This is a genomic window from uncultured Ruegeria sp. (assembly GCF_947489545.1).
GTDB lineage: Bacteria > Pseudomonadota > Alphaproteobacteria > Rhodobacterales > Rhodobacteraceae > Ruegeria.
The window spans coordinates 1-57,671 of the sequence record NZ_CANLDZ010000013.1; the positions used below are offsets into that span (position 1 = coordinate 1).

The following is a 57,671-nucleotide window of genomic DNA, read 5'->3' on the forward strand; positions in this document are numbered from 1 at the left end:
TTACCACCAATCTCCTGGATCGGCTGCTTACTGGCCTCTCGGGCAATCTCAATGTCAGATTTATAACTCATGTGGGCAAGGTCCCTGATTGAATGCCGCGCAAAACCGACGCGGTGCGCCGACGATGTGCAATCCATACCGTTGTGTACAATCTCGATGGTTGTGGATTCCGACATTTTCATGCCGCGAAACGGCGTTAGGGCATGTCTGTCGCTTGCAATCGGAAACGAGAGGGGGCTATGGCGTCCAATTTCGCTGGTCGGGCACGAACAGCGTCATCGTGTCCCCCAATTGAAGCACCCCGGGTCGTTCCACCCAGGCTGTTACACCACGACGCCCTTCTGCTGCGGGTTTGAACGCCGCGCCGTGTCCAGGTTGATCCGCTTCGATCTCGCGCCCGGGCAAAACGCAGGGACGATTTTCCATATCAACCGTTATTGTCAGACCGTTGGCGGCCTGTAACCGAGAGGATGGTGGAATATGGGTAAAGTCGGGGATTCCACTCAAAACAATCGAAGCCCCCAGATGCGAGGGGTCCAGTTGGTCCAGACCCATCTCACGCGCAATCGCATCAAGTTCCTCAGCCGATAGAACAGAAAGTTGGCGGACGTTTCGGATTTCGGTGCCTTGCGGATAGAGGTTCTTAACCCGCACGCAGGATGCACGATTCAGGCCTTCGTGCCGGGCTCCACTGTCACCCGCGAACCCAAGGCTAACCCCGTTCACCGCTTGGGCGCGCAACGACTTAGCTGCAGGGACATGACCCAGCCAAACCACTTCAGCTACAAACTCTGTTTCACGCAAGACCGGCATGTGCACCCCATTGGAAGATATTCGCCCGCCATATTGACCTGATGCGATCTGATGAAAAGCGAAAATGAAAAGACCCGGGGCAAGGCCCGGGTCTCTGTCACTATGCCGTGGGTTCCGGCTCCATCCCGCCCTCGGGCGGAGATTTTTTTACTTTGGTCTTGGGAATAGCGGTCACGCTGGGTGCGCTGCCCTCATCAGGGGTGTCGCCTTCATCGTCGTTTTCACTGGGCGGTTCCCCATTCATGACGCGCTTGATCTCATCACCGGTCAGGGTTTCATATTCCAGAAGGCCCTGTGCCAACCGCTCCCATTCCTCAGTTTGTTCGGACAGGATTTGGTGGGCGCGTTCATAGCCCTGCTGGATGAGGCGTTTCACCTCTTCCTCGATCAGCTCTTTGGTATGCGCCGAAACCGAGAACCCGGCTGTGTTGCCTGAATAACCGTCATGCGCCTCGGCGTAGTCAATATTACCAACCTTGTCGGACATGCCCCAGCGCATCACCATGGCGCGCGACAGCTGGCTGGCTTGCATGATGTCACCTGCGGGACCGTTCGAGACGTGATCTTCACCGTATTTGATAACCTCGGCAGCCTTGCCAGCCATGGTCATGGCCAGTTTCTGCTCGCATTCATCACGGTGATAGTTCAGACGATCCATTTCGGGCAGCGACACAACCATACCCAGCGCGCCACCGCGCGGGATGATCGTCGCCTTATAGACCGGGTCACACAACGGCAGGGTCAGACCCACAACGGCGTGACCGGCCTCGTGATAGGCGGTCTTTTCCTTTTGATCCTGGGTCAGCACCATCGAGCGACGCTCGGCCCCCATCATCACCTTGTCCTTGGCGTTCTCAAAGTCTTCCATCGTGACAAAGCGGCGACCGACACGCGCGGCCATTAGCGCGGCCTCATTTACGAGGTTGGCCAGATCAGCGCCCGAAAAGCCCGGTGTACCGCGCGCAATGATGCGCAGATCAACATCGGGGCCCAAGGGTGTCTTGCGCGCGTGAACGCCCAGGATCTTCTCGCGGCCTTTGATGTCGGGGTTGCCTACGGTCACGTTGCGGTCGAAACGGCCCGGACGCAGCAGCGCAGGGTCTAAAACGTCCTTCCGGTTGGTGGCCGCAAGAATGATCACGCCTTCGTTGGCCTCAAACCCGTCCATCTCGACAAGCAACTGGTTGAGGGTCTGTTCGCGTTCGTCGTTACCACCGCCATAGCCGGCGCCACGATGGCGACCTACGGCGTCAATCTCGTCGATGAAGACGATACAGGGGGCGTTCTTCTTGGCCTGTTCGAACATGTCACGGACACGGCTTGCACCGACACCCACAAACATTTCAACAAAGTCTGAGCCTGAGATGGTAAAAAACGGCACACCTGCCTCACCCGCAATCGCACGCGCCAGAAGCGTCTTACCTGTACCCGGAGGGCCAACAAGCAACGCGCCTTTGGGGATCTTGCCACCAAGACGCGAGAATTTCTGCGGGTTGCGCAGGAATTCCACGATCTCTTCCAGCTCTTCCTTGGCCTCGTCTATCCCAGCAACATCATCAAAGGTCACGCGGCCATGCTTTTCGGTCAGCATCTTGGCTTTGGACTTGCCAAAACCCATCGCACCGCCTTTGCCGCCACCTTGCATCCGGTTCATGAAATAGACCCAGACGCCGATCAGCAGCAAGAAGGGCAGAAGCGTGATCAAGAACGATTGGAAGCCTGATTGCTGCTGCTTTTCAGCCCGGACCGGAATGTTCTCGTCGATCAGAAGCTTGGTTACTTCGGCATCGCCGGGTTTGATCGTGACATAGGTGCCGCCGCTTTCGGTCGTGTAGCGGATCTGCTCACCATCGAGGGTCACATTCTTGACGTCGCCCCCCTGCACGGCACTGACAAAGTCAGAATAGGTTCTTTCATTGCTCTGAAGCGTTCCGCCCGGTCCGCTGAACAAATTGAACAGTGCAAGGATCAGCAGAAACAGAACGACCCAAAAGGCGATATTGCGAGCGTTGCCCAAGGAAATTCTCCCAAAAGATTACGGCAGATGGGGATCTGCCGGGTTACTTCTTAAAATAGAGAGGATTGCGGCAGGTTCAATGCGATAAAAGCAACGTGTGAAACTCGGGCCAATCCGAGGCCAGTTCCGCGCGCCATCCGTTTGAATGCCCTGCTAATGGTGCAGCAAGCAGGTCGGTCCCTTGCCAGATCGAAGGTGAAGACTTTAACGCAAGGCGCGGTCTGCCGGTTACACGCCAGTCCGGCAGCTGCAACAGGCCGCCCTCTCCAAGACCCCGAATTTCGGCCGTTTCCACCTTGGGCCCAGAGAAAACCCAACGCCCGTCCCAGCGTTCGCCGAGCGGGGCAGAAAGCCCTTCAATGGCCCCGAATTCCCTGCAAATCCAAGCTTTATTGCCCTGCGGCACCACAAGGCAGCCCCCAATCGAGCCCGCTTGCCCACTCAGAACAGCCTCTAACGCCTGCGCTACCGTTGTTCGGCGCGGCGGATACCCTGCCCCAGAAATCCACAGGACGGCCCCTACCAAAATGCGCCGCTGAATTTCATCAGGCAGAGCGCCAAATCCTGCGCGATCCAGCACCATATCACCGTCGTTCACAGATGCGATTTTTCGCGCGGATTCCTGCGCATATACAGCTAAGGCCTCACGCGCTTGTGCAAGGTTTTCTGCAACCCTCGTCAAAACTTCCGGCGTAATTCCCGCAGGTTCAAGATCCTGCAAGGCTTTTCGCGCCTTTATCCGATCAAACCGCGTGTCCTGATTCGAAGGGTCTTCGATCCAACCGACATCGATCTCGGTCAGGTAATTGCGCAACCTTTGGCGGGTCACATCCAATAGCGGACGGAGCAACTGAACCCCACCCTGAGAGCGCGTGGCCGACATAGCCGACAGCCCTGTTACACCCGCGGCGCGCGCCAAGCGCATCAAAACGGTTTCAGCCTGATCGTCTGCGGTATGTCCCAAAGCAATGGCGGCTACGTCCTGATCACGCGCCCACTTTGTCAGCAAAGAATACCGGGCCTGACGGGCCTGATCCTGTAAGTTGCCTGTCTGGTCCCAATCTTGCCAACGCAGCGTATCGTGCGAGATCCCCAATCTCTGAGCTTGTCTCGCAACCGTCTGCGCCTCATCTGCTGATGCGGCGCGTAATCCGTGATCAACTGTAGCGACCCGCAGTTCGATCCCTTCCGCTTGCGCAATCTCGTGCAAAAGATGCATCAGCGCGACGGAATCACCCCCCCCCGAAACGGCGATACCAAGACGGCGCGGCAGGACCTTGGGAAGCCGCGCGCGAAGGTCAGATCTTAAGCTGTCGGCGTGGCTGGTCAAGAACACCCCAGCGACGACATCTCCTGTGTGGCGCTTGATGCGGTTGCCGAGGATGGGAAGCGCACACCAACTTCGCTAAGCGTGATGCAGGCCTGATCGGTTTGCCCCAGACGCCCCAGAGCGGCGCCAAGTTCAAACAAAGCCTCGGGCGCAAACGTCCCTTCGGAATCGCCCGTAAAGCTGGCAAGAAAGGCCCGTGCCGCCTCGCGCGTGTCGCCCATCCCTTCCAGCGCCTGACCGCGTTTCAGGTTTGCTTCGGGCGCCAACGGGCTGCCCGGGTATGACGTGTCAAACTGCGAAAACAAGGTGGCCGCGGCTTGAAAATTACCATCCGCCAGCGCCTGAGATGCCGCGTCGAAATCGGCTCGCTCACCGACGGCCAATTCTCCCTGACCAGAATCCGAAGGTTCAGAGGGTGCGGGTGCAACGACAACATCGGTTTGGCTTTCACCTCCCAACGTAGAAGTCTCGCCCAACGTCGATAGATCGCCGCCTTCCAGCTCAACAAGCCTGAACTCAAGATCTCCAATCCGATTGGTACCATCCGTAACAACGTTCTGCACACGTTGGTTCAATTGTTCGGTCTGACGCGTCAGGCGCTGCAACTCCGCCTCGATTGCATCGACCCGTTCAAGGACCGAACTGCCGGACAGGTTCGGCGCTGGTGACCCGGTTGTTGAAAACTCGCGCTTGAGGCGTTGTATTTCGACATGCAACACCGTCAGTTCCTGCCTGATATCCGCCAGCGTCTGTTGATCCTGCGCTTGTGCTACGCCGACTGTCGCCATAACGGCGGCAAAGACCCATCCTGCAACTCGCATTGTCTTACCCCAATGTTGAACCGGTCAGCACCGTCACCGCGCGGCGGTTCTTGGAATAACACTCCTCGGTGCTGCAAATCTCGATCGGGCGTTCCTTACCATAGCTGACGGTTTGCAAACGGTTGCCCGCGACCCCGCGTGAGATCAGGAATTCCCGCGCTGCGTTTGCCCGACGTGCGCCCAGAGCAAGGTTGTATTCACGGGTGCCTTGTTCATCCGCGTGACCTTCGATTTTGGCTACATAATCCGGGTTCGCCAAAAGCCATTCGGCCTGCCCCTGCAAGGTGGTTTTGGCCTGCGGCGTCAATGTCGACTGATCTACCGAGAACAGGACACGGTCGCCGACCGTCTGCTGGAAATACGCCGGCGAGCGCGGATCACTGGGTGAGCCCGGCACAATCGCACCGCTGCCACCAGCGCCACCACCCAGTGCCGAAGGATCATTGTTTGAACAGGCGGCGATCACACTCAGCGCGCCCAATGCCAGGATTTTGCCCAATACGTTCATTTCAAGTGCCTCGTGTTTTGATTATTGCCGCCTGTTTACCACAGCGACGGATTGTTGTGAACTTTGCCGCGCCCAAGCGGCGATCAATTTTGCAGTGGCCCCCAGGACGGATCGCTGCCGCCATCCGGCGTCCGTACTGGCCGCAGATTGCGCCCAGAGATATCCACCGAGTACAACGTGGCGCGGCCGCTGGCACCCTGCGTCTCGCGGGTGAACATAATCACCCGACCATTGGGGGACCATGTGGGGCCTTCATCCAGGAAAGAGGATGTCAGCAACCGTTCTTCATCCCCATTTGTTCGCATGACGCCGATATGGAACCGGCCTTTGTTCTGCTTGGTAAAGGCAATTAGATCCCCACGCGGCGACCATACGGGTGTGCCATAGCGCCCCTGCCCAAAGCTGATGCGCGTCGCCTCGCCGCCATTGGCGGGCATGACATAAAGCTGAGGTGTCCCCGAACGGTCGCTTTCGAACACGATCTGACTGCCATCCGGCGAATAGCTTGGCGCAGTCTCGATCGCTGGCGTATTGGTCAGCCGCGCACTTTGACCCGAGGCCAGATCCATCCTCCACAGATCAGTATTTCCGCCCTGGATCAGCGAATACACAATTGATCGCCCATCAGGTGAGAATCGGGGCGAAAAGCTCATGGTGCCGTCTTGGGTTCTCAGTTCTTGGCGCTGCACGCTGCCTACATCCAGAACATAGATGCGCGGGCTGCCGCTTTCGTAGCTGGTGTATAGCAGCCGGTCGCCAGAGGGCGAAAACCGCGGCGCAAGCACAATCGCAGCGCTGTCCGTCAGATACCGCACATTTGCGCCGTCGTAATCCATGATCGCCAAACGCTTGAGCCGTTGGTTCTTAGGCCCGCTTTCCGAGACAAACGCAACACGGCTGTCAAAGTAACCGCCTTCACCTGTGATCCGGCTGTAGACCTGATCGGCAACCTTATGCGCCATGCGCCGCCAGCCATCGGTTGTTCCGGCCAGTTGCAGACCATCCCCTAGTTCCTGACCCGAGAACACATCCCAAACCCGAAACCGAACAGTCAGACGCTCACCCGAAACGTTGACCGCACCTGTAACAAGAGCCTGAGCATTGATCGCCTTCCAGTCCGCAAATTGAACCGGAGCGTCAAAGCTGCTGACCCGGCTGATGAACGCATCCGAGGATATTTCCCGGAACAGCCCTGTTCCCGTCAAATCCGCAGCAACGACCCGAGAAATATCCGTGGCGTATTGCGCGGCCGATGCACCATCGGGCACGAAGTTCGGAACGGCAAAGGGCATCGGTTCGATGATCCCTTCGTCGATTTCCAGACGAAGGGGGTCACTCTGAGCATGTACCGGTGCCGACAAAAGCGTCAGGCCAAGAACGAGGCTTGTCAGAAGTTTCATCATTTGATCCGCATCCTCTCGGGATTGAATGTAATCTCAATATCCTGCCACTGGTCGTATTTGTCAGCAGGCAGATCGTAACCTTTCGACCCGCAGCGTAAAACCGCGCGTCGTGCGGCCTCGTAAGCTTGGCCCTCAGCAGCGGACGACCCACCAGAACTGTCCAGCTTGCGCACACTGTTGCCCACAACTGTGCCGTCTCGGTTCAGCGAAAAACCAACCACGACCACCACGTTCAGGGCATCCGTCGAAAGTGACCCGACATTCCAACAGCGCGAAACAGCTACGCGCATCGCATCCTTTTCGCCGCTGGTCAGCGGTGGGCCCGAAGGTTCTGTGCCCCCCTCCAGCGCTTCGGCCAAGGCATCATTGATCGCCGCTTCGTCGTTCTGCGAAGGCGTTTCCGGCGCTGGCTCAGGTGCTTCTGCTACAACCGGCTCGGCCGGAGGTGTCGGTCTGTCGGGCCGTACCCGCGGACGCGGCGACGTTCGAGGCGATTGTTCTTCGGTTTCTTCGGCCTCGGTCACAATTTCGGGCGCGGCTTCTTCCGGTGCTGTCTGATCCTGCTGTTCCTGCTGCGTTTCTGCGCCCTCATCAAGGGAAACAGGCGGTGTTTCAACGTCATCCGGTTTCGCTTCGGGGGGTGGTGGCGCAATGGCTTCTGGCGCAACCCGGTCCGCCGGGCGCGGCTGTGCCTCGGGCCCCGGAGGGACAGGAAGTTCGGCGGTTTCGGTTTCAGGCTCGATCAGAACCGGCAGTTCTTCAATCACTTCGGGCTCAGGAGGTGCTTCGACCGTTTCCGGTTCCGCCTCCGGCTCAGGTTCGGTCGGCGTTACCGGTTCGGGGCGCGGTTGTTGCTCCTGAACAGGTTCCGGCGCGTTGGCCTCGGGCTCTGGCTCTTCGGGCTGTTGCAAAGTGCTGGGCGGGGTCGGCACCTCGGGCGCGTTGCGCTGTGCAGTCAAGGCCGCAAACTGTTCCGCGCTAATCACAGACACATCCTGTACGGCCATAGGCAGCGGTTCGGACTTGAAGGTCCCGCCGAACAGCGCCCATCCAATCAAACTCACATGAGCAATCGCTGAAATCTTGGTGCCGGTGTCCACCGTGCGACCTCACTCTCCACCATCATCCAGCGTCGGGCCACCGGTATCGGTCACAAGGCCCACATTGGAAAACCCACCCGCATTCAACGCGCCCATGACCTGCATGACCTGCGAATAGGGTATTGCACCATCAGCCCGCAGGAACACGCGGTCGCTGCTGCGTTCTGCTGCAATCGCACGCAGTTTGCCAATCAACTCTTCGCGCAAAACGTCTGTGGTCTGGATCTGTACCAAGCCTTCCGCAGTCAAGGTCACTGTCAGCGGTTCTTCGTTATCCCCGGGCAGCGCACTGGCCGCAGTCTTGGGCAAGTCGACGGGTACACCAACGGTTAACAAAGGTGCGGCAACCATGAAGATGATCAACAACACCAGCATGACATCGACAAAGGGGGTCACGTTGATCTCAGCCATCGGCTGCGCACGACCCCGACGCCGCCCGCGTCTGCGGCCATTGCCACCCGACGGTTGCTGTACCGCGGCCCCCATGTCAGCTGTCCAACTGACGCGACAGGATGGTGGCGAACTCGTCGGCGAACGCCTCATAGCCACCAACGATGCGATCACTGTCCGCGCTGAGTTTGTTGTAGAATATCACCGCCGGAATCGCGGCCAGCAGCCCCAAACCGGTGGCCAGCAAAGCTTCGGCAATGCCGGGTGCAACAACGGCCAGGTTGGTATTCTGCTGCTCGGCGATTTCGATGAAGGCGTTCATGATACCCCAAACGGTTCCGAACAGGCCGATAAACGGTGCGGTTGACCCCACGGTCGCCAGAATCGGTAGACCTTTCTGCAATGTTTCCGCCTCTTTCGCGATGGCAACATCCATTGACCGATCAATCCGCGCCGTGGCACCTGCGATCAGCCCGCCATCGTTGCGATGCGACCTGCGCCATTCGATCATGCCTGACGCAAAAATCTTCTCGGAACTGCCATCGGGCCGTGATCCGATCTGTTCGAACAGCTCGTCCAACGGATTTCCGGACCAGAAGGATTCATCGAATATCTGCGCCTCGCGACGTGCAGATCGATAGTTGATGAGTTTCTGTATGATGATCGCCCAAGACCAGCCCGACGCGACGACCAGCATCAGCATCACCAGTTTGACGATAAAAGTCGCGCGGGCAAACAGCCCCCACATGGAGAAGTCGATCTCCTGCGCCAGCGCCAGCGTTTCAGCTTCCATGAACCTGCTCTTTTTTGCCTGACGGCCGTTTATTTGGCCTTATTTTGCCAGACGCTATCGCAGTTGGTCCCGAAAAGCCAACAGAACCACCCCGGTCCCGCGATTTGTTACATCAATGCGCGAATCTCTGCCGGAAGGCGGATCGGTTTGCCGGCGCGGTTGATGCAAACGGCCGTGACTGTGGCACGAAAAATCTCGGTTTCTCCGCGCCGAACACTCTGTGACATGGTCAGACGCACACCCGACAGCGAGACAACGTCCGTCTCAACCACCAACTCGTCCTCGAACTTCGCTGGGGCGAGGTAATCCGCCTCGACCCGGCGCACGACCCAGACGACCCCTTCCTCGCGCATCGCGTTCTGGTCATTGCCCAGCTTGCGCACCCAGTCCGAGCGGGCACGTTCGATATAACGCAGGTAGTTCGCATGGTAAACGACCCCGCCCATGTCTGTATCTTCATAATATACCCGGACAGGATAGGTATGTGTCATTGCTGTTGCTCCAGCCGGGCAAACAGCCTGAGCGCATGGGACTTGTCCCGCGCTGCCCCCGGCAAAACCGGATCATAAGCGGCACGGATCACCCCGGCAATATCGGGACGCAAGATCGTTGCATCGCCCGCAACCGCCAATGGTGATGCGTCGCGAAAGGCAGTGTCCGACCACAGCAGGGTTGTCTGGACCACTTGGCTCAGCGCAAGAGTCTCAGCCGGAATGTCTGACAATTCGGCATCCATGCGTAGAAACACAAATGCCGCGCGGATCGCGCCGTCCTCTTCGAACCGGAAGATGCGATACTGATTGGCGTCCGCCGCGACCAAACGTTCAACCAGCGGTCCGAGATCCGGGATTAGACGATCCAGATCCGGCACGTCGGTCATTTCCCGCCAGTCCCGAAAAAAGAAGACCATGCAATTTGCGCCCAGCTCGGGGTCCGTCTCGGCCATTTTGTGGCCTGCCAAAGCTACGACTGCCTCGAAAGCACCTTTCACCGTGGCCAACGTTTTATCTTCGACGCCAAAAACAATCGGCACGATGGGGCGACCCCACCGCGCGAACAGAAACTCACCACTTTCGCGTGTAAAAAGCGCTTCGATCTCGTCAGGTGTCACACCCAATCCTTCATCTTTTCAAAAATACTCTCGCCGAAGGCATAAAATCTCTACGCTGCGGCTTCAACCAAACAGATCGTTTTGGCCTTTGGGTGTAGCCATACCAAGATGCGTCCAAGCTTTTTGCGCCAGCATCCGACCGCGAGGCGTACGCTGGATCAGGCCCTGCTGCAACAGGAAGGGTTCAATCACATCTTCCAACGAGTCCCGGCTTTCGGACAGCGCCGCAGACAGCGTCTCAATCCCCACGGGACCACCCGCGTAGTTTTCGGCGATCAGCTTCAGATATCGACGATCCGCCCCATCCAGACCCAAGTTATCGACACCCAATCGCGTCAGGGCGCCATCCGCCAGATCCCGCGTGATCCGCCCATCTCCTTCGACGATGGCAAAATCAACAACCCGCCGAAGCAGCCTGCCAGCGATCCGGGGCGTGCCGCGCGACCGTCGCGCAATTTCCCACGCACCATCATCATCCGCTGGCGCACCCAACTTGCGCGCATTTCGCGTGACAATCTCGTGCAACTCATCAATCTCATAGAATTGCAACCGTGTCGGAATACCAAATCGATCGCGTAATGGTGTGGTCAACAGACCCATCCGTGTGGTCGCACCAACCAGCGTGAAGGGCTGCAATTCGATCCGCACCGTCCGCGCAGCCGGACCTTCGCCAATTACCAGATCCAGCTCGAAATCCTCCATCGCAGGATAGAGCACCTCTTCGACCGCCGGGTTCAGGCGGTGGATTTCGTCGATGAACAGCACATCGCGGGCTTCAAGATTAGTCAGAATCGCCGCCAGATCGCCGGCCTTGGCCAGCACCGGCCCCGAAGTCATGCGGAAATTCACGCCCAGCTCGCGCGCTATGATCTGCGCCAACGTCGTCTTGCCCAGCCCTGGAGGGCCGTGAAACAGCGTGTGATCCATCGCCTCACCGCGTTGACGGGCGGATTGGATGAAAATGCGCAGATTGGCACGGGCTTCGGCCTGACCGATGAAATCATCCAATGTCTGCGGTCGCAAGGCGCGGTCATTGTCTTCCGGCAACGGCTCTGGGCGCAGGGTGGGATCGACGTCTACCATTCACTCAGCCTTTCGGAGCCAGCAGCTTCAATGCGGCACGGATCAGATCTGTTTCTTCAGCGTCAGGCAGACTCGCCGCAGCTTCGGCCACCGCCGTCGCAGCATCGGACGGGCTATAGCCCAGATTGGCCAGTGCAGACAAAGCGCCAGCTGACGCGGCAGCTGCTCCGGAAGGTGGTTTTGGCTTTCGTTTCGAGATTGGCGTGGGGCCAGCCGGCTCGATTACGTCCAACGCGGGGCCGTCCATCGCCTCGGTCACGGTGCCGCCCATCGCCATAACGCCCGGGGCTTTGTCCTTCAGGTCCAGGACGATGCGCTGCGCTGTTTTGGGCCCGACGCCCTTGGCGGCCTTGACCGTAGCCCAGTCACCCAACGCAATTGCGCGGCTGACACCATCTGGACCCAAAGCGCTCAGGATCGCAAGCGACACCTTGGCCCCAACCCCCTGAACCGAACACAACAGCCGGTGCCATTCTTTTTCGACCAGTGACAGGAACCCATAAAGCTGCATCAGGTCTTCGCGCACGACCATGTCGGTGTAGATCGAGATCGCCTCACCCACGCCTGGCAAGGCGGCCATGGTCCTGTCGGAGCAATAGACCAGATAGCCGACACCCCGGACATCAATCAGCACATGATCCGCCGCGCGATAATCCAATCGTCCCGTCAGCTTGCCGATCATGCCCGTACCTCTTTCAACCGTGCCTGTGGAGAAGTGCCATAGTAGGAATGACAGATTGCGATCGCCAGCGCATCCGCAGCATCGGCCCCTTTGGGCTGGCAGCCTGGTAGTTGCAGCTTGACCATGTGCAAAACCTGTTCTTTCTCGGCATGGCCGACACCCACCACAGTCTTCTTGACCCGGTTCGGAGCATACTCCCCCACTTGCAACCCAGCCTTTGCCAGCGTCAGCAACGCCACACCGCGTGCCTGACCCAGTTTGAGCGTCCCCGCCCCATCCTTGTTCACAAAAGTCTGTTCGATGGCGGCTTGATCGGGTCGATGTTCTGCAATCACTTCGACGATCTGATTGTGCAGAGACAAAAGTCGTTCACCAAGATCGTCCCCATCGGATTTGCATAAACCATTCGCAACATGGCTCAGGCGGCTGCCATTCGATTCGATGACGCCCCATCCCAGGGTTCTCAACCCCGGATCAATGCCTAGAATTCGCATAGTTTGTCTCGGCCTGCTCGGGTTATGTGATCTTTTTTCAACGCCTAGCACGAAGCGTGAACATTTTCCAAGCGAATTGACCTGAAGCCGGAAAACGACATGCATGTCGTAGCCGTGCCGCCAAGGGCAGTTTGCGACCTCAGAAAGCCTGAATTCGACACGTTCATGAACGCAAATTCACTAATTATTTAAGGGTATTACACCTGTGTGAAGTATTGCAGAAAATGCATAGGACACATGCAAAAACTGAACTTGCGCACAGCGAATCTCAGCACTACATGCCGCTCAGATCGCAAGATTGCAGAGTTAACACAAACCAGAAGGAAACAGGATATGGCTGCACTAGACACAACCCGCTTCGCAACCACTGGCTCATTCGGCCTCGTCGGCCGTATCGGCGCATTTTTCGTAACAGCTGTGAATGCTGCTGTCGAATGGAATGACGCCCGCGTAACGCGGAACGCGCTGACTGGTCTGACTGACCGCGAACTGGAAGATATCGGCCTGTGCCGTGGCGACATCGACGCCATTGCTGAGGGTCGCCGGTAAACACCGACCAATCGCTCACACACCCCACATCCTCCCTGTGGGGCAAAGAAAACACCGCGCGCCGGACAGCACGCGGTGTTTTTTTACGTCAGAAGAAGCTTAGTAGAGGATTTTGTTCAGCTGAACTGCCATCGCTTCGGACAGCGGGTCGATCTGCATGACCCAAGCACCGGCCTGTTCGACCGAAGTGCCCTCATTCAGGCTGTCGATCCGGTATTGATACCCGGACGGCCCGAGACTGGACAATAAGAACGCTTTGAATGCAAAGAATGCCAAAAGGCTTAGCAACATCACTTTTGCCGGCACCGCAGAGCGCACACGCTGCGGCTTCATCACCACCAAGCCATCCTTGCGCATGGATGCGCGATAGCCGCGGCTCATCTTTTGGTGTTTTTTGCTCAGGCGATGAACGCGCTGATCAAACTCAAGTTGTTTTCCCGTCATGGCAGCCTCCACAAACCGCCCCCCTCAAATCCATTAAGAAACGGTAAATAGAGATTACGTCAAAATCTGGGCAAGAATCCACAAAGCTCCTGCAAATGGCCTAAATTGCGCCCTGTTTGGTTAAGATTAGCGTTGTCCATTCACCAATCTCGCTGCGATTACTAAGATTAAATCCGTTTTGTAGATAAACCGCGATCACATCATCGGCCTGTTCGTTGAGGATTCCTGACAAGATGGCATGCCCTCCGTCACGCAGATTCGCTCCAATTTCAGGAGACAGCGCCACCAACGGGCCCTTCAGGATGTTGGCAAAGATCAGATCATAGGGCGCCAAAGCTTTCAGGTCCGGGTGATCAAAACCGGCCGCTTCCACACAGCGAACAGCACCGGACATACCGTTTGCCTTCAGGTTGGCCTCGGCCACATCTACAGCGACCTGATCGATATCACTGGCCAAAATATCACCATTCCAGACACGCGCCGCGGCCATTGCCAAAACGGCGGTGCCACACCCGATATCGGCCACCTTGGTCGCGCTAAAACCCTGATCCAGCAGATGATCCAACGCGTTCAAACACCCAAGTGTGGTGCCATGATGCCCCGTCCCAAAGGCCATTGCCGCCTCGATCAACAAGGGGATGCGATTCTTCGGCAGTTTGTCGGCGTCATGGCTGCCGTAGACAAAAAAACGTCCAGCCTCGACCGGCGCCAGTTCACGGCGCACATGCGCGACCCAGTCTGTTTCGGGCAACTCGGAGACAACAAAGGGCTTTGCACCAAACGCCGCGGTCAACACGGCCAGAGCGGTTTCATCTGGCGCTTCGGTGAAATACCCGCCAACTTCCCACAGGCCCGACCCGTCTTCGACCTCAAAGACACCAATACCAGTGGGTTCGGGATCCAGACGCTCCATCGCTTCGCCCAGATTCTCGGCTGCGGCTTTGCCGGTCAGGGTTGTCAGCGCAGTGAATGTGGGCATGAAAGTCTCCTGTTCAAGTCGCTCCAGCGCCTATGGCGACGGATCGCCAAGGTCAAGCTCTGCACGCTATTCCGCCGGGGCGGGAGCGTATTTGGACAGAATTGTTTCGTTGCCCGGTTCCGGGTGGCGTGGGATTAACAGAGACAGCCCCAGGGATATCATCGCCATAGCGGCCGCCAGCGCAAATACAGCACCAGGTGACACCACCCATAAAAGGCCCAGAAGCGCGGGCAGAAACACAGCCGCGATGTGGTTGATAGTAAAGGCCACGGCTGCGGTCGGCGCGATATCGGCAGGATCAGCAATTTTCTGGAAATAGGTTTTAAGCGCCAACGCCAACGCAAACAGCACGTGATCGATCACATAGAGTATTGCTGCCAGCAAAACGCCCCACCCGAACCAGTAGATCCCACCGTATGCCGCGAAGACGATGGCAAGCCCGGCATACTCGAAGATCAGTGTACGTCGCTCGCCAAACATGGACACTGCCTTACCCAACAAGGGTGCGGCAGCAATGTTGATCACCAGATTGATCAGATAGAGGCTGGTCAGCTCATGCACCTCAAAGCCGAATTTCTCGACCATCATGAAACCCGCGAAGACAACAAAAATTTGGCGCCGTGCTCCGGCCATGAACTGCAACGCATAATACAACCAGTACCGTCGGCGTAGCACCACCTTTTTCGTCTGCGGTGTGGGCGCATCGAATTGCGGATAGGCGATCAGACAGAACAGGGCCAGCACGGCGGTAAAACCGCCCGCGGCCATGAAGACCGTATTGTAAGATAAATCGAACCGGTCCCAGGTCAGCACGATCAGGCCATAGACCACCAAAGTCGACGCGGATCCCATGGCCACAAGCCATCCCAGCACCTGAGGTGCCCGGTCTTTACGGAGCCATTGCAATTGCAGGGACTGGTTCACTGTCTCGTAGTAGTGAAAGCCGACTGAGCTGAAAAACGTAACAAACAAAAGGCCGCCAAGACTTGGAAACCAAGCCGTAATTGCCGTTGCGACGCCCAGCAGCATCAGGGATATCATCGCGAGCACCTGCTCGCGGACAATCAGAATCACAGCTATGACGCCGACGGCCAGAAACCCTGGAATCTCTCGCACCGTGTGCAGCAAACCAATGTCTGCCCCATCGAAATTTGCCACTTCGATGACGAAGTTGTTCAACAACGCGCTCCACGCATTGAACGCGATCGGCATGGTCAGTGCCATCACGAACAAAAGCGTTACGGGGCGTCGCCAATATGGCAGGCTTTGCGCCTTGGAAAGTGGCATTGGTTTCAGCATGAGAGTCCTCTACGCCCAAATCGCCGTATTGGCGAGCGGAAAGCTGAGCGCGCACAACGGCTCTGCACTGGTGCAGAGGTCAGTAGAAATTCTGTGGATCAATATCGACCGTCAGTCGAATATCCCCTTTCAAGCGGAGCGGAGCGATCCACTTTGCAATCGCATCCTGAATGGGCGCGCCTTTCGGCGCTTTGACCAGCAAGCGCACGCGATGGCGCCCGCGGATACGGGCGATCGGGGCTGGGGCCGGGCCAAAGACCTGCGCGCCGATATCACGAAGCGGCGCATCGTTGCGGGCCATCGCATTGCTGATATCAAACACCGGTCCGACCTCTGGCCCTGACAGCACTATTCCGGCCATTCGGCCGTAAGGCGGCACGCCTGCTGCCTGACGACCAGCAGCTTCGGCGGCCCAGAACCCTTCCTCATCCCCCGATAGGATTGCGCGGATCACGGGATGTTCGGGCTGGAAGGTTTGCAACAGCGCCAGTCCCGGCTTGTCCGCTCGTCCGGCACGCCCCGACACTTGCCTCATCAACTGAAATGTCCGCTCTGCTGCGCGCAAATCGGCCCCATGCAGGCTGAGATCAGCGTCAATCACACCAACAAGGGTCAGTTTCGGAAAATTATGCCCCTTGGCCACCAACTGAGTACCGATGATGATATCTGCGTCGCCCTGGGCAATCTCTTCGATCTTGGCCTTCAGTGCCCGTGCCGATCCAAACAGATCGGAACTGAGCATTGCAATCTTGGCGTCTGGGAACGTTGCCTCGGCTTCTTCGGCCAACCGCTCAATCCCCGGTCCGACCGGCGCCATCTTCCCTTCAACACCACAGGACGGGCAGGCCTCAGGCATTGGCTTGGTCTCGCCGCATTGGTGGCACATCAGGCGTTTCAGAAACCGATGCTCGACCATTCGGGCGTCGCAGTGATCGCACGCGATCTGTTCGCCACAAGCTCGGCACAAGGTCACGGGGGCGTAGCCACGGCGGTTGATGAACAGCAGGGACTGCTCAGATTTCTCGATCCGCTGCAGCACCGCCTGTCGCAGAGAAGGTGAGATCCACGTCCCCGGCTGCATCTGTTCGGCGCGCATGTCGATGGGCTTCATCTTTGGCAGAACCGCAGCGCCAAAGCGCGAGGTCAGATCCAGCCGATCGTATTTGTCCGCCTCGGCATTGGCCCAGCTTTCCAAAGAGGGCGTGGCACTGGCAAGGATCACCCTTGCACCGCAGATGGCCCCGCGCAACACCGCCATGTCACGAGCGCTGTAATGAACACCGTCCTCTTGTTTGTACGACGTGTCATGTTCCTCATCGACCACAACAAGCCCGAGGTTGCGAAACGGCAAGAAAAGGGCCGACCGGGCGCCGATCACCATCTGCGCATCGCCCTGCCCGACCATACGCCAGACCCTTCGACGTTCGGTCATCGTTACGCCCGAATGCCATTCCGCCGGTCGCGCGCCAAACCGGGCTTCTACACGGGTCAGAAATTCGGCGGTTAGGGCAATCTCGGGCAACAGAACCAATGCCTGACGTCCCATCCGCAGTGTCTTGGCCACAGCTTCCAGATAGACTTCGGTTTTGCCGGATCCGGTGACGCCCTTCAGCAAGGTGGTGCCGTAGTCTCCGGTGCGCAAACCGGTCTGCAGTGTCGCTACTGCGCGGGCCTGATCTTCCGACAGCTCTTTGCCCGGCAACTCCGGGTCGAGATGCGGATATGGCAAATCCCGCGGGCTGTCCTCTTCCCGTACTGCCCCCAGCTTGACCAGCCCTTTGACAACCGACGACGTCACACCCGCTTGCTCAGCCAGTTCTTTGAGCGTAAATGCCAGCCCGCCATAGTCGCGCAACACCTCCAGCACACGGGTTCGCGCGTCAGTCATCCGATCGGGTTCACCACTTCCCAGCCGGTAAATCTTGCGCATCGACGGCGGATCACCCAACCCCGGGGCACGCGTCGCCAGTCGTAACATCGCGGGCATCGGCGTAAGGGTGTAGTCAGCAACCTTACCAAGAAACAGGCGCATTTCTTCGCGCATCGGCGCGACCTCAAGCACGCGGATTATCGACCGGGCTTTGCTAAGATCAAAGCCACCGCGCCCCGGGCCCCAAACCACGCCAAGAACCTTGCGCGGTCCAAGCGGCACTTCGACGAACGCACCCTGAAAGCACCCGCCCTCGGGTGCTTTGTAATCCAGCGTTCGGTCCAGTGGCTGCGTTGTCAGCACCGAAACCAGCTCTCCTTGGTCGAAAAATCCGTTAGCGCTCACGGCATATCCTTCGCAGGGGGTTCCAGCATGGGTCTCTTTGAGGTAAAGCCATCCGCGACCAAGGCCAACCCATCAAAGGACTGCCCGCATGAAATTCTTCGTAGACACCGCCGAGATAGATGCAATCGCTGAACTGAACGATCTGGGCATGGTGGACGGCGTGACCACCAACCCCTCGCTGATCCTGAAATCGGGTCGTGACATTCTGGACGTGACCAAGGAAATCTGCGATCTGGTCGAAGGCCCCGTCTCGGCCGAGGTTGTCGCAACCGAAGCAGAAGACATGATCGCCGAAGGTCGCAAGCTAGCCAAGATCGCGCCGAATATCGCTGTGAAAGTTCCGTTGACCTGGGCGGGCCTGAAAACCTGCAAGGCACTGACCGACGAAGGTCAGATGGTCAACGTGACGCTCTGTTTCTCTGCCAATCAGGCGCTGCTGGCGGCCAAGGCTGGCGCAACCTTCATCTCTCCTTTCATCGGGCGTTTGGACGATATCAACGTGGATGGCATGGATCTGATTGCTGATATCCGCCAGATCTATGACAATTTCGGGTTCGAAACCGAAATCCTGGCCGCATCAATCCGCACAGTGAACCACGTGACCGACAGCGCGCGCATCGGTGCCGACGTGATCACCGCACCGCCTGCCGTAATCAAAAAACTGGCCGATCATCCGCTGACCGACAAAGGGCTTGAAACCTTCCAGGCAGATTGGGCCAAAACCGGTCAGAAAATCCTTTGATCCAAAGCACTGACGCGCGGCGCAGTCAGGCGACGCGCCCGGCCCAACTGTCACGGTCTGATCTTTGATCAGGACGTGACAGGCGGGAGCTTCCCTAAAAACACAGTGCGCGACGAAATACATCGTCGCGCTCTTTTTTTGCCAAGCAATTCTGTCAACCCGTGTTATAAGCCGCACAACAAAAAAAGACCGGACAGGACATGAGCAGCAAGCCCAAACTCGAGGATAACCTCCGCGCGGCGATTCTGGCTGAGCCAGATGTGGTGTTGGATGACAAGGATCTGATGCAGGCGCTGGTCGCCGCAAACGAGCGCGCTCGCGGAGACAATGTCATCGACCTGCGCGGGATTGCTATGCAACGGCTCGAGACTCGGCTGGACCGTCTGGAAGACACGCACCGTTCGGTCATCGCCGCCGCTTATGAAAACCTGGCGGGCACCAACCAGATACACCGCGCGATCCTGCACCTGCTTGAACCGGTGGAGTTCGAGGATTTCCTGCGTGCCCTCGGCAACGATGTGGCCGAGATTCTGCGGGTGGATCACATTACGGTAGTGCTGGAAACAACAGTCGTACAAAATGATCCGGCCATCGACCGGCTGGGCGGCGTTCTGACTGTGACCGAGCCTGGTTTTGTAGACAAATACCTCAGCTTTGATCGCGGCGGACCAGCCCGAGACGTCATCATGCGCGAAATTCACCAAGCTAATCCAATGATTTACGGCACGCAATCCGGACGGTTGCAGTCCGAGGCCTGCCTGAAACTGAACCTTGGCGAAGGCCGCTTGCCAGGCATGATCGCAATGGGCGCAAAAGACCCGCGTCATTTCACGCCTCAGCTGGGCGCTGATCTTCTGACCTTTTTTGCTGGCGTATTCGAACGCTCGATGCGCCACTGGCTGTCGTGAGCCTGATCTCCCCAGCCTGCCGCGATGCGCTGCAGCATTGGCTTGACGGCTTAGGGGCACTGGCAGGACGATCTGAAAGCACGCAGACCGCATATCGCGGCGATGTCACCGACTTTCTGTCTTTCATGACCCTGCATCATAGCGCTCGTCAGGGATTGGCGGCTTTGGAGCGTATCACGATCTCGGACATGCGCGCCTGGATGGCGGATCAACGTGGTTCCGGCGTCGGTGCTCGGTCTCTGGCGCGCAAGCTTTCGGCAGTCAAAAGCTTCTATCGCTGGTTGGCAGAGCGTGAGGGGTTTGAACCGACCGCCGTTTTGTCGACCCGGGCGCCGAAATTTACCAAGAAGCTGCCGCGTCCTTTGGCCGAAGACGCGGCACGCGCCATGATCGATACAGTTGAATTGCAATCGACATCAGATTGGGTGGCTGCTCGAGACGCCGCGGTTGTGACCCTGCTTTATGGCTGCGGGCTACGCATCTCCGAGGCACTCTCGCTGACAGGCGCGGATGCACCCTTGCCCGCGACACTGCGCATTGTGGGTAAAGGCGACAAAGAGCGGATCGTTCCGGTCATTCCTGCCGCCCGCGACGCCGTAGATCGCTATGTCGAACTGTGCCCGCACCCGCCGTCACCCAAGGCGGCCTTGTTTCGCGGCGTTCGCGGTGGGCCGTTGAACCCTCGCGCCATTCAGGGCGTGATGGAGAAGGCACGGATGCAACTTGGCTTGCCGTCAACTGCGACACCTCATGCCATGCGACACAGCTTTGCCACCCATCTCTTGTCTGCCGGGGGCGATTTGCGGGCCATTCAGGAATTGCTGGGCCATGCATCTTTGTCCACGACTCAGACATACACCGCCGTCGACACCGCGCGCTTGATGGAAGTCTACAACAGCGCCCATCCGAAGGCCCGAAACATCTAACCCAAGAGGGTATCCACGAATGAGTTTTCAGGGCTTTTTTGCTTTGCATCTATGGCGCGCTTCGTACATGACGTCCTGATGACACTGAGATTCAAAGCGCTATCCGTTCATCTTTTCACTGCCACCGGTGCCGTTTTTGCGATGCTGGCCATGCTGGCCGCCGTCGAAGAAAAATGGAGCCTGATGTATCTTTGGCTGGTGGTTTCCTTCATTGTGGATGGCATCGATGGCCCGTTGGCACGACACTATCATGTCAAAAAAAACGCGCCCGAGTTTGACGGTGTTCTTCTCGATCTGATCATCGACTACCTGACATATGTGTTTATTCCGGCCTTCGCCCTGTTCAAATCCGGGCTTATGGATGGTTGGACTGGTTGGTTCGCGATTATCGTGATCACCTTTGCAAGCGCGATGTATTTTGCTGACACCCGCATGAAAACAAGGGACAATTCCTTTTCTGGTTTTCCGGGCTGTTGGAACATGTTCGTCATCGTGATTTTTGCGCTAGAGCCGAATTTCTGGATCATCCTTGTGCTGGTGACCTTGCTGTCAATTTCAATGTTTTTGCCGCTCAAATTCGTCCACCCCGTGCGCACAGAACGCTGGCGCAACCTAACTTTACCCATGGCATTTGCCTGGACCTTCTTTGCGGGATGGGCTGCATGGGTCGATTTTCACCCTGAAAGCTGGGCGCATTGGGGACTGGTTGTCACCAGCCTGTATCTGGTTTTTGCGGGCATCGCGCAGATGATAGTTCCACCACGCAACGCCCAAATGCCTGGTGACCTATAGGGGCTACAGGATTTCCTCCACCTCGAATTCGACTCCGTTATGGGTGAAAACATCCCCTTGCTTCAGCCCGACCATCGCCAGATAGATCGGGCTTTGCGTTGAAATCCCCATATAGGTTCCACCATCCACATCGAACCGAGTGGTCGAGACGCACACAACAAACCGCCGGTTGTTGAACTTGATGACTGCACCCGGCTGCACCGTATCCGTCAGGCTAAAGTCGGTGTTTTCGATCACGTCAATCTTGGCGTGATGCGCGTGAACCGGGGCGTCAAAGGCCGCTGCCAGATCAGCATTTTCACGCGACGCCACTATGTCGTCTTTGTCGTGAACTTCTCGGTCGTCCAGCTGAGCATCCTTCAGATAGGCATCGTAATGTGCCTGCGCCGTTGCCAACTCCTGTGCTTCCAGTGACATCAGCCGGTCGATAACGGCCTTCTTGCGGGCTGCGCGGTCTGTTTCGGTCGTCATGCACTCTGGTCCTTCAAATTCAGCTTCTGATATAAGTTGTGTCCGAGGTTGGGCGATTGCAACTGATTTTCACAGATCAGATCAACAGACCGGCGGCACGTTCGTGGCGCAACAGGGCCACTTTGGTCTCAATACCGCCATCGCCAGAAAAGCCACCAAGACTATTGGCCGCAAGCACACGATGGCATGGAATAATAACCGGAATGGGGTTTGCACCGCAGGCTTGACCAACCGGCTGCGCGGGTTGGCCAAGCTCATTGGCGATGTCACCATAGGTGCGCGTCTCACCCAGCGGAATAGCAAACACGAGATCGCAAACCTGCCGCTGAAACTGAGAACCGGCAACGTGGTAAGGCAGATCAAATTGATCCAGCTGCCCTGCATCGTAAGCCTTCAACTGCCTCGCCGCTTCCTGCAACAAGGGCGTGGGTTCACCATCCGTCCGCCCATTCCAGACAAGGCGTGTGATGGCGCCGTCAGTGTCTTCCACGCCAAGCCGCCCAAACTGGGTTTCTACTTCGATCATCGCCATGCGTTCAGGTTTTCAGATCGGCAGGCCTGACGCAAGCGGGGAAACTTCCGCCGCTGCAAGTAAGCCTTTTCTCAGGTTCTTTGGGAATTCGCCCTACTCGTGTTAATCTGTTCATATTGATTAAAGAAATTAGGAGGGGGAAGTGGGTCGACATCTGGTCCTGACGGTTCATGGAATCGGTGAACAAAAACCTGGTGAAACCGTGGATCAGGTCGTGGGCGCGGCCACAACCTGGCTTGACGGCAAAGCCAGACCACCAATCACGGTCGAGCGCGAAATGATTGAGCTGGCCGAGAGCACGTTCGACGGATCCGACCGCAACGCCAAACTATTCAAAGTTCACCTTCGAAAGGTGGCGAAACCCAACGTCACAGAAGATGAAGCTCTGTTTGCAGAAGTCTTCTGGGCAGATCGCTCCCCAGCGCCAAAGGGCGCTATCAAAACCGTACTCGATCTTATCTGGGTGGTGCTGGCCCTTGGGTATCTGGCCATGGATAATGTTGAACAAACCCATAGGCGGTCGGACATTGATCCGTCCAATGCTAAGGGGCGTGAAACGCATGCGGCCAGAGTGGTCCATCTGTTCACGTGGATTTTCTTCGGTGCCGTCGCGACATTGAACGCCTACCTGCTGATCGGTGCGGGTGTGGTTCTGGTCGACCTGATCCCCGAGACATATGTGGACAGATCGAACGCTTTGTTCTTGCTGTTACTGCTGCTCTACGGCGGAGGAACCGGGATCGGTTTGCGCAGATCGAACTCTGCGCCAACTTACCTCAGGCGGGTGTTCTGGCGGGGTATGGCTGTGGTCGGAGCACTGCTGGTTGTCGCCCTTTTGAGCGGCCCTCTTGGGGCCAGATTTTGGAGTCTCGAAACAGGATCGGCGCTGGAACAATTTGTGAGCCTTCAGGTGTTTGCCCTGGCAGGATGCTGGGCCACACTGATTGTCTTGACGGCCGTTATGTATCTAACGTCGATGGAAAAGACTGAGATAACCGACCAACTTACTTCTGAACACCGTCGGATATACCCAAGCACCTGTGCGGCTATGCTGGTCTTTTGGATGTTCTTCATATCCGGGCTTTGGCTGACCTTTGACGAAGTGGTTAAAACCGTTCCCGTCCTGTCGGAAAGTCAGCTGAATTCACTGTTCGATACTCACCTTCGTGACGCCATCGAAACCCTCAGCGTTGCGTTTGCCGCCATCGTTGTCCTCGCGCTGGTCGGCGGGTTAGTTTATGCTGGTCGCCACCTTGGCAAACACAACCTGCACCACAAGCCCGAGGTGCTGAGCCGTGCCATCGTGAACAGGTCTGCCCAATGGGTGTTTCTTTTGGCCACCGCCACTTTGTCGATTGTGACGTACAGAGGGCTTAGTATTTTCATCCGAGAAGATGACCCTCTTTGCACGACAGCGTCTGACACAACAGAACTCGTCGAATGCAATATCCTTGGCAATACTCTGAACGATCTGATGGGTCTTCAAGGCATGATTGGCATTGCAGTGCTTGGGTCAACCGCTCTGCTGTACCGGTATTCGGGTTTTGTTGCCGCCGGTTTGGGGGTCGCCCGAGATATCGTGACCTACGCCATCCGCGACAAGTGCCTGTTGAGTGGCGATCTGAAAGCAAGGTACAACAACTACCCAGATCGCACTGCCATCGATGATCGGTTTTACCGTGCGTTGTTCTATGCGTTAGATGTCTTTCCAGCGGATCATATTACGGTGGTTTCGCATTCCCAGGGAACGGTGATCGCCACCCAGATGCTAGCGGACAAACGAGTCCAGCGACGCATTGATGGTCGACCGGTTACACTGATTACGATGGGCTCTCCGGTCACCCATATCTATCAGCGGTATTTTCCCGAAATGTTCACAGTTGATCCGGGACAACTGAACGCTGCCTGGTTCAACATCTTCCGACAGGATGATTTCGTCGGAACCCGGATTGAGGGCGGCTTGATTGATGACGCGAGGAACTTTCCGGTTCAACCCGGCGGTCACACTGGGTATTTCACCGACTATCAGGTCTGGAAAATTCTGTCGGGGGACGATATCGGATTTGACCTGTTCCACCCCAAATCTCACGACTAGTTTTGCTTAGAGGGAACACGGCCTGAACTCCACTTGATTTTCAGCTCGTTGGGCAGCCTTGGCACTCTGCCAGGGCTGCCTCGTTTCCTTTGATCTTGTTGTTTCAACGCGCGGCAGACCTTGATCGCTGAGGCATGGCACCCGTGATCTCACGCAGCGCGTCAGGCAGCTTTGGATGCTTGAAGACAAAGCCATTCCGCTGCAACAAAGCTGGCAAGACACGTTGACCGCTTAGCATGGTTTCCCGCCCCATCTCTCCCAATAGGATCGTCAGCACACGGACCGGAAACCGAAAGATGGCCGGGCGGTGCAAGGCCGTGGCAAGCGCCTGCGTGAACGCCTTGTTTCGAACAGGAAAGGGTGCGGTCGCGTTGACCGGGCCTGAAAGGTCTTTTTGCGACAGCGAGAAGGCAATAATACGCACCAAATCGTCAAGTTCAATCCACGACATCCATTGCTGTCCATTGCCCAGAGCCCCTCCTCCGCCGAATTCAAAGGGGGTCAGCAACCTCGACAACATCCCCCCTTCGACCCCCAGAACAAGCCCGATGCGCAAAACAACAACACGCACGCCCAGTGCCTTGATTTTATTGGCGGACCCTTCCCATGCGTCGCACACATCATGCACAAATGCAGGTGCAGGGCTTGATGTTTCGGACAGTTCCTCATCGCCGCGCAACCCGTACCAACCGACGGCGGAACCGTTGATCAAGCACTCTGGTTTGTGCTCCAACCGCTGGATCAACGCCTCTAGCGCTTTGGTAGTCTCGACCCGGGACTCAACTATTCTCGTTCTTTTTTTCTGCGTCCAAATCCAGTTTGCAACGGGTTCGCCCGCCAGATTGACGATGGCATCAAAGCAATCCTTACTGTGAACCTGATCAAGGCTGGTGATGACACGAACGGGATCGGGCAGATCATCGGCATTGCGTGGGTCCCGAGTGACCACCGTTACAAAATGCCCGCGCGCGACCAGCGCGCTCACCAACCGTTGCCCAATGAAACCCGTACCACCCGTTATCAGGATGCTTTGGCGCGGCGCAAGATCGGCGACCAGTTCAGCGGGTTCAACGCGCTTCAATCGGTCACTTCGGGCCGATGCCAATAAGTCACGCGCGCTGAACAGCCCGACCCCGAGGGCCGAGGCGGTGGCCATGACACTCCACCAGCCGTAGGTCACTGGAATCAATGCCGTGGGCAGCAACGACCAGGCCCACAGGTACGGGGCAGCCAAGGCCAGAATCGCACCATAATTCAGCGCGAGAAGCGTGTGGTTAATGCGTTCGCTGCCGGGCAGTTTTCGGGTCATATCTTCTTCGACAAAATCCCAAAGTGTTATGATCACTTCAGCGATCAGGATCACCGTAAGACCGAATGTGAAAGCGCCGTGTGGCTCGAACCAGGCAATGCAAAAGAAAATCACGGCGTAAAAGAAATTGCGCACACCATGCAGGCGCAGCTCGGTCTTTTGTGACGCGCGCCACGCCAACCGCTCAGTGCCTTCATGGTGAACAAGCGTATCAAACGCCCCCATAAGCACCTGAACCAAGATCAGCGTCCAAAGGATAGGGTTGTCCATGAGAAACTCCTATGTGTCGTGAAACAGTGCATCCTGCTGGATCAATTCGCCAAACAGGTTGCTGCTAAGGGTCAATGAGAAGAGAAACCGCGCATTACCAAGATCCTGATGCGCAATGGTCAAGGACCCGGGTTGGAGCCAGGATGGAAGCCTGACCTTCACGCGTCCAAGTTTCAGAAAATAGTGATCGCTTTCAAAGTAGATGCCCCTGTGATCTGTGCGGACACGCAACGCGATGCCGATCCCACGGCCGATGTATTCTTCAACACCTGTCGGCCCGGAAAATCTCTTTGAGCTGTGTATCACCTGCGGAAAACCCGCCGCGCGCCCATATTGGCGTATCCAGAACTGGCCGCTGCCGGCGCAATCCTCTGTCACGGCGACAACGGCAGGCTGATCGACGCAAGACGTGTCATACGCCAATGGCCCTCCAACCAACCGGGCCAGATGGGCGAGAACACGACCGATCAAAGACATGCGCATGGCGGTTACCTTTCCCTGATAGACCACGCTTGCCCCGCCGGTCAGGCGATGCCCAAAGCGCTTACGCACCGGTTTTGGCAAGGCGTTCCAGGCGTGAGCGCCGACGAGGCCACGGAAGCGGCTGTCTTTGATGATCTCTAAATCGGTGGGCATCTGAGATTGCTTCATTTGCCATCTCCTGCTGATTTGTCAGTAATTTCTGTATTAAGAGAAATTGTTGCTCAAAAAAATTCTACTCGTTCTTTTTGCTGCCAACCTGAAGAAGTGAGAGTATTTTGTCGCCCATTTTCATCAGCATCGAGAGCTTCGTCTTAGGGACCCGCAGCATTTGTGCCGACCAATGGTCCGCCGTATTCAGAAAGTCCTGCATGCTTCGCATCCGATCCAAGACAACCGGGTGCAGATTTGGCTCATCTGCTGCTTGGTTGATGCAGACATCTATCGCCCGCATCGCCGGGTCGATTTCACGCTCTTTGCGCCCTTTGGCGATCAGCAAGGCCATTTCCCACACATCAGTTTCGGCCTCAAAGTGCTCTCTGCGATCACCTGCAACCGGCACACGATGGATCAGGCGCCAGCCGACAAGCTCTTTCAGCGAGTTCGAGACGTTCGAGCGTGCGATCCCCAATTCATCAGAGATCTGCTCGGCATTAAGTGGCGTTTCGCCAAGATACAAAAGCGCATGTACCTGCGCCACGGAACGGTTCACGCCCCACTGGCTGCCCATATCGCCCCAATAAAGGATAAACTTGGATTTGGCCGAGCCGCTGGATATTTCATTCGTTTCTGTCATAACAGAAAGATTAGATATCAACAAACCAAAGTCAAGATCGCCTGACCCGACTGCGCGCAAATGTCCGAATAAGAGGGAGCATACAAAAAAGCTTGCCGGTGTTTCCCGGCAAGCTTCTGTTTTAGTTGGCTAGATAAAAGCGGAAATGAAAAGCTCAGCTCAATGCTTCGTCGCAACGCCCGCAGACACCGTCATGAGTGTGACGCCCCACATCAGGCAGAATTTTCCAGCAGCGCTGGCACTTTGCGCCTTCGGCTTTTTCGAACACAACGCCCACGCCTTCGATTTCTGGCACCCGGAACGCTTCGGCAGGGGCCGGATCACCTGTCACGGTCAAGCCAGACGTGATGCACATGTCATCCACGTCAAAGGTGGCCAGCAAGGCGCGCGTTTCCTCGTCATCGACATGCACAATCGGTGCTGCCTCAAGGCTGGACCCAATCACCTTGTCCTGGCGCTGAACTTCCAACGCAGCGGTCACGGCGCGGCGAACACGACGAATCTTGGCCATGCCCGCCTCAAGCTCGGCATTGCGCCAATCCGCAGGTGTTTCAGGGAAGTCCACCAAATGAACTGAACTGTCGTCGCCCGGGAACCGCTCTAACCAGACCTCTTCCATGGTGAATACCAGAACCGGAGCCAGCCACGTAATCAGGCGGTGGAACAGGATGTCCAGAACGGTGCGCGCCGCGCGTCGGCGCAGGTTGTCACCGTCGCAGTACAACGCATCCTTCCGGACGTCGAAGTAGAAGGACGACAAATCGACAGTCGCAAACGTGAAGACCGCGCTGAAGACGCCCTGGAAATCGAAGGACGCATAGCCTTTGCGCACCTGCTCATCCAGATCAGCCAAACGGCTAAGCACCCAGCGCTCCAGACGCGGCATATCCTTGGGTTCGACGCGATCGGCTTCGGTGAAGTCAGCCAACGAGCCCAGCATAAACCGCATGGTGTTGCGCAACCGGCGATAGCTGTCGGCGGTGCCTTTCAGAATCTCCGGCCCGATCCGCTGGTCGGCGGTGTAATCGGTCTGGGCCACCCACAGGCGCAGGATGTCAGCTCCGTATTGCTTGATGACCTCTTCCGGCACGATGGTGTTGCCCAGAGATTTGGACATCTTGTTGCCCTTGGCGTCCAGCGTGAAGCCGTGGGTCACCACATTGCGATACGGCGCACGACCTTTGGTGCCGCAGGCCTGCAGCATGGACGAATGGAACCAACCACGGTGCTGGTCAGTGCCCTCCATATAGACGTCGGCGATGCCGTCTTCGGTCCCGTCCTCACGGTCGCGCAAAACGAAGGCGTGGGTCGAACCGGAGTCGAACCACACGTCCAGAACGTCAAAAACTTGGTTCCAATCGTCTGGATTATAATCATTGCCTAGGAACCGTTCCTTGGCGCCCTCAACGTACCAGCAATCGGCGCCATCCTGTTCAAACGCCTCTTTGACGCGCGCATTCACTGCTGGGTCACGCAGCAAGAAGTCGGGATCAGTCGGCAGAGCGCCTTTCTTGGTGAAACAGGTCAGCGGCACACCCCAGGCGCGCTGGCGCGACAGAACCCAATCCGGGCGGGCTTCGATCATGGAGTACAGACGATTACGGCCCGTCTTAGGAGTCCATTTCACCAACTCGTCGATCGAGCGCAGCGCGCGTTCGCGAATGGTGTCGCCCATCTCGCCCATGCCGTCATCCAGTTTGCGGTCAACGGATGCAAACCACTGCGGCGTGTTGCGATAGATGATCGGAGCTTTCGAGCGCCACGAATGCGGATAGCTGTGCTTGATCTTACCACGCGCCAGCAGCCCGCCCACCTCGACAAGCTTATCGATGACGGCTTTGTTCGCGTCACCCTCTCCCCCCTTACGGGACAGGATGTATTTGCCGCCAAAGAATGGCAGATCGGCACGGAATGAGCCGTCATCCATCACATTATAGGTGATGACCTGTTCCAGCATGCCCAGATCGCGGTATAACTCGAATTCTTCCATACCATGCGAAGGCGCGCAGTGAACGAAGCCGGTGCCCTCGGTGTCGGTCACAAACTCAGCCGCGCGGAAATCGCGGATGTCGTCCCATTCGCCGTTGCCTCCTTCGGCACCGGCCAGCGGGTGACTCAAGCTGACGCTCGCCAACTCATCTGCGGTAACGCCACGGACACGGGTCCACTGATCGTCGTTCAGGCGCGCGCGACCCAGCACGTCAGCAGCCAGATTGTCAGCAAGCAGAAATCTGTCGCCTGCACTTGCCCAGCACTCGTCCGACGCGTCGGTGACTTCGTACAAGCCGTACGAAATATCCTTCCCATAAACCACCGCCTTGTTGGATGGCATGGTCCAGGGCGTCGTGGTCCAGATCACAACGCAAGACCCGTCAAGATCGCTCAGCGGCTGCACCTGCCCCACCTCTCCAGTGACCGGCGGCGTGGTTTCGTTCAGCAGCACCTTGAATTTCACCCAGATGGTGAAGCTTTCCTTGTCGTGGTATTCAACTTCGGCCTCTGCCAGAGCCGTCTTCTCAATCGGCGACCACATAACGGGTTTCGAGCCCTGATAAAGCGTACCGTTCATCAGGAACTTCATGAACTCATCGGCGATCACGGCCTCGGCGTGATAGTCCATCGTGATATAGGGATCGGGCCAGTTGCCGGTGATGCCCAGACGCTTGAACTCCTCGCGCTGGATGTCGATCCAGCCTTCGGCGAACTTGCGGCATTCCTGACGGAAGTCGACGATGCTTACCTCATCCTTGTTCTTACCCTTCTTGCGATATTGCTCCTCGATCTTCCATTCGATCGGAAGACCATGGCAATCCCAGCCCGGCACATAGCGCGCGTCATGACCCATCATCTGATGGCTGCGTACAATCATGTCTTTGATGGTCTTGTTCAGCGCGTGACCGATATGCAGGTGACCGTTGGCATAGGGCGGGCCGTCATGCAGAGTGAAAGGCTTACGGCCCTGTTTCTCACGCAGTCGGTCATAAACACCGATAGTCTCCCACCGTTCCAGCCAGTTCGGCTCGCGCTTGGGCAGGCCAGCGCGCATCGGAAAGTCGGTTTTGGGCAGGTTCAGCGTGTCTTTGTAGTCAGGTGTTTGGGTCGTGTCGGCGCACATTGGGGGCGTCCTCAGGATGATCTGGTGGATGATCTTGTCATATGTGGATCGAAGCGGTCAGTGCGAATTCTCAAGCACCTTTGCCCGGCGTCTCGCGTGATCAGAGCGCCGGGGATATAATTCGAATAATGATGGCCAGACGGTCATACATGGCCGCGCTTATAAGACGCCCGTGCCTAATGGTCCAGAGCTTCCGGTTCCTGCGGCGAATGGCGCAGCTTGGCCCAACGGTTGAGCCATGCAAGGCCCGCCAAGGCAAGGCCCAGCGCCAGTAGTGAGAACACTCGGATCAAACCACCCAGCCCCGCGATGTCAATCAGGAACACTTTGGCCACGGCCAGCCCGATCACCGCCAACCCGGCCTTGCGCATCAGATCGGACTGGCGTGCAAGCGACTGGTAGAACAGCACTGCCCCGATGATCAAAAGCGTCATTGTGTAAGTATAAAGCTCGGGCTGGGTGACGCCGTTGCCTTCATACATCCCCGCCGTTCCCTGCCAGAAATGACGAATTGTCAGCCCTAACCAAACCGCCATCAACGCACCAGCGGCGGCGTATGAAACCTGCTTCAACCGCAGAGGGATCGCAGGAATGCGCCAGGCAGACAATCCGATGGCCAGGGCTGGTAATAGGTAGGCGACGGCAAGCGTGTTCAAAACAGGCGGACCCAAAACAGGGTCGGCATAACGATCAAGCAGTGGGTTCAGTTCGGTCAGCGCGAGCCCCAGGCGCAGCACTCCATGAGCCGCGAAGAACACGGCCAGAAGATATCGAACGGGCTGCAGCTTACCGCCCAGTTTGAACCTTTGCACCTGAGCATAGGCCAACAACAGCCAGATTACGGACAGCAATCCTGCGCCCCAATGGCTGTTCTCGGCACCAACTTCACCGATCCCCTCCAGCCAGCGCAGCAGCAACAGCGTCAGTAAAATGCCCCCGGTTGCCCAGGCCGCGCTCTCAAGCATCAGTGTGGCGACGGGACGGTCCAATGGCTTCAGTAGCAGCCAGGCTACAAAGAAACCAAAAGTCGCCGATCCGTAGACCAAGGTCATCTCGCCAACCGGTGCATAGGAAGCCCAATCGAGACCCGGATCCAGTATCAGCCGCACTGTGACGGTGAACACCCCGGCCCAGATAAACCAGCTCATCGGCGGCAGGGTGAATTTGCGATCCAAAGCAGCTGCAACCACGATGGTTATCACCAACGCTATTGTCAGCGCAGCAGAACTGAGCACGATCACACAGGCAAATGCCAGGCAGGACAAAGCGGACAACGTGGCCAATGCCGGGCGCATCCGGTTTTCTCCGTCTACGCGGGCAAAGCGTTCAGCTAGCACGACCATCAGGGCGCCCAAGATAATTGCGTGCAATGCCCAAGGATAAGCCCCGATCACATCTGCCGGACGCCATCCAACTTCCAGTGCGATCGCCATTACGGGGGCAAACAAGGCTGCCGCACCGGCCCAAGCGGCCTTGGCACGGTCAGCGCCGAAAGATCGCCACGCTGCCAGAACCGAGATCAAAGCCCCCAACGCGACGAGCAGGGTAATGACCATTGGGTAGTCGGCCTCGGCTGTCTCGACATAGGTTTCGGCAAAGACGCGTACGACCGACCCGTTATCCAGACCGTGCCGCAAGACAAACCAGATCAGACCCAGCGCAGGTAAAACCGTCAGGTCCTGAAGGGCACGTGCGTCCCGGGCCCACAGCATCAAGGCCAGCGTCAGACCAGCCAGCAGGCAAACCCCCAGCCAAAACTCTCCGGCTGAATCCGCCCAGTGGACTGACAGAATGACAGAGCTCGCCGTCACTGCAGCGAATGCTAGGCGGGTTGGAAATTCTGGCCACAGTGCGCCGTTTTGGCGCCGGAGCATTTCAACAATCATTGGGCCTGCGTGATCCGGCCAAACCCGGCGAACGGGAATCGCAATGGCAATCAAGGCCAGCGCCACCACAGAGGTCAGATATCCCGGTTCCGTCAGGGGCGAGGATAATACCACCAACAGACATGCGGAATATGCGCCAAATAGACTCAGAACCGAAACCCAAGCCCAGCGTCTAACTGTATCGACACCCAACCCAAGAACAGCGATGACAAAGAAATAGCCGTATAACCATGTCGGATCCTCTGATGCGCCTCCAACCAGAAAAGGGGCTGCAAAGGCACCGATCAGACCAACGGCGGCCAGAAGCGGGCCATGAAACCAGCCAAAGACAAGGCCAATCAAAGCAACCAAAACAAGCGCGATTAACGCAGTTTCAGGACCGATAAGATCATAAAGTTGCCGCGCGGCCAGAATGCCGCCGAACAAGGTTACAAGACCAGCGCCAGAAAAGACCGAGGGCAAATAGGCCGTCGCCGAGTCTTCTCCGTCCCCGAACCTGCGGCGCAAGAACTCTCCGGCACCGATCAGGGCAACACCAAACGCCAGGGCCGCGGCAACACGAGCGGCCGGTGGCAACAACCCGTTTTCCACCCCGTATTGCACCAGAAAGATGCCCGCCAATGCCAGTGACAGCGCGGACACGGCGTAAAACCAATTCTCGCGCAGCCACGCGCCCAGCGCTGCGATCCGTTCCCGCCGGAATACAACAGCCGGGGACGGCTCCCTCGGCTCTGACACAGCCATGTCCGCAGGGGTTTCGGTGGATTCTGCCTTGGGCGGGGACCATGGCCCGGCCTTGCGATCTTCGGATTCTACCGGCGTTTGGGCAGGTTGCGCTTTCAGGGTCGGCTTTAGGTCTTCGCCAACGACCTCCGTTGGCAGATTGGCAATCTGCGCCTCTAACGTCTCAACCCGGCGCCGCAAACGGGATTGTCCGACCAGCAGCACAATGATTGTCACCGGAATGGCCAGTACAATGAGACCGACAAGAACAAGCAGTGATTCCAAGTGACCCTCCGTTCGGCAATTGGCCACACGCTAGCGCGGTCAAAGGACGGACGACAGTCAGGAAACCCGTAGTCGTTCATACTGTTGCATGATCACGCTAGAAAATGGCAATCGCCGGCCGCGCCAACATCAGCCACAAGATTATAAGCACCGCCAAAAAGGCCGGAACGTCGCAGGCAAACCAGAATCGGAACAACCGGTCATACTGTTCGGGCATCGCCGTACCTTGATCGACCGCGATCTGCGCATATTTTCGCAGCCGAATTTGCACCCAAACCACGGGCAACCAGAAGAGACCGGTCAAAACGTACAGCACCAGTGACAGCGCGATCCAGCCTTCGGTCAGCGACCAACCCAGACTCCACGCCAGAAGAGTGCCGGTAATGGGCTGCAGAATGACGGCCGTCGTCGTAAACAGCAGGTCCGACAATACAACAATGCCAGCGGTGTGGGCAATGATGCGAGGATCAGACGTGCGGTGCGCCATCAGCATGAAAAATGCGATGGCTGCACCGGTGCCCAACAACACGCACGCGCCGATGACATGCAGCCACCGCAGGATCAGATCTGGGTCCATCAGCGGCTCTCCAACATCGGCATTGCGACAAGGGGCAGCATCATCGCAGGCAGGATTTTCACAAGCGGCCCCAGCGGATCAAGCCATAAGCCAGGCACCGTACCCGAGGCTGCCAGCAAGTAGATCGATGCCACTGTGAATTGGGCCAGACAGGCCCGCCTGGCCCAAGGTCGCCACAAGATGGCCAGTCCAAGGGCAAGATCGACCAGTGACCAGAACACGACGCTGAATGACGCCAAAGTCTGGGACCAGCCTGCGCTTGTCAAAACCTCGGCCGCCTGACCCAGCCCCAACAGGCCAAAGACCCCGGACAATATCCAGAAAACGCTAAGGACACCGACAACCAGGGGCATCAGTAACGTGATCCGTGCGGTCAAACGGTGTTCACGGGCGCTGGGAAATGATGCGTAGATATCGCCCAACGAGGCGACCGGGTGATCGGTTACTGCCTTGTAGGCCACCGGGTCTCCGATCACACCCTTTGTCATGATGGTCATTGCAGTGCTCCGCAACGGAGAGCGCCAGCCCAATCTGCCCAGAGCATCCGCAATCGCCGCAACGGCTCGGGTTAGTCCCCGAGGAATCGTCACACTGATCCCCGCGCGCCGGAACCCCAGCCAAGCGCGTGTGGCTGCCACAACGTCGAACAAAGTGTGTGGCTCATCCTCGACCAGATCATAGGTGCCCTGAGGCAATTGCCCAGCCACCGCACGCAGCACTGCATCGCACAGGTCTGGCATTCCGATGCATTGCACCGAAGTATCCGGATAGGCCAATGGCTGCACGAATGGGACGGCCGCCAACATCCGCAGCAAAGTGGTTCCACCATAGTCCGATTGTCCAATCACAAGCCCCGGCTTCAGCACCCAAAGCGCAACGCCAGCCGACTGCAGAGCCGCATCGCCTGCAGCTTTTGAGCGCATGAAATGCGTATCCGCGTTTTCCTCGGCACCGATGGCCGAGATCTGGACAATCGCGATGCCATCACGTGCGCAGGCCTGCCCCAAAGCGGCAATTGCCCTGTGATGAGCAGCCGTCAGATCATCGTCACCGCCATCCTGCAACGCACCGGCGCAGTTGATCACAACATCCACGCCTGAAAGGATGCTCCTCCAAGCGTCGGGCTGCACCAAGTTGCGCAGGTCCCCTTGTTTCAATGCGATGCCTGGCAAAACCTTGGCGCCCGTGGGCAGGCTGCGCACCAACCCACAAACCACAGCGCCTTGCGCCTGGAATGCATGCACAACAGCGGCACCAATGAACCCGTAAGCGCCCAAAACCAGAACGTTTCTTCCGTTTAGCTCCTGTAGCGACATCGCCAACCAAACCTGTTTTTTGTCACAGTATCCGATTGGCTCTCACGCGCCAGCCGAGACTGTCACCTGCGACAAATTACGGGTGGAATAGAGATCCGACCAGATACGCGATCGACGCGGCCAGACCACCGATCAGCAACGTCTCGATCCCAGATCGCCACCACGGTGCGAGCGACCATCGGCTTTTCAGGGCACCGATAGCAAAGAAAACTACCAGCGTCATACATGCGGAAGTGGCGAAGGCCCGCTCGACGGGCAACAAAAACGGCATAAGGGGAATCAGGCCCGCCAATAAGAACGAACCAAAGGTGGCCAGCGCGGCTTTGATCGGGTGCGGGTCAACGCTGCCCAACCCATACTCCCCTTCGATCATAAGGTTGATCCAGTTCTCGCGGTTGGCCGTAATCGCCGCGGTGGCATCATCCAGAACATCGTCCGACAATCCCTTTTGCGCGAGGATTTCACGCACTTCGTTTCGCTCACCGTCAGGATAGAGCGTGATGTGTCGTTCCTCGATCGCTCGGATACGGTGGATATTGTCCAGTTCGGCCTTGGTGCCCGAATAGTTCCCTGCAGCCATGGAAAACCCATCGGCCAGTACATTTGCCAAACCCAGCGCGACGATGACGAATGGAGACAGGCCCGCCCCGGCGACACCGGCCACGATTGCGAATGTGGTCACAGATCCGTCTATTCCTCCATAGACCACATCCCGTAACACGCCGCGCCCCTCAGGGTCATTGATCCGGGCTTTGATTTCCTGCTGGCTGTGACCGTGTTCCGTCATGGCTCGCTCCTCTGTCACACCAAGTGTGCGACGAAGCGGCTGCGGTGGCTTTGCGTTGAATCAACCTTTTGAGAACAAGCCCTGCAAGGCGCGTTTGACCATCCCGCGTGTCGATGGTTTGTGCCGTTTCGAGAAGGGCAGAGGTCGGCAAACCTCCATGGCAGCGACGCCAACACGGGCGCTGAGGGCCCCGTTTACCAAGCCTTCTCCGAACCGACGTGACAGTTTGCTCAGGACAGACCCGCCGAGCACAGGTTCCAGCAGGTCGTCCCCGACGGCCACAGCTCCGGTGGCCACCAGATGTACAAAGACCGCCCGCGTCAGTCGCCAGCTGCCCAGAAATCCAGCCCGTCCACCGTAGATTTCGGCAACCCGCCGGATCATCCGCAAGGACGCCGCCAAGGCGGTGACGACGTCTGCCAGTGCCAAAGGAACAAGGGCTGTCACGGTTGCGACCTGACGTGCCGCAGCCTCAACCTCGCGGCTGGCGGCGGCGTCCAAGGGTACAAGTAACTCATCTTCAGCAAGGCTTAGCAGGCCAGACGCATCGAACTGTTCAGGCATTCGTTCGACCAGACGGTCGCGGCCCCAGCGCGTTTCCTCGCGGCCCTTGTAGAACGCAATCAAGCGGGTCGTGACCGCGCGCGCTTGCGCCAAGTCGGCCTCGGCAAGGGCTGCATCAGCGGCGCGACGCATTCCGTCCACCCGGGACAGGCGCCCAATCGCAGCCAATTCGCGGATCGCAATGATCAACGCGACCAACACCAGCGCTGAAATCAACCCCGTTACGAGCGACCCCAGAACAGGTGCACGTTCGACCAATGACGTCGCGAAATCCCAAGCGGCAACAGACACGGCGGCGCCGATGACAGCCAGAGCCAATCCCCAGAACCACTTTGCAAGGGCCGAAGGTTTGCGGGCAGCCAAACGCGCAGCGCTCTGCATCGCTTGCCCCTGCGGCTGCGCAATATCGGGAACCGGCAGCGCCTGCGAGACGTCCGTTGCCGGCTCATCGGCTTCCAGATCGATCAGAACCGGGCCCTTAGCCATCATTCAACCCCTTGCTGTTCCATGCGTATTTGATGTCGGGCAGATTTTCGTCATTGTCGGCCCCGTCGCCGCGCGCGACCTCGTCAAATCCGTGTCTTAGGTAAAACCTGCATGCGGCTTCATTGGCTTGAAACGCAAACAGGCTAAGCTGCGCGTGCTGGGATTTGGCGTGGTCCAGAAATTGCCGCCCGATCCCCTGCCCGCGAGCGGTCTCAGCCAGATAGAGCGAATGGATTTCCGCGCCGTTGAGTGCCAAGAACCCAACCACGCCGGCATCCGTTTCTGCCACGGTGACCCAATTCAGGTCGATCATTTTGCCGCAGAAAGCGATGGTCTCGGCGCAGCTATGCAGCTCGGGCATCCAGTCGTTTTCTTTGGCGAACCCGTGCAGAATCGTGCCAGTGGCCCCAGCATCCGTGCTGCGCGCGGGTCGGAGTATCACGGTCACAATCGATCTCCGATCAAGAACTGAGCCGCGCGGTCCAGCCGGATATGCGGCGGACCATCACCGGGGCGCAGGGTCAAATTGGCTGGCGCAAAGGCCATAAATCCATAGTCGTCATCCAACCAGGTGGATGCTCCGTTTCGGGCCGGGCTAAGAAGATGCGACGGATCGTCCGGCAACTCACCGGGATAAAACGCGGCGGGTTTGCCGCTGTCGAGGAGCGCGCCCCGAACGCAAGGCAGTTCAGATCCATTGTGGCTACGCATCTCTTCGGTGGTGGCGCGCAATGATGCCAGTGACAACGCCGCCGTTTCGGCGCCCGCAAAACTCGCGCGGTCGCGTGCATCTCGGGTCAGCGCCTCCATAATCGCGGTCAACCGGGGGTGTTGCAGGTGATGTAGATGATCAGCTTTGGTGGCGGCGAACAGGATACGCTCGACCCGTTTACCCAGCAATAGCTGGCTGAGCCATGCGTTTCGCCCCGGGCGAAAAGCCGACAAGATATCGGCCATAGCGCGGCGCATATCTTCGACAGCTTGCGGCCCTTTGTGAATCGCGCCCAGCGCGTCCATCAACACGACCTGTCGGTCGATCCGGGCGAAATGATCCCGAAAAAATGGTTTCACAACCCGAGACTTGTACGCCTCATACCGCCGCTCCATCTCGCGTTGCAAGGTTCGGCGGCGCGATGGGCCAGAGATCGGCAATGGCGCAAAAGTCAAAACCGGGGACCCGGCCAAGTCACCGGGCAACAGGAAACGACCCGGCGTGCAATCATAAAACCCAGCCTCGCGAGCAGTATTCAAATAGGCGGTGAACGCGACAGCCAGTGCTTGTGCTGCAGGTTCATCATGTGCGCCCGCAGGGTCGACAGACTGAACCGTTTGCAGAAACTCAGCCGCTTCGGCACGGGTTTCAATGCGCGCCAGCGTTTCCTGCGACCACTCTTCGTATGACTTGTCCAGCAGCGCCAGGTCCAACAACCACTCACCCGGGTAGTCAACAATATCCAGATGTACGGTGCGCGGCCCCTGCAACCCGGCCAACAGTCCCGCAGGACGCGCCTTAAACGACAGACGCAGTTCAGACACAGCGCGCGTACTGTCAGGCCAATGCGGTTCGGGACCGGTCAGCTCTGACAAGTGGGATTCGTAGTCAAATCGTGGCACTGTATCATCTGGCTGTGGTTGCAAATACGCGGCGTTGATCCGTCCCTCTTGCTGCGCAACTAGGCCGGTCATCCGGCCCCGGTCTAACAAATTGGCAACCAGAGAAGTGATAAACACCGTCTTGCCCGACCGCGCCAACCCTGTCACGCCCAAGCGAATGACGGGCTCAAAGAATGCCTCGGACACACGATCCCCCACGGATTCCACCCCGCGTACAAGACTGTCTGCCAATGATGAGATGACCAAGCCGCCGCCCCGCAATTTTTGTTTTACCTAAGATAGGTAGCGCCCGCAGGACATGCCAGAGCTTTTGCCCCCCTTGCCCGATTGCGCGCCGCGCTGTACCAGCGGCCCATGCCCAGATACGCACTGAAAGTCGAATACCAAGGGGAGCCGTTTGCCGGATGGCAGCGGCAAAAGGAACAGCCATCGGTGCAAGGTGCCATTGAACAGGCCCTGTCCCGTATCCAACCCGGAGAGCACACCATAGCCGCCGCCGGTCGCACGGATGCGGGCGTTCACGCGCTTGGGCAAGTCGCGCATTGTGATCTGATCAAGGATTGGGACCCGTTCCGCCTGTCCGAGGCGCTGAATTACCATCTCAAGCCTCAACCGATTGCCATTGTGAAGGCGGCGCGGGTCGATGACGACTGGCATGCCCGGTTTTCTGCACTGGAACGGCAGTACCTGTTTCGCATCCTGATGCGCCGCGCACCGGCGACCCATGACAAAGGGCAGGTCTGGCAGATCAATCATTTACTGGATGTCGACGCGATGCAGGCTGGCGCAGATATGTTGATCGGACGACATGATTTTACCACCTTCCGCTCGACCATTTGTCAGGCGGCAAGCCCTGTCAAAACGCTGGACGCGTTGCATGTCGAACTGGTTCAGGGGTTTTCAGGGCCCGAGGTTCATTTCCACGTACGCGCGCGGTCCTTCCTGCATAATCAGGTCCGCAGTTTTGTAGGAACGTTAGAGCGGGTTGGCGCGGGCGCATGGTCCCCGGATGATGTGCGCGATGCTTTAGAAGCCGCTGATCGTGCGGCCTGTGGTCCGGTTTGCCCACCGCAAGGCTTGTATCTGGCATGCGTTGGATATCCAGACCCGGTCTTTGACTGAATCAAAGCGCACGCAACAACAAACCTCCGGCGATAACGACGATCAGTAAACCGGCCACCAACTCGATTGTCGGTGCCAGAACCGAGGCAAACCGCGTGGCCGATGCAGACGCCAACAGTCCGCCACGCAATCCAAAGGACGTCCAGCCCACCAACGTTGTAACGGTTGCCGTGCCCAGCGCCATGGCAAAGGTTCCCGCAATGCCAACCATCGCAATGCCCATCTGCCAGGTGAGGATCAAAACAAATAGTGCTCCGGTACAGGGGCGGGCGGCGATGCCAACGATCAGGGCTATGGCTTCGCGCAGGCTTCCGACATTCGCAACATCCTCGGCGCTTGGGCCGTGGCGGTGACCACAATCTGAACAGACGTCATCATGGTGGTGATGATGATCGTGATGTGCGTGGGATGCGTCGGTGCGATGCCGCCTTAAAAAACTGCGCACGGCCCGAAACACCAGCCAAAGACCAATCACCGCAATCGCCCCATAGCTAACCGGGGCCATGACCTTTTCGGTTGCGCCAACCATGCTTTCCCGGGACATCTGGAACACAAGGACGCCTGCATAGACCAACACGATAGCCGTTACCGCCTGCCCCAGGCTGGACAAAACACTGATAGCAGACAGACGCCAGAATGCGACCCGACGGCCAAGGCCGTACCCTCCGATCAGGACCTTTCCGTGCCCGGGGCCTATGGCGTGGAAAAAGCCGTAGGCAAAACACACGGTCAGCAGGGTTGCGACCGCTTCGGGCTGTTCTGCGCGTGCGGCGCGCAGTGATCGGGCGATCTGGTTCTGAAACTCTCGCTGCTCACCGGCAGCCCAAGCTGCCAGATGGTCGAACCCGCCGCTGCCCCAGAACCAAAGCAGCAGAGCACACGCAATTGCGACCGGTACAATCAGGTATCTGGACATGAAAGGCGTATCTCGGTCGCAAAATTCTCCCCGACCAGCGGGATATCGTTTTCTTCAAGATCGTAGTCGGCATCCAATGTCAGCAGAAAGGCCTGCATCTGCGCCAATTGCCCATCAATATCAGGATCCAACCGGTCCAGTTGGCAAGAGTTGGGTCCAGAAACCGTAACGGGACGGGTCACTTCATAAGCGGTATAATACGTCTCATCAAAGGCCTTGGCCACCAGCGCGTTCGCGGAGACAGGTCCACCTTCGACCGCCCGCACATGAGTGGTCACGATGCGCCCATGTTCGGTGGTTGCGTGCGGTTCCAGCGGACCGGACAACAAAACCGGTGCACCATCAGCGGTCACCACAAGATCACCGTTGTATCCTTCGATCCATTCGGCGTCGAAGCCTGTCAGGAACCTCTCCTCAGGTTCTGTTAGAACACCATCGGAATCCTGATCCAGCTTCATGTCTTCCAGGGTCAAAAGTGAAAACAGCTCATCATACGCCCAGGACACGCGGATATGGGTTAGCTGGCCGGCATCGTCCACAATGAACTCTAGCCCGGTGTCAATGAAGACATGCGGGTGCGCCAAGCCCGGGATCGGCAGGCAACAGGTTAACAGGGTGGTCAGCCAACGCATGGCCGCAAGATAGGTTTTCGGTCCGCCAACAGCAATGCGTTTCGCGATCAAATTGCAGAAACCAGCCGACCACTTCAGGCTGGCGGGAACAACACCAGTGTCTGTAACGCGGTCCCAACAGGTCCTTGTGTGTCATAGAGGACGGATTGCGACATGCCGATGCCCGATGATTGCCAGTGCGAAACAGAGTCAGAGGCCAACCAGTCGGAAACCGGCTCGCGATGAATATGCAGCGTCAGATCGGTGTTCATAAACCCCATTTCGGTCGGCGGAACATTCCACGAGATCCCATTGCCGCAATCGGCAAGCGGACACATCGATTGAATGGGCGACTGTGTTTCCCCGTCCAGAAGCGATGGCGCGCGCATCCAAATGGTTTTGGGACCGGGACCTTGATTGCCGCCCTCGGGGTAAACGACGTCAACGAAATGGGCAAAGCCGGGCAAATCGTGCCGCATCTGACCGATTGGGAAAGGACCATCCACGGTATCGTTGACGTTGAGTTTTTCGGTCACAACATTTGGAACGCGACCCAAGTCTTTGCGTACCAGGTGCATCGTGGTCGCGGTGCAACATAGCGTGTCGTCCAGATCATGAACCGTCACACGGGTCGTCGCCAAGGTTTTGGTGTGACGCGTGGTTTCCGCCGCGACCCGCAAACCTGCCAATGGGAGCGGCCGCAACAAAACGACCGTCAGACGGGTCAGCATCTTCTCGGGCCCAACCTCAGTTTCAGCGGCGCGTGCGATCAGGCCGGCCACCGGCCCCGCATGGCAATGATCGGCAGACCAAGGCCCGCGCACGGGATCATTGCCAATAAACGCCCCATCAGAGCGAAGTCGAAAGTAGGACTGCATCCGTTTATCAGTTTGCATTCTCGCGATGTCTCAGACTTTTTCCTGCGTGTGCTTTTTCAACTCGGCCCGCGCCACCTGGCGGCGATGCACCGCATCCGGTCCATCCGCCAACCGCAGCGTCCGTACATGGGTCCATGCCGTCGCCAAAGGTGTATCCTGGCTGACCCCTTGCCCGCCGAACATCTGCACGGCCTCATCGATGACTTTCAGCGCGACCCGAGGTGCAACCACCTTGATCTGGCTGATCCACGGGGCGGCCGCGCGGGCGTCGCCCTGATCCATGTACCAAGCAGCCTTGAGACACAGCAGGCGGGCCATCTCTATCTCCATCCGGCATTCGGCGATGATGTCGAAATTGGCACCCAGCTGGGCCAGTTTTTTGCCAAATGCCTCACGTTGCATGGACCGTTTGCACATCTGGGCCAACGCGCTTTCAGCCTGTCCGATGGCACGCATGCAGTGGTGAATACGGCCAGGTCCCAGACGGCCCTGCGCGATTTCAAAACCGCACCCCTCGCCCAGCAGGATGTTTTCAGCTGGTACGCGGACGTTTGTGAACCGGATATGCATATGACCATGGGGTGCATCATCATGGCCATAGACCTGCATCGGCCGCAGAATTTCGATGCCCGCAGCATCCGCAGGAACCACAATCATCGACTGACGCTTGTGCTTGGGCTGTTCCTCGCCGCCGGTCTTGACCATAACAATGTAGACTTTGCATCGCGGGTCACCGGCCCCCGAAGACCACCATTTTTCGCCATTCAGCACATAGTCGTCCCCGTCCCGCACACAGGACATCGCCACATTGGTTGCATCAGACGATGCCACATCTGGTTCGGTCATCAAATAAGCAGACCGGATTTGACCCTCGAGCAGTGGCTTAAGCCACTGTTCCTTCATCTTTTCGGTACCGTAGCGTTCAAATACTTCCATATTGCCGGTATCGGGGGCCGAGCAGTTGAACACCTCAGCACCCAAGGGCGTCTTGCCCATTTCCTCGGCAAAATACGCATACTCGACCGTCGTCAGCCCAAATCCCCTCTCGCTGTCGGTCAGCCAGAAGTTCCAAAGCCCCGCCGCCTTGGCTTTGGCTTTCAAACCCTCAAGGATTTCGGCCTGGCGGTCGGTGTATTGCCACCGGTCGCCTTTGTCGATTTCGGCCTGATACTCCTCTTCAAGCGGCATGATCTCGTCCCGGACCATATCGGCAACGCGTTGCAAAAGCGCGCGGTTTTCCTCGCGCAGAACAAACGACATATTCATGAAAATTCCTCCTGAAGTACCGAAACCGGACTGTACCTTTGCGATTGAGGATGGCTTAACTCTCATAACGCTGTCCAGCTAGGTGACGGGACGTCACCACATTCATTTTCTAAGCGGGGGATACAAATGGCATTGTTGATCGACACTGGATTGTCGAACTGGATAGACGACGCAGACATCGCCCGCGACGTCATGCGCCAGATGTCGGATGCGGATGTTCGCACGCCCGACACAATCGGAAACGCGAATGACATCACCATGATGGCGGTTGTAGATCTCAAGGCAGACCGTCTGGGTGATCTGCCCAACCTGAAACTTGTTCAAAAACTTGGGGCTGGCGTGGAAACGATTGTCGGGAATCCTGATCTTCCAAGCCACGTCCGCATCGCACGGCTGAGGCCCGATGCGCCTGCGCAGGGAATTGCCGAGTGGTTTTTGACCTATATTTTACGCGCTCAGAGGCATATGGCGTTTCATGAGGCAGCCCAAAAACGGGCAGAATGGCAGCCCAAGGCCCCAACGTTTACGCCGGAAACAGTGGTTGGCGTATTGGGACTGGGCCATATCGGAAGCCGCACGGCACGCATGCTTCACGCCGTCGGATTTCAGGTCATGGGTTGGAGCCGGTCACCCAAACAGATCGATGGCATCACCTGTTTGCATGGCGAAAGCGCCCTGCCCGGTATGTTGGATCAATGTGATCATGTTTGCGCGATCTTACCCTCCACGCCACAAACCATCGACCTGTTCGACGCGAATATGCTGGCTGCGATGAAACCCGGAAGCCAGCTGCTGAACGCCGGTCGTGGTGATCTGATTGACGAACAGGCCCTGATCGCAACGCTGGATCAGGGCACGCTTGCTCATGCGGTTCTTGATGTGACCTGCGAAGAACCCCTGCCCAAAGACAGCCCGTTGTGGCGGCACCCTTCTATCACGATCACCCCACATGTTTCGGGGTGGCATCTGGGCGATGCGTTATCAGATGTGGCAGAGAATTTCCAAAGGTTGACCACCGGGTCGCCCTTGTTGCACGAAGTGGATCGAAGCAAAGGCTACTGATCCTGTAAGATCAGGGCGCCATGATCCAATTGCCGCTGGCATCCTGGCATCGGCGCGTCCGAATTTCACGGGTCTGATCGGCGCCTTCGGGGTGGATAGCATGCTGCAGCTCGACACAGTTTCCCTGAACATTTCCAACCCGGATTGTTCCTTTGGACCCTGTTGCCTCATTTACCCAGGATTGCTCCTTTCCCACGCTGGGAGTGCCGTTCGACAGAAGCGTGTTTGAGGCTGCATTCACCACCTCGAAATCTGCCGGCGTCAGGCCCATTTCAGCGATGATCCGAGAGAGCGGCTTCGCATGCGCCGCCCCAACAAACAGCGCCACACTTAGTACCGCCGCAGTCAAAGAATATCGGGTGGTCATGCGCGCCTCGCTGAAATGAAATCCGTTTGATCCCGACGATATACTCCGGTGGGCGCAGGGCCAACCCCCAGCTCGCCTACCTTCAAATTATCCCGAACAAACCTATCGCAAGGCACTGACTAGGAGCGTCAGGTCTTTCCCCCCATAGTGCCCTAAAACGACCCCGAGGCATGTCATGACACATCCAACCTATTACGCCCCCAAAGGCGGACATCCCAGCCAGGATCAGCTTTTGACGGACCGCGCCATGTTCACCGACGCCTATGCCGTGATTCCGAAGGGAACAATGCGTGACATCGTCACCAGCTACCTACCGTTCTGGGAAAACACGCGCCTCTGGGTTCTGTCGCGTCCGCTGAGCGGGTTTGCCGAGACGTTTTCACAATACATTATGGAGGTTCAGCCCGGTGGCGGCAGCGATCGACCAGACACTGATCCTGATGCGCAGGCGGTTCTGTTCGTCGTTGAAGGTAAAGTGACGCTGACCGTGAATGGCGCGCCTCACCTCCTGGATACAGGGGGATACGCCTATATTCCGCCCGGTAGCGACTGGACGTTGCACAATCGGTCAGACGGAACCGCCCGGTTCCATTGGCTGCGCAAGGCCTATGATGCCGTTCCGGGCCTGTCCGAACCGGATCCGATCATAACGAATGAGCGGGACGTCGCGCCGATTCCTATGCCCGGCACCGAGGGGCGATGGTCCACCACCCGTTTCGCCGACCCTCAGGATTTGCGTCATGACATGCACGTAAACATCGTCACCTTCGAGCCCGGTGGCGTGATCCCTTTTGCAGAAACCCATGTCATGGAGCACGGGCTGTATGTGCTTGAAGGGAAGGCGGTTTACCGGCTCAATCAGGATTGGGTCGAAGTTGAGGCCGGTGACTATATGTGGCTGCGCGCCTTTTGCCCGCAGGCCTGTTACGCAGGCGGTCCAGGACGATTTAGGTACCTGCTGTACAAAGACGTGAACCGCCACATGCCCTTGTCACTGCCAAAGCGCTAATGAGCAATTGAACACATCATTGGTATTTGCTGTGCCAGGGCTTCACAGGGCCAAGTGAATCTGATGAAATAAAAGTGTTTTTAGCACTGGAGATAGTTTGATGTTACTGCGTGGAACAACGGTTGCCCTGATGGCTTTGCTTGGTCTTGCAACACTTGATGTAGCGCCAGCTGCGGCCAAAGAGGAAACCAAATCCGTTTTTGTCATGAGCCGCACATGGGCCGTCACGCAGATCTCGGACGCACCAGTTACCTTTCGCGCCACACGTGACAACAACAACCTGAACCCGTTTGGTCCACCGCCGCGTCTGCGCACCATTCAGGCCATTGCCGCGATTCAGCAAGCCACGGGCTGCAGAGTTGTCGTGCCCAGCATGTACCAAAACATCTCGGGTCAGTTTTTCTCGCAAGTCAGTTGCAACTGACCCCTCATCAGATCGGGCATTGAGGTCGCTCCGACGGCCTGCCATAGCTTGCGCATGAAACTCGCGATCAACGGATTCGGCCGTATTGGCCGCACGATCCTACGGCAAGTTTTGGCTTTGCCGGAGGGGTCGGATATTGAGCTGGTGCTGGTCAATGATATCGCACCGCTGGAAACCTGTGCCTACCTGTTCAAGTACGACAGCACCTTCGGGCCCTACCCCGGGGACGTGGCCGAAGGCGATGCGGCATTGGTCGTGGACGGTCGCGCAATTCCGATGACCCAAAGCGCAGATCTGGCACTGGTCGATTTGCGAGGGGTGGATGTGATACTGGATTGCACCGGGGTCGCGCGCAGCTCGGACGTGGCGCGTCGCGGGTTGACCGCAGGCGTGGGCAAAGTCCTGATCTCGGGCCCCTCACCAGCTGCTGAAGTGACAATCGTTCTTGGTGCCAACGAAGACGAGCTGGGCAGCGCGCGTATAGTATCCAACGCCTCATGCACGACCAACGGGCTGGCGCCACTGGTGAGAGTTCTGGATGAGATCGGCGGCGTGGACTCGGGCCATATGACCACCATCCATTGTTATACCAACAGCCAACCGATGGTAGACGCCCCACGCGGAGATCTTGCCCGGTCCCGCGCCGGAGCCTTGTCGATGGTGCCGACGACCTCCAGCGCGACCCATCTGATTGATGTGGTTCTGCCGCATCTGGCCGGGCGTATCTCGGGTGCGGCAGTGCGCGTTCCAACCGCCAGCGTTTCCGCCGTTGACCTTGTGATCACACTGGAACGGGAAATGACCGCTGAAGCCTTCAACACCCAATTCCGCAAAGCCATTGCGACCTCGCCGGTTCTGGGGTGGACGGATTTGCCGCTTGTATCTTCGGACCTGCGTGCACGCCCGGAATCTCTGGTGATCGCAGGCCCTGAAACGCGGATGGTCGGGAACAATCAGATCCGCGTCTTTGGCTGGTACGACAATGAGTGGGGATTTTCTGCCCGCATGCTTGATGTCGCCCGCCTGATGGCCAAAGCCTGATCAGATCGCAACGCACCCGCGTTGCGTTGCGATCCGTTACCAAGCGCCTAGTGTTCTTTCGGCAGGCTACCGGCCCCATGCCCGGACAGGCCGCCTGAAACCTCCTCGGTCGCCTCATCTGACAGCTCATCTGGCAAGATCAGGTTCAGTACGATGGCGATTAATGCCGCGGGAAGCAGGCCGCTTTTCATCAGAATGCCCAGTGTATCAGGCAAGTGTTGCACGGCATCGGGTTCAAGCTGCAACCCAAACCCGATGGACAGTGAAATAGCAAAGATCACCATATTGCGCCGGTTCCAGTCGACATCGGACAGCATTGAAACACCCGCTGCTACAACCATTCCGAACATGACGATGACACCGCCGCCCAACACTTCGATCGGGACGGTTCGGATGATCGCGCCCACTTTTGGGACAAGGCCGCAAAGGATCAGGAACAAAGCGCCGATTGTCACGACATGGCGGCTCATGACACCCGTCATGGCGATCAGGCCGACATTCTGGCTGAAGGACGTGTTGGGCAAGCCGCCGAACACACCGGCAAGCGCCGAGCCAAAACCGTCGGCATAGGTCGCGCCGGAAATCTCATCATCCGTCGCCTCGCGCCCGGCCCCGCCCTTGGTAACACCGGACACGTCGCCAACTGTTTCAATGGCAGATACGAATGCCATCAGACAAAACCCAATGACGGCCGCAAATGAGAATTCGAACCCGTATTTGAACGGCACCGGCAGGGCGAAGGCCGAGGCCCGGCTCCAACTGGTTCCGATGGCTTCAAATGTCACCATGCCAACCATCAGGGCGTAGAGGTAACCAACGACCAGGCCGATCAGAACAGCAGAAACTGAAAGCATCCCGCGGGTAAAGAACTTGAGCCCCAGTGTAACGACCACGACAACCATTGCGGCTGACCAGTTCAACATGGACCCATATTCCGGCGTTCCGATGGCAGGCACCCCGCCGGCCGCATATTGGATGCCGACCTTAACCAATGCCAGACCAATCATCGTGACAACAAGGCCGGTCACAAGCGGTGGCAATGCAAATCGGATCTTGCCGATGACGGCCCCCAGACAGGCATGAAACACGCCACCAACGATCACGCCACCAAACAATGCCGCCAATCCGTCGACACCCTTCCCCGCAACGAGCGGAATCATGATCGGCAGAAAGGCAAAGCTTGTGCCCTGAACAATGGGCAGTGCTGCTCCAACCGGCCCCAATGTGATTGTTTGCAACAAGGTTGCAACGCCTGCAAACAGCATCGACATCTGGATCAGGTACAGAAGTTCAGGAAAATCGGGCGAGTTTGATCCGAATCCGAACCCGGCGGCCCCAGCGACAATGATCGCGGGTGTCACATTCGAAACGAACATCGCCAGCACGTGCTGGATGCCCAGCGGGATGGCTTTGTGCAAGGCCGGGGTATAATTCGGATCCCGAAGCTGTTCGGGCGTTCCTATGGAAGTTTCAGCCATGAGTACTGTCCTCTCTGTCAGAGTTCACGGGGGTATCGCCACTTATCCTGCGGCTTCATTGGGTTCTGCTACGACCTGGTAGGGCGTATCAAACCAGTATTCTTCAAGGTTTGCGCCTTCGCCAATTCTGTCGACAACAGCAAACAGGCCTGGGCTGTGAAGCGGCGTCAACACGCCATGCCAAACACCACGGTGATAGTTCACCGCCTGGCCCGACTTGGTCAAAAATGCGCGGGGTTGGCCGGGTATGCCTTGCTCATCCAGTGCCACGATGACCAGAAATGGGTTTTCGGTCATGGGAATGAAGGCCTGGCTGCCCTCGGGGTGACGTTCGACCATATCAAGGCGGTAGGGCAAACTGCGCGGGTTGGCGTCAAACAGGTTTATCCCAGCGCGGCCTTCTGCAAAGCTCATTCTCGCGCGATCATGGTAGCGCCCGCATTGGCCTTGATTGATGATTTTGTCCGGGGTGCCGGACACTTCAATCAGATCTCCAAAAGGCGCAAAGGCGTTTGCAGAAATCGGTTCGGTCACGATTTGACGGCTCATGACGGCAAAACATCCCGCAGCCTGAATTCAGCGATCCGTTCGACCTGACGGCAGGCTTCGGCGAATTCAGTGGTCCGATCTTGGTCGATGCGGCGTTGGAACGCCTGAAGGATCGAGGTTTTGTCATGATCCCGAACGGCAATGATAAAGGGAAATCCAAACTTTGCCGTATAGCGCTGGTTCAAATCGGTGAACGTCGCGCGTTCGTCATCTGTCAGCGCATCCAATCCGGCTGATGCCTGTTCTGATGTACTTTCGCTGGTCAATCGCTTGGCCTGTGCCAGTTTGCCTGCCAAGTCAGGATGAGCCGTCAACACGCCCAGTCTTTCGTCCTCGGATGCCGACCGGAACATACGTGTTAGGGCGTTGTGTACCCCGCCTGCCGTGTCATGAGCAGGGCCTAGTTCGAGGTCAAAGGCACGCTCGGCAATCCAGGCTGAATGCTCAAATATCCCCCCGTAGTCGGCGACAAAATCCGAACGGCTCATCTGTGACGGTTTGGGGTGTGTTTGTGGCGGATGTGTCGCCGCCCAATGCTCGGCGACTTGAAGCCGCGTTGCGAACCATACATCTGAAAACCCGCGCGCATAGTCCAGAAAGCGCTTTAGCGCCATCACCCGGCCGGGGCGGCCAATAAGCCGGCAATGCAGCCCAATCGACAGCATCTTCGGGGCACCTTCTTCGCCTTCATTATACAGCGTATCAAAGCTGTCTTTGAGATAGGAAAAGAACTGATCGCCCGCATTGAAGCCCTGAGGTGTGGCAAACCGCATGTCATTGCAATCCAATGTGTAGGGCACAATCAGCTGATCCCGACCACTCGTACGCGTCCAATAGGGCAAGTCATCGGCATAGGTATCCGCGATATAGGCAAACCCACCCTCTTCAGCCGCCAGCGTCACCGTGTTTTCCGAGCATCGACCGGTGTACCAGCCACGCGGAGGTTCACCGACAACTTCGGTGTGCAGGCGGATTGCCTCGGCAATTTGGGCACGCTCATCGTCTTTCGACATGTCCTTATGCTCGACCCATCTGAGTCCGTGGCTGGCGATTTCCCATCCTGCGGTCTTCATTGCGCCGACCTGATCGGGCGACCGGGCCAAGGCCGTCGCCACGCCATAAACAGTAATCGGCAGATCCTTCATCAGACGATAGAGCCGCCAGAATCCGGCCCGCGCGCCATATTCATAGATCGATTCCATGTTCAGATGACGTTGCTCGGGCCATGGTGCGGCGCCGACGATTTCGGACAAAAATGCCTCGGATGCGGCATCACCATGCAGAACACAGTTTTCGCCACCCTCCTCATAGTTCAGCACGATCTGAACGGCGAGCTTTGCGCCACCCGGCCATTGCGCATCCGGCGGATTGGCGCCATATCCGATCATGTCACGCGGGTAACGAGAAGGCTGCATCGCGGATTTCGTCCTTTCTTTCGTCCGTTGGTTACTGCCATAGCGCAGAAACCCGGGAAGGATTATCAAATCAATCCGAACAGTGTTTCGGGTTCTTTCGGCATTTCAACAGTTTTGATGTTTGCCCCACACTGTGGCAAAGGAAAATACATAGCTATTAGGAGGCCACCGTGGCAGGATTTCTGACGACCCATGTTCTGGACACCGCCCGAGGTTGCCCGGCAGGGGGCATGAAAATCGTACTTTACAAAGTAACCGGCAATTCCCACCGGAAACTTGTAGAGATGCAGACCAATGCGGATGGCCGCACCAATAGCCCAATATTTCCGCAGGAAGATTTCAAGACAGGCACCTACGAGCTGATTTTCTACGCCGGAGACTATCTTCGTGCTTCGGGTCAATCCGGAGAAGAACCGTTGTTTTTGGACCAGATCCCCATTCGATTTGGTATGTCGGATGCCGAGGCGCACTACCATGTACCCCTATTGCTTTCGCCATACGGATATTCGACCTATCGCGGTAGCTAAGGTTTCAAGCACCCGACGGGCTGACCACCTTTTGGATCAGCTCGATCATGAAATTCATAAACAGCCGGGCCTTTGGGTCTTGATGGCGGCGATGGGTATACAGGCACGCCATTTGCACCGGCACAGGCGGAGATTGCGGCGCGACCGGGATCAGGTCGCCGGCTTTCAGATGGTCTGCGACCTCGAACACCGGTTTCAGGGCGATGCCCTGGCCTGACAGGGCCCAATCCGTCAGCACATCCCCATCATCACATTCAAAGCGCCCCGAAACCGCAAACCTCTTGGGCCCTTCAAGCGTTTCCAGCATCCATTGAAACTCTGCCGCCCCCGGAAACCTCAGGTTCAGGCATTCATGCTTGCCTGAGATCAGATCGGCGCCGGTCTGCGGCATGCCGTGCCGTTTCACATAGTCTGGCGCAGCGCACAGCACCCGCTGGCAATCGGCAATCTTGCGAATGCGCAGCGTGCTGTCTTCGGGCTGGCCGATGAAAAACGCCAAATCCAACCCTTCGGTCGTCAGGTCTACCGATCGGTCGGTCAGCCGTAGTCGCACGTCAATCTCAGGATAAAGCGCCAGAAAATCAGGTACGTGAGGCGCCAGAAGACGACGCCCAACGCCAAAAGGAGCCGCCACAAACAAAGAGCCGCGCGGCGCTTCGGTCAGATGCACCACTTTCGCCTCGGCCTCGTCCACCGCATCCAGAACCGATACGGCGCCGGGGTAAAACGCCCGTCCCTGTTCGGTCGGCGTCAGATTCCGGGTCGTGCGCTGGAACAGCCGAACACTCAGATGATCCTCAAGCTGTGATATCCTTGCCGAGGTGACGGCAGGCGAAATGCGCAGGTCGCGGCCAGCCGCAGACATGCTGCCCAGATCGTAGACCCTGACGAAGGTGCGGATGTTATCTAGATAGGACATCTTTTCGTTTTTTTTGATACAGTTTGACAATTTACGGGAATACCGAACAAATACGCGCTTGCCTAGTGTGGCGGCACGCAATCGGAGACCACTTGAATGTATGACTTCGCCGTGTTCTGGGACTGGATGGCCTTTGCCGTGCGCTGGTTGCACGTCATCACGGCCATCGCATGGATCGGATCGTCCTTTTATTTCATCGCATTGGACCTTGGTCTGAACCGCGACATCCCCGGGCCTGCGGATGGCGAGGAATGGCAAGTCCATGGTGGTGGGTTTTATCACATCCAGAAGTACCTGGTGGCACCCGAACGGATGCCCGAACACCTGACATGGTTCAAATGGGAAAGCTACGCCACATGGCTCAGCGGGGCGGCGTTGCTAATGATCGTCTACTGGGTTGGCGGCGAGCTGTACCTGATCGACGCTCAGAAAGCCGACCTCGCGTTGTGGCAAGGCATCCTGATTTCTGCGGCCTCTCTGACGGTGGGTTGGCTGGTCTATGATTTTCTGTGCGAATCCGGATTGGGTGAGCGTCCTACGCTGTTGATGGTGCTGCTGTTCGTACTGCTAGTTGCGATGGGTTGGGGCTATAGTCAGATCTTCACCGGTCGGGCCATGATGCTGCATCTGGGTGCGTTTACGGCCACGATCATGACAGCCAATGTGTTCTTCATCATCATGCCAAACCAGCGGATCGTTGTGGATGACCTCAAGAATGGGCGCACACCGGACCCAAAATACGGCAAGATCGCCAAGCTGCGCTCGACTCATAACAACTACCTGACGCTGCCAGTCGTATTCCTGATGCTGTCGAACCATTACCCGCTGGCCTTCGCGACTCAATACAACTGGATCATAGCCGCGCTGGTGTTCCTGATGGGGGTTACTATCCGGCACTACTTCAACACCCGCCACGCCCGCGGCGGCAACCCGACCTGGACATGGCTGGTTACAGCGCTTTTGTTCATAGCCATCATGTGGCTGTCGACGGCGCCGATGTACAAACCACTGGAAGAAGCCGAAGCACAGCCGCTGACGCCGTTTGAACAACGCTTCGCCTCAGCCGATGGTTTCGAAGAAGCGCATGATGTCGTGTTGGGGCGCTGTTCCATGTGCCATGCGCGCGAGCCGGTTTGGGAAGGCATCCTGTGGGCACCTAAAGGTGTCTTGCTGGAAACCGAGGCAGACACTGCCAGAAATGCAAAGCAAATCTATTTGCAAGCTGGCGTCAGTCACGCAATGCCCCCTGCCAATGTTACGTATATGGAACCAGAGGATCGCGACGCCATCATACGGTGGGTCCGAAACGCCGGATTACAGCGCGACTAAAGTTTCGGCCTAAAATGGGCCGGGGAAACTTTTAGACCCTTTCCCCGAAGGGTTTCAGATGCTCTAACATAAGCTTAATGAGCTGCGATCACATCACAACGCGGCACAATTGATTTCGACTAGGGACAGTTGGAGCTATTTGATGCAGGGGAGCACGCCGTCAGGCATTCTGAGATGCTGGATGATCGGAGCAGTAATGGCTCTCGCACCAAGCTGCCTGGCTGCCCTGGAAACCACGCTTACGGCGCCAGGGGCACCCAAGGAATTGGTCGAGCGATTGGAAGAGACATCTTCGGTTGCGACCGCCGAGAACCGCGGACTTGATACGCCGCTGGAAATTCTGTCTGCTGCCTTGTCGGACTATCGCACCTTGGTACAGATTTTGTACGATGAAGGGTATTTCAGCCCCGTCGTCAGCATCAAGCTCGACGGTCAGGAGGCTGCTGAGCTTAGCTCGCTCAGCGTTCCCTCACAAATCAATCGTGCGGTCATCACCATCGAAACCGGTCCGACATTCAAATTCGGAACTGCCACGATCCAACCATTGGCCCCAAACACCGAACTGCCCGAGCAGTTTGCGCCCGGCAAACTAGCAACGACAGGTGCCATTCAAGAAGCCGCATCTGCGGGTGTTCAGGGTTGGAGGGACGCAGGTCACGCCAAGGCAAGTGTGGCCGGGCAAAAGGTCATCGCGCGCCACGCGCAGGCGCAGCTTGACGCGCAAATCAACCTTGATCCCGATCGCAGACTGACCTTTGGCAGGATGTTCATCGATGGCGACACGGATGTCCGTCACCGTTCAATCGAAAAGATCGCTGGATTTCCCAGCGGCGAAGTGTATTCGCCCGCACAGATCCAGAAAGTCGGCACCCGGCTTCGCCGGACCGGGACATTCAACGTGGTGTCTTTGCAAGAAAGGGAAACTGCGAACCCGGACGGCACCCTGGATTTCGATGCAACGTTTGAAGATCTGCCCAAGCGCCGTCTGACCTTTGGTGTGGAGCTTGCGTCGCGCGATGGCGTCGATGTCACCGCAACCTGGACCCATCGCAACATGTTCAGGCGGGCCGAGCGGTTACGCTTTGAGGCTGCTGTGCGCAACATTGGCGGAGCCGAGGATATAGATGGCCGGATCGGTCTGAGACTGGATCAACCCGACCGTCTGGGGCCCGATGACGCCACATTCTGGAGCACGTTGCTGGAGCGGCGCAACACGGAAAACTACGACGTTACAGTGGCATCGCTGGCCTATGGTGCACGCCGTACGTTTTCGGATCAACTTTACGCCGAAGCATCGGCCGGTTTCCAGTGGTCTGATGCAGATGACGCCTATGGCAACGGGCGTAAATTTCGGTATTTCATCCTGCCCTTCCGTTCGGAATGGGACAAACGCGACAGCAAGATCAGCGCCACCCGTGGTTTCTATCTGGACTCGCAGGTGATGCCGTTTGTGGGCTTTTCCGGTTCAGACACCGGTCTCAGGCTATATTTTGATGGTCGCGCCTATACCAGTTTTGGAACAGCTGGAAATTTGGTTCTGGCCGGACGGGTTCAGTTGGGGTCCGTTATTGGTCCGCCTGCAGATGGCGTCACACCAGACTTTCTGTTCTTTTCCGGTGGTGCCGGAACAGTACGCGGACAACCGTTTGAGAGCCTCGGGATTCCGGTGGGTACTGGGACTGCCGGCGGTAAATCCTTTCTTGGGTTTTCCGGTGAAGTACGCGGCAGGGTCACCGAAAGCCTGTCGTTGGTCGGGTTTTATGACTACGGTATCGTGGATACATCGTCATTTGTTGGCAGCGGTGCAGAAGATCACGCCGGCGCAGGGATTGGCGTAAGATATGATCTGGGTGGATTTGGCCCACTGCGCCTTGACCTTGCCGTTCCCGTTCAGGGCGACACCGGAGACGGCCTGCAGTTCTATATCGGCATTGGACAGGCATTTTGATACATCGTCTTTCGACCCCTCTTCTGATCGGCGCGCTGGCTTGCGTCCCCGTTGTGGTGCAAGCGCAAGAGGATCAAGGCGGTAGCATGATCGAGCGGTTCCTGCAGGATACGCTCTCGGGGGATAATCAGAACGTCACGGTCAAAGGGCTGCAAGGGGCGCTGAGCTCTCGGGCGACAATCCAGGAAATAACGGTGTCTGACGACCAGGGCATATGGTTGACGATCAAGGATGCCGAACTGGACTGGAACAGATTGGGCCTGATCCGCGGTCGGTTCGCGGTCAATACACTGACAGCGCAAGAGATAGATATTGCCCGTGCACCAGGCACCACCACAACGGATGAACCGCCACCATCCGCAGAAACACAGCCTTTCCAGCTGCCGGAATTGCCCGTCGCGATTGAAATCGGAGAGATCCGGATTGATGAACTCGCACTCGGTCAGCCTTTGATCGGTGTGGCGGCCGAACTTGCCGTAAATGGCAACCTGTCTTTGGCCGACGGCACGCTGGACACCAATCTGGACATTACCCGTTTGGATCGGGCCGGCGATGAAATAATCTTGGCTGCTGGATTTCAAAACTCCAGCAGCCAGATTGACCTGGACCTGAAGGTAATTGAATCTTCAGGTGGATTGATCTCAACCGCGCTGAAAATCCCCAATGAACCTCCGATCGAGTTAACGGCCAAAGGGTCCGGACCTGTCGATGACTTCACCGCCGACATCGGACTGGCCAGTAACGATCAGGAATACGTTGGCGGTCGGGTGCGTCTGCGTTCGGCCCTTGAGCCCGACGGAACCGAAGGTGAAGGGATCGCGTTTACAGCCGATCTCAGCGGCGATCTGACCCCCTTTGTGGCCAGAAACATGGACGTGTTCTTCGGCAAAGAAACCAGCTTGTTCGTGGATGGGCAAACCCACCCGGATGGCGCCTTGGACATCAATGATCTCAAGTTCACCTCTCAGGCCATGAGCTTGGAGGGCAATCTAAATCTGGGCGCTGGCGGCACGCTTCAAGTCGCTGCGCTGCAGGGGCGCATTACACCACCCAAAGGGGAAACCGTCGTTTTGCCGATATCCGGAGGGGACACGTCTGTGGAAGCGGCCCAGATTTCAGCGCTTTTTGATCAGCAGAACGGCAGGCTTTGGGATTTGAACCTTTCGGCCGATGCGGTGCGATCCAAAAACATCAACCTGGACCGCGCGCAGATAACAGCGCAGGGTGTTTTGGATCAGGGGATCAACGTCAGTGTGAGCGGTGATCTACAGGCCGCTTTGGATGGTATCGACATGGCAGACCCGGCCCTAGATACGGCGCTTGGGGATCGCATCACCTTGGATGGGACTTTTGGCTATGGCGATGATCAGTCTCTGAACCTGTCTGACTTTGAACTGATCGGGTCGGATTTCCTGTTGGGCGTCGATGCCCTGATCAGCGGATTGAACAGTGGCCTGAACATCGACGGATCCGCCATGCTGGAAGCATCCGACATCTCGCGTTTTTCGGAACTGGCCAAGCTGGATCTGGGCGGGAAAGCCTCGGCGCAGGTTACAGGCAGCGGATCACCGATTGAAGGTAGCTTCGATGGCAGGCTTGCCGTCAATGGCAGTGATTTATCCACCGGGCGTGACGATATCGATCCGCTGATCACGGGTGAAACAACAATCACGTTGGATGCAAAGCGCGATACAGACGGCGTGACAGTACGCGAATTTGCCGTGAACGGAGAGGCATTAAGCGCACAGGCCAGCGGCAAGGTCACAACAGCAGATGGCAACGTTTCCATCGATGGTCAGGCCAGCGTCAATGCACCGGACCTTTCGGTTTTTTCTGGTTTGGCGAAGCGCGAAGTGGGGGGCAGCGTTCAGGCCAAACTGGACGGCATGGGCACCGTTCAAACGCTGGAGTTTGATGGCATCGCCAGCGTCACCGGACGTGACATCAAAACCGGTATGGATGAGATCGACCCGCTGCTGATCGGCCAGACATCGGTCGAATTTGACGGCGCCCTGTCACAGCAAAAGATCGTGGTTCGCCAGGCG

General features: G+C 57.5%; 56 protein-coding genes (1 of these 56 running past the window's edge). 15 read left to right on the top strand and 41 right to left on the bottom strand.

All coding sequences use genetic code 11. The features are described 5' to 3' along the window. The 15 genes from Q1B13_RS16835 to ruvC form a co-directional block, all read right to left on the bottom strand. On the bottom strand, positions 1–182 hold a 182-nt coding region (locus Q1B13_RS16835), incomplete at its 3' end, for a hypothetical protein (RefSeq protein ID WP_299800050.1). A 55-nt stretch (positions 183–237) separates the two neighbouring features. Further along, on the bottom strand, positions 238–813 hold the full coding sequence (locus tag Q1B13_RS16840; protein WP_299082415.1) for an MOSC domain-containing protein: 576 nt from the start codon (positions 811–813) through the stop codon (positions 238–240). 100 nt (positions 814–913) lie between these two features. Continuing rightward, the gene (gene ftsH, locus Q1B13_RS16845; RefSeq protein WP_298936658.1) at positions 914–2,830 is read right to left on the bottom strand and encodes an ATP-dependent zinc metalloprotease FtsH; all 1,917 of its coding nucleotides are present in this window, start codon (positions 2,828–2,830) and stop codon (positions 914–916) included. Between the two features lie 76 nt (positions 2,831–2,906). Beyond that, positions 2,907–4,166, bottom strand: coding sequence for a tRNA lysidine(34) synthetase TilS (tilS, locus tag Q1B13_RS16850; protein WP_366871109.1), 1,260 nt, complete (start codon positions 4,164–4,166; stop codon positions 2,907–2,909). Further along, the gene (gene ybgF, locus Q1B13_RS16855; RefSeq protein WP_299082417.1) at positions 4,157–4,981 is read right to left on the bottom strand and encodes a tol-pal system protein YbgF; all 825 of its coding nucleotides are present in this window, start codon (positions 4,979–4,981) and stop codon (positions 4,157–4,159) included. The genes tilS and ybgF overlap by 10 nt, the downstream gene beginning before the upstream one ends. A gap of 4 nt (positions 4,982–4,985) precedes the next feature. Then, positions 4,986–5,489 (bottom strand): peptidoglycan-associated lipoprotein Pal, encoded by a 504-nt coding sequence (pal, locus tag Q1B13_RS16860; protein WP_298936656.1) that lies wholly within the window; start codon positions 5,487–5,489, stop codon positions 4,986–4,988. Positions 5,490–5,572: 83 nt separating this feature from the next. Beyond that, the gene (gene tolB, locus Q1B13_RS16865) at positions 5,573–6,892 is read right to left on the bottom strand and encodes a Tol-Pal system beta propeller repeat protein TolB (protein WP_299082419.1); all 1,320 of its coding nucleotides are present in this window, start codon (positions 6,890–6,892) and stop codon (positions 5,573–5,575) included. Further along, a complete protein-coding gene (locus Q1B13_RS16870) occupies positions 6,889–7,992 on the bottom strand; it encodes an energy transducer TonB (protein WP_299082421.1) in 1,104 nt (367 codons plus the stop codon). Before Q1B13_RS16870 ends, tolB begins: the two co-directional genes overlap by 4 nt. A gap of 9 nt (positions 7,993–8,001) precedes the next feature. Then, positions 8,002–8,478: a protein TolR gene (tolR, locus tag Q1B13_RS16875; RefSeq protein WP_298936653.1), complete on the bottom strand. Its 477-nt coding sequence runs from the start codon at positions 8,476–8,478 to the stop codon at positions 8,002–8,004. 1 nt (position 8,479) lies between these two features. Continuing rightward, the gene (gene tolQ, locus Q1B13_RS16880; protein WP_298936652.1) at positions 8,480–9,175 is read right to left on the bottom strand and encodes a protein TolQ; all 696 of its coding nucleotides are present in this window, start codon (positions 9,173–9,175) and stop codon (positions 8,480–8,482) included. Between the two features lie 107 nt (positions 9,176–9,282). Further along, positions 9,283–9,666, bottom strand: coding sequence for a tol-pal system-associated acyl-CoA thioesterase (ybgC, locus tag Q1B13_RS16885; protein ID WP_298936651.1), 384 nt, complete (start codon positions 9,664–9,666; stop codon positions 9,283–9,285). Then, the gene (locus Q1B13_RS16890) at positions 9,663–10,286 is read right to left on the bottom strand and encodes a hypothetical protein (protein WP_299082423.1); all 624 of its coding nucleotides are present in this window, start codon (positions 10,284–10,286) and stop codon (positions 9,663–9,665) included. Before Q1B13_RS16890 ends, ybgC begins: the two co-directional genes overlap by 4 nt. A 63-nt stretch (positions 10,287–10,349) precedes the next feature. Then, entirely contained in the window at positions 10,350–11,369 is a 1,020-nt protein-coding gene (gene ruvB, locus Q1B13_RS16895; protein ID WP_299082425.1) for a Holliday junction branch migration DNA helicase RuvB, read from the bottom strand. 4 nt (positions 11,370–11,373) lie between these two features. After that, positions 11,374–12,051, bottom strand: a complete 678-nt coding sequence (ruvA, locus tag Q1B13_RS16900; RefSeq protein WP_299082427.1) for a Holliday junction branch migration protein RuvA — start codon at positions 12,049–12,051, stop codon at positions 11,374–11,376. Next, entirely contained in the window at positions 12,048–12,545 is a 498-nt protein-coding gene (ruvC, locus tag Q1B13_RS16905) for a crossover junction endodeoxyribonuclease RuvC (RefSeq protein ID WP_299082429.1), read from the bottom strand. The genes ruvA and ruvC overlap by 4 nt, the downstream gene beginning before the upstream one ends. 333 nt (positions 12,546–12,878) lie before the next feature. Here ruvC and Q1B13_RS16910 point away from each other — a divergent pair, with 333 nt between their 5' ends. Continuing rightward, the gene (locus tag Q1B13_RS16910; protein ID WP_299082431.1) at positions 12,879–13,094 is read left to right on the top strand and encodes a DUF1127 domain-containing protein; all 216 of its coding nucleotides are present in this window, start codon (positions 12,879–12,881) and stop codon (positions 13,092–13,094) included. A gap of 99 nt (positions 13,095–13,193) precedes the next feature. On the opposite strand, the gene Q1B13_RS16915 is transcribed toward Q1B13_RS16910, so the two are convergent. The 4 genes from Q1B13_RS16915 to Q1B13_RS16930 form a co-directional block, all read right to left on the bottom strand. Continuing rightward, a complete protein-coding gene (locus tag Q1B13_RS16915) occupies positions 13,194–13,538 on the bottom strand; it encodes a hypothetical protein (RefSeq protein WP_298936645.1) in 345 nt (114 codons plus the stop codon). Between the two features lie 100 nt (positions 13,539–13,638). After that, positions 13,639–14,517, bottom strand: a complete 879-nt coding sequence (locus tag Q1B13_RS16920; protein ID WP_299082433.1) for a 50S ribosomal protein L11 methyltransferase — start codon at positions 14,515–14,517, stop codon at positions 13,639–13,641. A gap of 66 nt (positions 14,518–14,583) precedes the next feature. Beyond that, positions 14,584–15,816, bottom strand: coding sequence for an MFS transporter (locus Q1B13_RS16925; RefSeq protein ID WP_299082435.1), 1,233 nt, complete (start codon positions 15,814–15,816; stop codon positions 14,584–14,586). 79 nt (positions 15,817–15,895) lie between these two features. Next, positions 15,896–18,091, bottom strand: coding sequence for a primosomal protein N' (locus Q1B13_RS16930; protein ID WP_299082437.1), 2,196 nt, complete (start codon positions 18,089–18,091; stop codon positions 15,896–15,898). An 88-nt stretch (positions 18,092–18,179) separates the two neighbouring features. Between Q1B13_RS16930 and fsa the strand changes: the two genes are divergently transcribed. From fsa to Q1B13_RS16950, 4 genes are all read left to right on the top strand, one after another. After that, complete coding sequence (gene fsa / locus Q1B13_RS16935) at positions 18,180–18,833, top strand: fructose-6-phosphate aldolase (RefSeq protein WP_299082439.1); 654 nt, start codon at positions 18,180–18,182, stop codon at positions 18,831–18,833. Positions 18,834–19,033: 200 nt separating this feature from the next. Beyond that, entirely contained in the window at positions 19,034–19,741 is a 708-nt protein-coding gene (locus tag Q1B13_RS16940; protein ID WP_299082442.1) for a DUF484 family protein, read from the top strand. Then, positions 19,738–20,667: a tyrosine recombinase XerC gene (locus tag Q1B13_RS16945; protein WP_299082444.1), complete on the top strand. Its 930-nt coding sequence runs from the start codon at positions 19,738–19,740 to the stop codon at positions 20,665–20,667. Before Q1B13_RS16940 ends, Q1B13_RS16945 begins: the two co-directional genes overlap by 4 nt. Positions 20,668–20,745: 78 nt before the next feature. Beyond that, positions 20,746–21,459, top strand: a complete 714-nt coding sequence (locus Q1B13_RS16950; protein ID WP_299082446.1) for a CDP-alcohol phosphatidyltransferase family protein — start codon at positions 20,746–20,748, stop codon at positions 21,457–21,459. Positions 21,460–21,462: 3 nt separating this feature from the next. Here Q1B13_RS16950 and Q1B13_RS16955 read toward each other — a convergent pair whose 3' ends face one another. Both Q1B13_RS16955 and Q1B13_RS16960 read right to left on the bottom strand, forming a co-directional pair. Further along, on the bottom strand, positions 21,463–21,930 hold the full coding sequence (locus tag Q1B13_RS16955; protein ID WP_299082448.1) for a hypothetical protein: 468 nt from the start codon (positions 21,928–21,930) through the stop codon (positions 21,463–21,465). 76 nt (positions 21,931–22,006) lie between these two features. Next, positions 22,007–22,462 (bottom strand): methylated-DNA--[protein]-cysteine S-methyltransferase, encoded by a 456-nt coding sequence (locus tag Q1B13_RS16960; protein ID WP_299082450.1) that lies wholly within the window; start codon positions 22,460–22,462, stop codon positions 22,007–22,009. Between the two features lie 142 nt (positions 22,463–22,604). Here Q1B13_RS16960 and Q1B13_RS16965 point away from each other — a divergent pair, with 142 nt between their 5' ends. After that, positions 22,605–24,557, top strand: a complete 1,953-nt coding sequence (locus Q1B13_RS16965) for a hypothetical protein (protein ID WP_299082451.1) — start codon at positions 22,605–22,607, stop codon at positions 24,555–24,557. 103 nt (positions 24,558–24,660) lie between these two features. Here the strand turns inward: Q1B13_RS16965 and Q1B13_RS16970 are convergent, their stop codons facing one another. The 11 genes from Q1B13_RS16970 to Q1B13_RS17020 form a co-directional block, all read right to left on the bottom strand. Continuing rightward, positions 24,661–26,136, bottom strand: coding sequence for a TIGR01777 family oxidoreductase (locus Q1B13_RS16970; RefSeq protein ID WP_299082453.1), 1,476 nt, complete (start codon positions 26,134–26,136; stop codon positions 24,661–24,663). Between the two features lie 9 nt (positions 26,137–26,145). Continuing rightward, positions 26,146–26,787: a DUF4166 domain-containing protein gene (locus Q1B13_RS16975; protein WP_299082455.1), complete on the bottom strand. Its 642-nt coding sequence runs from the start codon at positions 26,785–26,787 to the stop codon at positions 26,146–26,148. Between the two features lie 64 nt (positions 26,788–26,851). Next, on the bottom strand, positions 26,852–27,412 hold the full coding sequence (locus Q1B13_RS16980) for a MarR family transcriptional regulator (protein ID WP_299082457.1): 561 nt from the start codon (positions 27,410–27,412) through the stop codon (positions 26,852–26,854). 154 nt (positions 27,413–27,566) lie between these two features. Further along, positions 27,567–30,527, bottom strand: coding sequence for an isoleucine--tRNA ligase (gene ileS / locus Q1B13_RS16985; RefSeq protein WP_299082459.1), 2,961 nt, complete (start codon positions 30,525–30,527; stop codon positions 27,567–27,569). A 176-nt stretch (positions 30,528–30,703) separates the two neighbouring features. Beyond that, positions 30,704–33,421 carry a DUF2339 domain-containing protein gene (locus tag Q1B13_RS16990; protein WP_299082461.1) on the bottom strand — a complete coding sequence of 906 codons (2,718 nt, stop codon included), beginning with the start codon at positions 33,419–33,421 and terminating at the stop codon, positions 30,704–30,706. A gap of 97 nt (positions 33,422–33,518) precedes the next feature. Then, positions 33,519–33,998 carry a DUF2269 domain-containing protein gene (locus Q1B13_RS16995; protein WP_299082463.1) on the bottom strand — a complete coding sequence of 160 codons (480 nt, stop codon included), beginning with the start codon at positions 33,996–33,998 and terminating at the stop codon, positions 33,519–33,521. Continuing rightward, positions 33,998–35,314, bottom strand: a complete 1,317-nt coding sequence (locus Q1B13_RS17000) for an SDR family oxidoreductase (protein ID WP_299082465.1) — start codon at positions 35,312–35,314, stop codon at positions 33,998–34,000. The genes Q1B13_RS16995 and Q1B13_RS17000 overlap by 1 nt, the downstream gene beginning before the upstream one ends. Positions 35,315–35,390: 76 nt before the next feature. Then, complete coding sequence (locus tag Q1B13_RS17005) at positions 35,391–36,101, bottom strand: VIT1/CCC1 transporter family protein (RefSeq protein ID WP_299082467.1); 711 nt, start codon at positions 36,099–36,101, stop codon at positions 35,391–35,393. Positions 36,102–36,161: 60 nt separating this feature from the next. Beyond that, complete coding sequence (locus tag Q1B13_RS17010; RefSeq protein ID WP_299082469.1) at positions 36,162–37,151, bottom strand: YcjF family protein; 990 nt, start codon at positions 37,149–37,151, stop codon at positions 36,162–36,164. After that, positions 37,144–37,599 carry a GNAT family N-acetyltransferase gene (locus Q1B13_RS17015; protein ID WP_299082471.1) on the bottom strand — a complete coding sequence of 152 codons (456 nt, stop codon included), beginning with the start codon at positions 37,597–37,599 and terminating at the stop codon, positions 37,144–37,146. Before Q1B13_RS17015 ends, Q1B13_RS17010 begins: the two co-directional genes overlap by 8 nt. Continuing rightward, positions 37,596–39,011 (bottom strand): YcjX family protein, encoded by a 1,416-nt coding sequence (locus tag Q1B13_RS17020; protein ID WP_299082473.1) that lies wholly within the window; start codon positions 39,009–39,011, stop codon positions 37,596–37,598. Before Q1B13_RS17020 ends, Q1B13_RS17015 begins: the two co-directional genes overlap by 4 nt. A gap of 108 nt (positions 39,012–39,119) precedes the next feature. Here Q1B13_RS17020 and truA point away from each other — a divergent pair, with 108 nt between their 5' ends. After that, the gene (gene truA, locus Q1B13_RS17025) at positions 39,120–39,887 is read left to right on the top strand and encodes a tRNA pseudouridine(38-40) synthase TruA (protein WP_299082475.1); all 768 of its coding nucleotides are present in this window, start codon (positions 39,120–39,122) and stop codon (positions 39,885–39,887) included. A 1-nt stretch (position 39,888) separates the two neighbouring features. On the opposite strand, the gene Q1B13_RS17030 is transcribed toward truA, so the two are convergent. From Q1B13_RS17030 to Q1B13_RS17045, 4 genes are all read right to left on the bottom strand, one after another. After that, positions 39,889–40,803 (bottom strand): hypothetical protein, encoded by a 915-nt coding sequence (locus Q1B13_RS17030; protein ID WP_299082477.1) that lies wholly within the window; start codon positions 40,801–40,803, stop codon positions 39,889–39,891. After that, on the bottom strand, positions 40,788–41,435 hold the full coding sequence (locus Q1B13_RS17035) for a DUF1007 family protein (RefSeq protein ID WP_299800064.1): 648 nt from the start codon (positions 41,433–41,435) through the stop codon (positions 40,788–40,790). The genes Q1B13_RS17030 and Q1B13_RS17035 overlap by 16 nt, the downstream gene beginning before the upstream one ends. 74 nt (positions 41,436–41,509) lie before the next feature. After that, entirely contained in the window at positions 41,510–42,310 is an 801-nt protein-coding gene (locus tag Q1B13_RS17040; RefSeq protein ID WP_299082482.1) for a thioesterase family protein, read from the bottom strand. 12 nt (positions 42,311–42,322) lie between these two features. Further along, on the bottom strand, positions 42,323–43,558 hold the full coding sequence (locus Q1B13_RS17045; RefSeq protein WP_299082484.1) for an acyl-CoA dehydrogenase family protein: 1,236 nt from the start codon (positions 43,556–43,558) through the stop codon (positions 42,323–42,325). A gap of 126 nt (positions 43,559–43,684) precedes the next feature. On the opposite strand from Q1B13_RS17045, the gene Q1B13_RS17050 reads away from it, so the two are divergent. Continuing rightward, positions 43,685–44,620, top strand: coding sequence for a glyoxylate/hydroxypyruvate reductase A (locus Q1B13_RS17050; RefSeq protein WP_299082487.1), 936 nt, complete (start codon positions 43,685–43,687; stop codon positions 44,618–44,620). 10 nt (positions 44,621–44,630) lie between these two features. On the opposite strand, the gene Q1B13_RS17055 is transcribed toward Q1B13_RS17050, so the two are convergent. Beyond that, positions 44,631–44,987 carry a hypothetical protein gene (locus Q1B13_RS17055; RefSeq protein ID WP_299082489.1) on the bottom strand — a complete coding sequence of 119 codons (357 nt, stop codon included), beginning with the start codon at positions 44,985–44,987 and terminating at the stop codon, positions 44,631–44,633. 175 nt (positions 44,988–45,162) lie between these two features. Here Q1B13_RS17055 and Q1B13_RS17060 point away from each other — a divergent pair, with 175 nt between their 5' ends. The 3 genes from Q1B13_RS17060 (at position 45,163) to Q1B13_RS17070 (ending at position 47,461) form a co-directional block, all read left to right on the top strand. Beyond that, positions 45,163–45,996 carry a bifunctional allantoicase/(S)-ureidoglycine aminohydrolase gene (locus Q1B13_RS17060; protein WP_299082491.1) on the top strand — a complete coding sequence of 278 codons (834 nt, stop codon included), beginning with the start codon at positions 45,163–45,165 and terminating at the stop codon, positions 45,994–45,996. 100 nt (positions 45,997–46,096) lie between these two features. Further along, positions 46,097–46,420, top strand: coding sequence for a hypothetical protein (locus Q1B13_RS17065; protein WP_299082494.1), 324 nt, complete (start codon positions 46,097–46,099; stop codon positions 46,418–46,420). Between the two features lie 54 nt (positions 46,421–46,474). Beyond that, positions 46,475–47,461 carry a glyceraldehyde 3-phosphate dehydrogenase NAD-binding domain-containing protein gene (locus Q1B13_RS17070; protein WP_299082497.1) on the top strand — a complete coding sequence of 329 codons (987 nt, stop codon included), beginning with the start codon at positions 46,475–46,477 and terminating at the stop codon, positions 47,459–47,461. 47 nt (positions 47,462–47,508) lie between these two features. Here Q1B13_RS17070 and Q1B13_RS17075 read toward each other — a convergent pair whose 3' ends face one another. From Q1B13_RS17075 to puuE, 3 genes are read right to left on the bottom strand one after another with little or no spacing between them, the layout of a single operon-like run. Next, positions 47,509–48,939 (bottom strand): nucleobase:cation symporter-2 family protein, encoded by a 1,431-nt coding sequence (locus Q1B13_RS17075; RefSeq protein ID WP_299082499.1) that lies wholly within the window; start codon positions 48,937–48,939, stop codon positions 47,509–47,511. Between the two features lie 42 nt (positions 48,940–48,981). Next, complete coding sequence (locus tag Q1B13_RS17080) at positions 48,982–49,488, bottom strand: ureidoglycolate lyase (protein WP_299082501.1); 507 nt, start codon at positions 49,486–49,488, stop codon at positions 48,982–48,984. Next, a complete protein-coding gene (gene puuE / locus Q1B13_RS17085) occupies positions 49,485–50,903 on the bottom strand; it encodes an allantoinase PuuE (protein WP_299082504.1) in 1,419 nt (472 codons plus the stop codon). Before puuE ends, Q1B13_RS17080 begins: the two co-directional genes overlap by 4 nt. Before the next feature lie 170 nt (positions 50,904–51,073). Here puuE and uraH point away from each other — a divergent pair, with 170 nt between their 5' ends. After that, positions 51,074–51,430: a hydroxyisourate hydrolase gene (uraH, locus tag Q1B13_RS17090; RefSeq protein WP_299082506.1), complete on the top strand. Its 357-nt coding sequence runs from the start codon at positions 51,074–51,076 to the stop codon at positions 51,428–51,430. A gap of 4 nt (positions 51,431–51,434) precedes the next feature. On the opposite strand, the gene Q1B13_RS17095 is transcribed toward uraH, so the two are convergent. Beyond that, a complete protein-coding gene (locus Q1B13_RS17095; protein WP_299082508.1) occupies positions 51,435–52,349 on the bottom strand; it encodes a LysR family transcriptional regulator in 915 nt (304 codons plus the stop codon). Between the two features lie 96 nt (positions 52,350–52,445). Between Q1B13_RS17095 and Q1B13_RS17100 the strand changes: the two genes are divergently transcribed. The 3 genes from Q1B13_RS17100 to Q1B13_RS17110 form a co-directional block, all read left to right on the top strand. After that, positions 52,446–53,678, top strand: coding sequence for a urate hydroxylase PuuD (locus Q1B13_RS17100; RefSeq protein ID WP_299082510.1), 1,233 nt, complete (start codon positions 52,446–52,448; stop codon positions 53,676–53,678). A gap of 142 nt (positions 53,679–53,820) precedes the next feature. Then, the gene (locus Q1B13_RS17105) at positions 53,821–55,626 is read left to right on the top strand and encodes an autotransporter assembly complex family protein (RefSeq protein ID WP_299082513.1); all 1,806 of its coding nucleotides are present in this window, start codon (positions 53,821–53,823) and stop codon (positions 55,624–55,626) included. Beyond that, on the top strand, positions 55,623–57,671 hold the 5' portion of the coding sequence (locus Q1B13_RS17110; protein WP_299082515.1) for a translocation/assembly module TamB domain-containing protein. It continues 2,040 nt past the right edge of the window; 2,049 of the gene's 4,089 nt are visible here — the first part of the coding sequence; the start codon lies at positions 55,623–55,625; its stop codon lies off the right edge, out of view. Before Q1B13_RS17105 ends, Q1B13_RS17110 begins: the two co-directional genes overlap by 4 nt.

Excerpts from the sequence above, each read along its gene's own strand:
- Q1B13_RS16920 (WP_299082433.1), bottom strand. The coding sequence starts at position 14,517 with ATGCCCACATTCACTGCGCTGACAACCCTGACCGGCAAAGCCGCAGCC.
- Q1B13_RS17105 (WP_299082513.1), top strand. The coding sequence starts at position 53,821 with ATGCAGGGGAGCACGCCGTCAGGCATTCTGAGATGCTGGATGATCGGA.
- Q1B13_RS16840 (WP_299082415.1), bottom strand. The coding sequence starts at position 813 with ATGCCGGTCTTGCGTGAAACAGAGTTTGTAGCTGAAGTGGTTTGGCTG.
- Q1B13_RS17075 (WP_299082499.1), bottom strand. The coding sequence starts at position 48,939 with ATGGCTGAAACTTCCATAGGAACGCCCGAACAGCTTCGGGATCCGAAT.
- Q1B13_RS17055 (WP_299082489.1), bottom strand. The coding sequence starts at position 44,987 with ATGACCACCCGATATTCTTTGACTGCGGCGGTACTAAGTGTGGCGCTG.
- puuE (WP_299082504.1), bottom strand. The coding sequence starts at position 50,903 with ATGCAGCCTTCTCGTTACCCGCGTGACATGATCGGATATGGCGCCAAT.
- tolR (WP_298936653.1), bottom strand. The coding sequence starts at position 8,478 with ATGGGGGCCGCGGTACAGCAACCGTCGGGTGGCAATGGCCGCAGACGC.
- Q1B13_RS16925 (WP_299082435.1), bottom strand. The coding sequence starts at position 15,816 with ATGCTGAAACCAATGCCACTTTCCAAGGCGCAAAGCCTGCCATATTGG.
- ruvA (WP_299082427.1), bottom strand. The coding sequence starts at position 12,051 with ATGATCGGCAAGCTGACGGGACGATTGGATTATCGCGCGGCGGATCAT.
- truA (WP_299082475.1), top strand. The coding sequence starts at position 39,120 with ATGCCCAGATACGCACTGAAAGTCGAATACCAAGGGGAGCCGTTTGCC.
- Q1B13_RS16960 (WP_299082450.1), bottom strand. The coding sequence starts at position 22,462 with ATGGCGATGATCGAAGTAGAAACCCAGTTTGGGCGGCTTGGCGTGGAA.
- Q1B13_RS16915 (WP_298936645.1), bottom strand. The coding sequence starts at position 13,538 with ATGACGGGAAAACAACTTGAGTTTGATCAGCGCGTTCATCGCCTGAGC.
- ybgC (WP_298936651.1), bottom strand. The coding sequence starts at position 9,666 with ATGACACATACCTATCCTGTCCGGGTATATTATGAAGATACAGACATG.
- Q1B13_RS17100 (WP_299082510.1), top strand. The coding sequence starts at position 52,446 with ATGTATGACTTCGCCGTGTTCTGGGACTGGATGGCCTTTGCCGTGCGC.
- Q1B13_RS17000 (WP_299082465.1), bottom strand. The coding sequence starts at position 35,314 with ATGTCGCTACAGGAGCTAAACGGAAGAAACGTTCTGGTTTTGGGCGCT.
- ruvC (WP_299082429.1), bottom strand. The coding sequence starts at position 12,545 with ATGCGAATTCTAGGCATTGATCCGGGGTTGAGAACCCTGGGATGGGGC.
- pal (WP_298936656.1), bottom strand. The coding sequence starts at position 5,489 with ATGAACGTATTGGGCAAAATCCTGGCATTGGGCGCGCTGAGTGTGATC.
- Q1B13_RS16970 (WP_299082453.1), bottom strand. The coding sequence starts at position 26,136 with ATGGACAACCCTATCCTTTGGACGCTGATCTTGGTTCAGGTGCTTATG.
- ileS (WP_299082459.1), bottom strand. The coding sequence starts at position 30,527 with ATGTGCGCCGACACGACCCAAACACCTGACTACAAAGACACGCTGAAC.
- Q1B13_RS17045 (WP_299082484.1), bottom strand. The coding sequence starts at position 43,558 with ATGAATATGTCGTTTGTTCTGCGCGAGGAAAACCGCGCGCTTTTGCAA.
- fsa (WP_299082439.1), top strand. The coding sequence starts at position 18,180 with ATGAAATTCTTCGTAGACACCGCCGAGATAGATGCAATCGCTGAACTG.
- Q1B13_RS17095 (WP_299082508.1), bottom strand. The coding sequence starts at position 52,349 with ATGTCCTATCTAGATAACATCCGCACCTTCGTCAGGGTCTACGATCTG.
- Q1B13_RS16955 (WP_299082448.1), bottom strand. The coding sequence starts at position 21,930 with ATGACGACCGAAACAGACCGCGCAGCCCGCAAGAAGGCCGTTATCGAC.
- Q1B13_RS16940 (WP_299082442.1), top strand. The coding sequence starts at position 19,034 with ATGAGCAGCAAGCCCAAACTCGAGGATAACCTCCGCGCGGCGATTCTG.
- ruvB (WP_299082425.1), bottom strand. The coding sequence starts at position 11,369 with ATGGTAGACGTCGATCCCACCCTGCGCCCAGAGCCGTTGCCGGAAGAC.
- tolB (WP_299082419.1), bottom strand. The coding sequence starts at position 6,892 with ATGATGAAACTTCTGACAAGCCTCGTTCTTGGCCTGACGCTTTTGTCG.
- Q1B13_RS16995 (WP_299082463.1), bottom strand. The coding sequence starts at position 33,998 with ATGGACCCAGATCTGATCCTGCGGTGGCTGCATGTCATCGGCGCGTGC.
- ybgF (WP_299082417.1), bottom strand. The coding sequence starts at position 4,981 with ATGCGAGTTGCAGGATGGGTCTTTGCCGCCGTTATGGCGACAGTCGGC.
- Q1B13_RS17035 (WP_299800064.1), bottom strand. The coding sequence starts at position 41,435 with ATGCGTTGGCTGACCACCCTGTTAACCTGTTGCCTGCCGATCCCGGGC.
- Q1B13_RS17030 (WP_299082477.1), bottom strand. The coding sequence starts at position 40,803 with ATGTCCAGATACCTGATTGTACCGGTCGCAATTGCGTGTGCTCTGCTG.
- Q1B13_RS16950 (WP_299082446.1), top strand. The coding sequence starts at position 20,746 with ATGACACTGAGATTCAAAGCGCTATCCGTTCATCTTTTCACTGCCACC.
- Q1B13_RS17060 (WP_299082491.1), top strand. The coding sequence starts at position 45,163 with ATGACACATCCAACCTATTACGCCCCCAAAGGCGGACATCCCAGCCAG.
- Q1B13_RS17010 (WP_299082469.1), bottom strand. The coding sequence starts at position 37,151 with ATGGCTAAGGGCCCGGTTCTGATCGATCTGGAAGCCGATGAGCCGGCA.
- Q1B13_RS16975 (WP_299082455.1), bottom strand. The coding sequence starts at position 26,787 with ATGAAGCAATCTCAGATGCCCACCGATTTAGAGATCATCAAAGACAGC.
- Q1B13_RS17050 (WP_299082487.1), top strand. The coding sequence starts at position 43,685 with ATGGCATTGTTGATCGACACTGGATTGTCGAACTGGATAGACGACGCA.
- Q1B13_RS17080 (WP_299082501.1), bottom strand. The coding sequence starts at position 49,488 with ATGAGCCGTCAAATCGTGACCGAACCGATTTCTGCAAACGCCTTTGCG.
- tolQ (WP_298936652.1), bottom strand. The coding sequence starts at position 9,175 with ATGGAAGCTGAAACGCTGGCGCTGGCGCAGGAGATCGACTTCTCCATG.
- Q1B13_RS17040 (WP_299082482.1), bottom strand. The coding sequence starts at position 42,310 with ATGCAAACTGATAAACGGATGCAGTCCTACTTTCGACTTCGCTCTGAT.
- Q1B13_RS16910 (WP_299082431.1), top strand. The coding sequence starts at position 12,879 with ATGGCTGCACTAGACACAACCCGCTTCGCAACCACTGGCTCATTCGGC.
- Q1B13_RS17070 (WP_299082497.1), top strand. The coding sequence starts at position 46,475 with ATGAAACTCGCGATCAACGGATTCGGCCGTATTGGCCGCACGATCCTA.
- Q1B13_RS17065 (WP_299082494.1), top strand. The coding sequence starts at position 46,097 with ATGTTACTGCGTGGAACAACGGTTGCCCTGATGGCTTTGCTTGGTCTT.
- Q1B13_RS16980 (WP_299082457.1), bottom strand. The coding sequence starts at position 27,412 with ATGACAGAAACGAATGAAATATCCAGCGGCTCGGCCAAATCCAAGTTT.
- Q1B13_RS17005 (WP_299082467.1), bottom strand. The coding sequence starts at position 36,101 with ATGACGGAACACGGTCACAGCCAGCAGGAAATCAAAGCCCGGATCAAT.